The organism is Vibrio sp. R11-SG3-ISO3-SZ, from assembly GCF_059834345.1.
The window spans coordinates 1-46,084 of sequence record NZ_JCBDGX010000167.1 but is presented as its reverse complement, the minus strand read 5'-3'; the positions used below and the strand labels follow the sequence as shown (position 1 = coordinate 46,084).

Annotated in this window: 40 protein-coding genes; 11 read left to right on the top strand and 29 right to left on the bottom strand. The window is 45.3% G+C overall.

Annotation, left to right across the window (positions count from 1 at the left end; translation table 11 throughout):
- The 4 genes from AC6R1O_RS18085 to AC6R1O_RS18070 form a co-directional block, all read right to left on the bottom strand.
- Window positions 1–1,067: hypothetical protein (locus AC6R1O_RS18085; protein WP_500657571.1), on the bottom strand; the 1,067-nt coding region annotated here is incomplete at its 3' end.
- A 3-nt stretch (window positions 1,068–1,070) separates the two neighbouring features.
- Window positions 1,071–1,649 carry a hypothetical protein gene (locus AC6R1O_RS18080; protein ID WP_500657570.1) on the bottom strand — a complete coding sequence of 193 codons (579 nt, stop codon included), beginning with the start codon at window positions 1,647–1,649 and terminating at the stop codon, window positions 1,071–1,073.
- Between the two features lie 12 nt (window positions 1,650–1,661).
- Window positions 1,662–2,228, bottom strand: a complete 567-nt coding sequence (locus tag AC6R1O_RS18075; RefSeq protein ID WP_500657569.1) for a hypothetical protein — start codon at window positions 2,226–2,228, stop codon at window positions 1,662–1,664.
- The gene (locus AC6R1O_RS18070) at window positions 2,225–3,097 is read right to left on the bottom strand and encodes a thioredoxin domain-containing protein (RefSeq protein ID WP_500657568.1); all 873 of its coding nucleotides are present in this window, start codon (window positions 3,095–3,097) and stop codon (window positions 2,225–2,227) included. The genes AC6R1O_RS18075 and AC6R1O_RS18070 overlap by 4 nt, the downstream gene beginning before the upstream one ends.
- Window positions 3,098–3,172: 75 nt before the next feature.
- On the opposite strand from AC6R1O_RS18070, the gene AC6R1O_RS18065 reads away from it, so the two are divergent.
- On the top strand, window positions 3,173–3,868 hold the full coding sequence (locus AC6R1O_RS18065; RefSeq protein ID WP_500657567.1) for a hypothetical protein: 696 nt from the start codon (window positions 3,173–3,175) through the stop codon (window positions 3,866–3,868).
- A 47-nt stretch (window positions 3,869–3,915) separates the two neighbouring features.
- Here the strand turns inward: AC6R1O_RS18065 and topA are convergent, their stop codons facing one another.
- From topA to AC6R1O_RS18045, 4 genes are read right to left on the bottom strand one after another with little or no spacing between them, the layout of a single operon-like run.
- Entirely contained in the window at window positions 3,916–6,501 is a 2,586-nt protein-coding gene (gene topA, locus AC6R1O_RS18060) for a type I DNA topoisomerase (RefSeq protein ID WP_500657566.1), read from the bottom strand.
- 18 nt (window positions 6,502–6,519) lie between these two features.
- Window positions 6,520–6,837 (bottom strand): hypothetical protein, encoded by a 318-nt coding sequence (locus AC6R1O_RS18055; RefSeq protein WP_500657565.1) that lies wholly within the window; start codon window positions 6,835–6,837, stop codon window positions 6,520–6,522.
- A 12-nt stretch (window positions 6,838–6,849) separates the two neighbouring features.
- A complete protein-coding gene (locus AC6R1O_RS18050; protein ID WP_500657564.1) occupies window positions 6,850–12,495 on the bottom strand; it encodes a strawberry notch-like NTP hydrolase domain-containing protein in 5,646 nt (1,881 codons plus the stop codon).
- Window positions 12,496–12,528: 33 nt separating this feature from the next.
- Window positions 12,529–14,304, bottom strand: coding sequence for a hypothetical protein (locus AC6R1O_RS18045; RefSeq protein WP_500657563.1), 1,776 nt, complete (start codon window positions 14,302–14,304; stop codon window positions 12,529–12,531).
- A gap of 123 nt (window positions 14,305–14,427) precedes the next feature.
- Here AC6R1O_RS18045 and AC6R1O_RS18040 point away from each other — a divergent pair, with 123 nt between their 5' ends.
- Window positions 14,428–15,993, top strand: coding sequence for a hypothetical protein (locus AC6R1O_RS18040; protein WP_500657562.1), 1,566 nt, complete (start codon window positions 14,428–14,430; stop codon window positions 15,991–15,993).
- A gap of 67 nt (window positions 15,994–16,060) precedes the next feature.
- Here AC6R1O_RS18040 and AC6R1O_RS18035 read toward each other — a convergent pair whose 3' ends face one another.
- Window positions 16,061–16,792, bottom strand: a complete 732-nt coding sequence (locus AC6R1O_RS18035) for a hypothetical protein (RefSeq protein ID WP_500657561.1) — start codon at window positions 16,790–16,792, stop codon at window positions 16,061–16,063.
- Between the two features lie 453 nt (window positions 16,793–17,245).
- Between AC6R1O_RS18035 and AC6R1O_RS18030 the strand changes: the two genes are divergently transcribed.
- Entirely contained in the window at window positions 17,246–18,229 is a 984-nt protein-coding gene (locus tag AC6R1O_RS18030) for a hypothetical protein (protein ID WP_500657560.1), read from the top strand.
- Window positions 18,230–18,308: 79 nt separating this feature from the next.
- Here AC6R1O_RS18030 and AC6R1O_RS18025 read toward each other — a convergent pair whose 3' ends face one another.
- The gene (locus tag AC6R1O_RS18025; RefSeq protein ID WP_500657559.1) at window positions 18,309–18,917 is read right to left on the bottom strand and encodes a hypothetical protein; all 609 of its coding nucleotides are present in this window, start codon (window positions 18,915–18,917) and stop codon (window positions 18,309–18,311) included.
- 63 nt (window positions 18,918–18,980) lie between these two features.
- On the opposite strand from AC6R1O_RS18025, the gene AC6R1O_RS18020 reads away from it, so the two are divergent.
- Complete coding sequence (locus AC6R1O_RS18020) at window positions 18,981–21,437, top strand: ATP-dependent helicase (RefSeq protein ID WP_500657558.1); 2,457 nt, start codon at window positions 18,981–18,983, stop codon at window positions 21,435–21,437.
- Window positions 21,438–21,535: 98 nt separating this feature from the next.
- Here the strand turns inward: AC6R1O_RS18020 and AC6R1O_RS18015 are convergent, their stop codons facing one another.
- From AC6R1O_RS18015 to rdgC, 7 genes are all read right to left on the bottom strand, one after another.
- Entirely contained in the window at window positions 21,536–23,074 is a 1,539-nt protein-coding gene (locus AC6R1O_RS18015; protein WP_500657557.1) for a hypothetical protein, read from the bottom strand.
- A 105-nt stretch (window positions 23,075–23,179) separates the two neighbouring features.
- Window positions 23,180–24,688: a hypothetical protein gene (locus AC6R1O_RS18010; protein WP_500657556.1), complete on the bottom strand. Its 1,509-nt coding sequence runs from the start codon at window positions 24,686–24,688 to the stop codon at window positions 23,180–23,182.
- A gap of 134 nt (window positions 24,689–24,822) precedes the next feature.
- Complete coding sequence (locus AC6R1O_RS18005) at window positions 24,823–25,029, bottom strand: hypothetical protein (protein WP_500657555.1); 207 nt, start codon at window positions 25,027–25,029, stop codon at window positions 24,823–24,825.
- Complete coding sequence (locus AC6R1O_RS18000; RefSeq protein WP_500657554.1) at window positions 25,023–25,529, bottom strand: hypothetical protein; 507 nt, start codon at window positions 25,527–25,529, stop codon at window positions 25,023–25,025. The genes AC6R1O_RS18005 and AC6R1O_RS18000 overlap by 7 nt, the downstream gene beginning before the upstream one ends.
- The gene (locus AC6R1O_RS17995) at window positions 25,511–26,884 is read right to left on the bottom strand and encodes a hypothetical protein (protein ID WP_500657553.1); all 1,374 of its coding nucleotides are present in this window, start codon (window positions 26,882–26,884) and stop codon (window positions 25,511–25,513) included. Before AC6R1O_RS17995 ends, AC6R1O_RS18000 begins: the two co-directional genes overlap by 19 nt.
- Window positions 26,885–26,899: 15 nt before the next feature.
- Window positions 26,900–27,688: a hypothetical protein gene (locus tag AC6R1O_RS17990; protein ID WP_500657552.1), complete on the bottom strand. Its 789-nt coding sequence runs from the start codon at window positions 27,686–27,688 to the stop codon at window positions 26,900–26,902.
- Window positions 27,689–27,710: 22 nt separating this feature from the next.
- Window positions 27,711–28,637, bottom strand: a complete 927-nt coding sequence (gene rdgC / locus AC6R1O_RS17985) for a recombination-associated protein RdgC (protein ID WP_500657551.1) — start codon at window positions 28,635–28,637, stop codon at window positions 27,711–27,713.
- A gap of 134 nt (window positions 28,638–28,771) precedes the next feature.
- On the opposite strand from rdgC, the gene AC6R1O_RS17980 reads away from it, so the two are divergent.
- From AC6R1O_RS17980 to AC6R1O_RS17955, 6 genes are all read left to right on the top strand, one after another.
- Window positions 28,772–30,292 carry a RecQ family ATP-dependent DNA helicase gene (locus AC6R1O_RS17980; RefSeq protein ID WP_500657550.1) on the top strand — a complete coding sequence of 507 codons (1,521 nt, stop codon included), beginning with the start codon at window positions 28,772–28,774 and terminating at the stop codon, window positions 30,290–30,292.
- Window positions 30,293–30,372: 80 nt separating this feature from the next.
- A complete protein-coding gene (locus AC6R1O_RS17975) occupies window positions 30,373–30,729 on the top strand; it encodes a hypothetical protein (RefSeq protein WP_500657549.1) in 357 nt (118 codons plus the stop codon).
- Between the two features lie 108 nt (window positions 30,730–30,837).
- Window positions 30,838–31,695, top strand: a complete 858-nt coding sequence (locus AC6R1O_RS17970) for a hypothetical protein (RefSeq protein ID WP_500657548.1) — start codon at window positions 30,838–30,840, stop codon at window positions 31,693–31,695.
- Window positions 31,692–31,925: a hypothetical protein gene (locus AC6R1O_RS17965; protein ID WP_500657547.1), complete on the top strand. Its 234-nt coding sequence runs from the start codon at window positions 31,692–31,694 to the stop codon at window positions 31,923–31,925. Before AC6R1O_RS17970 ends, AC6R1O_RS17965 begins: the two co-directional genes overlap by 4 nt.
- Before the next feature lie 101 nt (window positions 31,926–32,026).
- Window positions 32,027–32,278, top strand: a complete 252-nt coding sequence (locus tag AC6R1O_RS17960; protein ID WP_500657546.1) for a hypothetical protein — start codon at window positions 32,027–32,029, stop codon at window positions 32,276–32,278.
- A 217-nt stretch (window positions 32,279–32,495) separates the two neighbouring features.
- The gene (locus tag AC6R1O_RS17955) at window positions 32,496–33,272 is read left to right on the top strand and encodes a hypothetical protein (RefSeq protein WP_500657545.1); all 777 of its coding nucleotides are present in this window, start codon (window positions 32,496–32,498) and stop codon (window positions 33,270–33,272) included.
- A gap of 117 nt (window positions 33,273–33,389) precedes the next feature.
- On the opposite strand, the gene AC6R1O_RS17950 is transcribed toward AC6R1O_RS17955, so the two are convergent.
- The 11 genes from AC6R1O_RS17950 to AC6R1O_RS17900 all read right to left on the bottom strand — a co-directional run bounded on the left by AC6R1O_RS17950 (window position 33,390) and on the right by AC6R1O_RS17900 (window position 43,175).
- Entirely contained in the window at window positions 33,390–34,691 is a 1,302-nt protein-coding gene (locus AC6R1O_RS17950) for a site-specific integrase (RefSeq protein WP_500657544.1), read from the bottom strand.
- A 10-nt stretch (window positions 34,692–34,701) separates the two neighbouring features.
- Window positions 34,702–35,775 (bottom strand): hypothetical protein, encoded by a 1,074-nt coding sequence (locus AC6R1O_RS17945; RefSeq protein WP_500657543.1) that lies wholly within the window; start codon window positions 35,773–35,775, stop codon window positions 34,702–34,704.
- On the bottom strand, window positions 35,772–36,887 hold the full coding sequence (locus tag AC6R1O_RS17940) for a tyrosine-type recombinase/integrase (protein ID WP_500657542.1): 1,116 nt from the start codon (window positions 36,885–36,887) through the stop codon (window positions 35,772–35,774). Before AC6R1O_RS17940 ends, AC6R1O_RS17945 begins: the two co-directional genes overlap by 4 nt.
- A 12-nt stretch (window positions 36,888–36,899) precedes the next feature.
- Window positions 36,900–37,196, bottom strand: a complete 297-nt coding sequence (locus AC6R1O_RS17935; RefSeq protein ID WP_500657541.1) for a hypothetical protein — start codon at window positions 37,194–37,196, stop codon at window positions 36,900–36,902.
- 139 nt (window positions 37,197–37,335) lie between these two features.
- The gene (locus AC6R1O_RS17930) at window positions 37,336–38,187 is read right to left on the bottom strand and encodes a hypothetical protein (protein ID WP_500657540.1); all 852 of its coding nucleotides are present in this window, start codon (window positions 38,185–38,187) and stop codon (window positions 37,336–37,338) included.
- A gap of 277 nt (window positions 38,188–38,464) precedes the next feature.
- Window positions 38,465–39,892, bottom strand: a complete 1,428-nt coding sequence (locus tag AC6R1O_RS17925) for a flagellar export protein FliJ (protein ID WP_500657539.1) — start codon at window positions 39,890–39,892, stop codon at window positions 38,465–38,467.
- A 60-nt stretch (window positions 39,893–39,952) separates the two neighbouring features.
- Window positions 39,953–40,513 carry a LemA family protein gene (locus tag AC6R1O_RS17920; RefSeq protein WP_500657538.1) on the bottom strand — a complete coding sequence of 187 codons (561 nt, stop codon included), beginning with the start codon at window positions 40,511–40,513 and terminating at the stop codon, window positions 39,953–39,955.
- Window positions 40,514–40,535: 22 nt separating this feature from the next.
- Entirely contained in the window at window positions 40,536–41,540 is a 1,005-nt protein-coding gene (locus AC6R1O_RS17915; RefSeq protein WP_500657537.1) for a hypothetical protein, read from the bottom strand.
- Between the two features lie 102 nt (window positions 41,541–41,642).
- On the bottom strand, window positions 41,643–42,308 hold the full coding sequence (locus AC6R1O_RS17910) for a hypothetical protein (protein ID WP_500657536.1): 666 nt from the start codon (window positions 42,306–42,308) through the stop codon (window positions 41,643–41,645).
- A complete protein-coding gene (locus AC6R1O_RS17905) occupies window positions 42,305–42,850 on the bottom strand; it encodes a hypothetical protein (RefSeq protein WP_500657535.1) in 546 nt (181 codons plus the stop codon). The genes AC6R1O_RS17910 and AC6R1O_RS17905 overlap by 4 nt, the downstream gene beginning before the upstream one ends.
- A 1-nt stretch (window position 42,851) precedes the next feature.
- Window positions 42,852–43,175, bottom strand: a complete 324-nt coding sequence (locus AC6R1O_RS17900; RefSeq protein WP_500657534.1) for a hypothetical protein — start codon at window positions 43,173–43,175, stop codon at window positions 42,852–42,854.
- A 272-nt stretch (window positions 43,176–43,447) separates the two neighbouring features.
- Here AC6R1O_RS17900 and AC6R1O_RS17895 point away from each other — a divergent pair, with 272 nt between their 5' ends.
- On the top strand, window positions 43,448–44,593 hold the full coding sequence (locus AC6R1O_RS17895) for an ADP-ribosyltransferase-containing protein (protein WP_500657533.1): 1,146 nt from the start codon (window positions 43,448–43,450) through the stop codon (window positions 44,591–44,593).
- A gap of 46 nt (window positions 44,594–44,639) precedes the next feature.
- Here the strand turns inward: AC6R1O_RS17895 and AC6R1O_RS17890 are convergent.
- A partial coding sequence (locus AC6R1O_RS17890; protein ID WP_500657532.1) for an autotransporter outer membrane beta-barrel domain-containing protein occupies window positions 44,640–46,084 on the bottom strand: 1,445 nt, incomplete at its 5' end.

Genomic DNA, 46,084 nt, shown 5'->3' with positions numbered 1-46,084 from the left:
GCTTCGGCCAGTAATCGTCTGGTGAATGTAATAGCATAGGCATGCTGCTTGAATAGAGCCTGAATTGGAGGGTGGGCGAGCACAAGAGGTAAAATATGGTTGACCAATTCTTCAACGTATCTCAAGTCGAGTTCACCATTTAAGTGGTATGAGTAGTCCCCGCATAGCTGAAATCTGACATCCTCATTGAAGTCCAATGAGTGCTTAATTTTCGTTGTCGATTTATAATGGCCATAGGCAAAATGCATGATTTTTTGGTCTAGTGGTACTAATAATCGGTCAGCTCGCGGAATCATAGCAAGCGCCCATCTTGCAAAGCGTAGCCATTTTAGCCTGCCATACGCCTTTAGCACTTCAGTTTGTGAAAATACTGAAGGCAAAGTTTCATCTCTCAGTCCGAACACACAGATACAAAATTTGTAGACGAATGGCAGTTTATACACGTCTTCAATTCTACTCATAGGGTACTTAAGTTGGCTTGAGAAAATTTCAGTCGCTCGTTTTGTATTGAGAGTGACCCTGTTATTGTTTCGGTCAACCGAGAAACACTCGGTTCGTTTTAGCCCATTAAGAACAGTTTCCCTTCCAGCAAACCGGCCCTTAAAAACGTCGACCCCTTCTTTGGTTGGGTTGTGTTTGATCAGGTAGCGATTGTATCGCCACAGTACCGTTTCCTGTTCAATAAGCTCATCGTAATCCAATCTCTTTTTGTACTTTTCCAGATCTCGTTTCTTCTGAACCACTCGCTTAATAAATGGCAAGGGTAATAACAGGTACAACCATGTCGTTTTGAACATGACCATATATTCAATGCGATAGACGTGCTTATACTCGAGCTGTGCCCAGCTCTCTAATGCGAGCAAACTGTGCACAATCGATTTATGGGCGCCGGTGACTGAATCAGGTAAGAACGGAACATGTGACCAGAAAAGGCTATCAATTAGTCGGTATGCGGCCCACGGAATTGTGATCGCTTCATCGAAGTAGGTAAATAAGACGAAGAGCAATGCTAGATTAATCAGAATGACGAGGCCTAGTCCCTCGTTACCCATTCTATCCTGACTCATGCGCTATATCCTCTCTAATCCTTCAAGTTCACGAAGCTTATCTAGCGTCTCATCGATAAGAGGCATGCTTCGATATACCAACGTGTTTCGGTAGTATACGCCCTCATACCAGTTACTTAGGTTTTTTGGTGAAGTAATCATTAAGTAATTTGGAAAGGCGCAGCCAGACACTATTTGTTTGGCTTTGTGCAAATGATCAACTAGCAGACGAAGTGTTTGAACAATACAAGTGAGTAATATCAGTAGGGCGTAGGGCGGCTTGATGCCAAAGATCGTGAAGTCGGCGTTAAACACCATGTTGAAACAAATCACGAGCATCGACAACAAAAATGCGACAACAATAACGCCGTCCAATTTGGCCATCTTTGAGTATTGTTGGACCAATCGTTTTTGTGAGTCACTAGTGATGTTGTTTTGAAGAATATGCTGGCAGTACTGTTCAGGGGAGATCTTTGCAGGTAAAACAGCTCCATTGGAGTCCAGTGCGGCAAAAGCTTTCTTAAATGGATGTTCGTACTTAGCGTCTGTAAGCGTTGATCTCCAGCTAGGTACCATTAATTTGTAGAGAGCGGTTTTTATCATACGTGGCCACCCTTATTCGTAACACAAGATAGGTTGAACGTATTCGTACCCTTCTCGTTTGGCTTTACAGCGAAAATCTAGGCTAGTGTAGTGTTGTTTTGGCGAAACCACCGTGATGTATGATTGAGTGACGTTATCATTGACGTAGGACACAGTGAACAGAGGGTAATCACTACCTAGACGCTTAGATACACACCCAAACACCGTATTAATACTATTGGCGCCGCGGTGAGCCTGAGACATAGGTTGCAATTGCGCATCTCGCTTTAAGCTCCAACAAGTACGCGATAGGTTATCATTGAGCCCCTTTTTCTCTTCGGAGGTGAAATGGCTAGGTAAACGTACAAACAGCTGTTGCCATTCTGCCCCGTTGCTAAGGACCACATCTTCATTGCCAATCATGTCTTTCAGGTATCGGCGAATATCGCTCATACCTGTGAAATGACGGGTGTTCTCCAAATAGTCTACAGTGGTTTGAATTGGTTGTTGGATGTTATAAGTTGCAGCTGGCTGCAGTGGAAATGAACACCCACTGGCAGTAAAGGCTGCAATGCATACTGCTATTGCTCTATTGATCATAGATTCATCTCCAAATAACGTTTTGTAGTCGCATAATCAGTTGCTGTGAACCACATGGCTTTAGGGGTAAAAACTAACGGCGTTACTCCATCAAGCGAAAAGTCGGCTAAAGCACTTTTGGTTTCTTCGATCAGAGTCCTTGTTTCATCAAGCTTAATGGTGCATTCATATGGCGCTCTATCCACCGGCTTATTAGTTGCTATTTTCTCTAGGACGGAGACGCGATCTTCTGCGCACAGCATACTTTGCACCAAGGTGGTACCGCGGCTTGAGATTTTATCGTGATAAAGCGTGGGGATAATTCGTACGGAATGCCCTTCACTAATCAGGCGACTTATGGTTGTTCGATACAGTGCCTTGCATGATGGGCAAGTAGGATCAAATACAACAACTAAGCTGGTCCCGTTCGAATTCTTATCGCCAATAACGAATGAGGGCCTAGTGTTGAGTTTGGCGGCCAGCGGTAAACTTAGTGGGTAAACTTCTTCATCCCCTTCCTTGCAATAGAAAAAGTCGCAATAGTTTGGTATTGCTGATTCCAATGCGCCTTGCACCTGTTCACTGCTACTTGATGCTAAATCTTTGCTTGGCTCACTCACTGTGGCCAGCTCTTCGTGATGGGATTTATCGGGGGCGGGGGCATTGACTTTGGCTCTCTCCGATGCCCCAACGCCTTCCGTGGCCCTTAACGCCTCAATTAGCAGATGGTTTATATCGTTTGACGGCTGCTGCACGGTTTGAGCTTCAAAGCGTTCGGAATTTTGAGTGAGAAACGGATGATCTTGTTCGTTCAAAAAACTCAGGTTCACAAGGGATATTGCTCCAGCGACCAGAGCAGTGGTGTTGATGACCTTTAACCATTTGTCCATGTCATGATCTCAGCTATGGATGTAATGGAATATATGGTATATTATTTTTTGTGTATATTCTAGGAGAGGGTTGATATGGAACTTAAAAAATTGTCACTCGTACTATGTGTCGCTGCGCTTTCTGGTTGTGGCGATGAGCAGAAGATGGACATGGTAATCTCATCCACCGCGAGTCTAAGTAAAGCTATCTCAGGACAGACTACGGCATTGAACAAATTGGCTGTAGACGATGATTTACGTGTCGCAAAAGCGATTGCATCTAGTAGCAAATTGAGCTCAATTGCTGCTTACATGATGCAACAACAGGACACAATCGGTATGACGCCTGATATTGTGTCAAAGGTACTGTACGCATCTGAGCAGATTAATCGAGACCAAATGGAGCATCGCATGTATCAATCGCTGATGGCCAACGGATTGCCCTTCTCCACCAAAGTGGTCACAGATGACGGCATGAACAAGACGTATAGTGTGCGTGGCTCTTGGATGGTTACCGCACCGTCAGGCAGTGATTTTTATACTCAGTATCCGTCTTACGCGCTTGAGTTGATGCCATTTGAACGAATTAGTTACGGTGATAGTGTTTGTGAAGAGGGGTATTCACCCATAGCCGTTCATGCACTAATGAAACGTGGTGCTGATGTTCCAGATGTTCAAGTTCACGTTCAAGAGCAGACTAAAGGTTGGCAAGTATTACTGCCAGACACTGATTTCTATCAAGCAGTGAAGAACTACCGAGTACTACTAGACGTGCGTTGCAAGCAGGTATAGGTTGGCATGCAGTGTACAAGAAAGGGCTCCCTCATGAGCCCTTTTTTTTATACGTAAGTTTGATTTTGCAGGCTTGCGATTTCATCTAAATCTGGCGTGTTGTCTGATTTGATATGGTACTCATGACCATTCGAACACCGGAATAGGTGATTTTGAATATGTAGCGGTGTCGAGCAAATAGGGCATCGGTCTACAGGCTTTTTACTCGGCCCAGTATTTTCACTTTGCTGCGCCTTCCACGCTTCAAAGTCTGGCTCCATATTACTATCCGCCGGTATGAATGTTTTGCAGCGCTTGCGCCCTTTATCAAAGCTATTTGAACAGAAGAACTTGTCTTTTGCTTTGGTCAATTTTAACTTGCCATTTTTACACACAGGGCAATCATGCAAGCGGTTGTACTCTTCTTGTTGCTGCTTGAACTTATCGTAATCTGGAGCACCATCGGTCGCTACGCTAAGGAAGGTACTGCAAGGTTTTTTACTAAAATTGTTGCTACAGTAAAATTTGTCTTCTTTACGTGTAAGCCGCAAAAAGCCACCGCTGCAGGACGGGCATTTGTACTTATGTTCTTGATCCCATTGGTTGTAATCAGGCAGTACTTCTCCATGACCCCCAGTTAGCGCTGGTACGATAAATTTGTGCCGCTTGTCTGGGCAATAAAAGTACCGAGTTTTGTCTTCCTTCTCAGGAGTCAAGTTCAGGTGTTTATCACAAAGGCGGCATTTGAAATCCGTTTTCTCCGGTGGGCTAAATTCGTAATTCGGGGCGTCTCCCTTGTCAGGGTAGAAACCATCGCATGTATCATGGTAGCACTGCCAGTATGGAACACCTTGCTTTGACTCCTTGCGCAACAAACTTTGACGATTACATTTCTTACACATTTCAGATCTCATGCTACCGAGTAACGTGGTAGAAAATGAATCAATCTCCAAAAGAAGCTCTTGGTTGGCCTTGGGGACCACATACTCGTATTTCGTCGTTCCATTCGCTATTCTATCTAGCGAAGCTTCCATATCTGCAGTGTACTCATAGTCTGCAAACTGAAATTTACCTCTCAGGTTTTCTATAGTCGTTCTGCCTGCCGGCGTTGGCATGATAAATCTACCATCTTTTTTACAATACGAACGTTTATAGAGTGTGCTAATTGTACTGGCGAACGTCGATGGTCGACCGATCCCTCTTTTCTCAAGTTCTTTGATTAGGGTTGCTTCAGTGTACCGCGCTGGTGGCTTTGTTGTTTTCTTCTCAATCTCAGCATTAGTAACTTTGATAGACTCACCCTCAGTAAGTGGAGGGATTGTTTGGACCCGAGTTTCATGCGCTTGCTCTTCGTCGTCACTTACTTCGTTGTAGATCTTCTTCCAGCCTTCAAATTTGGTGATCCGTCCCGAGGCGATAAAATTTATCTCAGTGTTAGCGATCGCAAAATTGGCGTTCAGCACGACATCCGTCTTGTCATAGACTGCATCACTCATTTGCGAAGCAATTGTTCTACAAAAGATAAGCTGGTACATCGCTTTCTGGTTGCTATCATCGATTTCGTTTACGTTGAGATGTAAGTTCGTGGGCCTGATCGCTTCATGACCTGCTTGAGCCCCCTCCGCTACTTTATGCTGATTCACTTGAGGTGATAGATACTGTGCATCTTGATTTGCTTGCCATTGCTCTATAAAGCTGCGAATAATCTTGATTGAGCTCGGGTCGTACGCAGTTGAGTCTGTTCGGTGATAAGTGATTAACCCCGCTTCAAACAGCCCTTGTGCCGCTTTCATGGTGGTGTCCGCACTAAACCCTAGCGCGCTTGAGCAGGCTTGCAGTAGGCTTGATGTCGTAAATGGAGCAGGGGCTTTTGTTCGTGTTTCTCGTTTTGTGAACGATTTTACGGTTACCAGTCCACGACTAAATACTTCTTTCTGAATCGCTTGGATGAATTGACCGTTTGTAACATGCCTTGGTACCGGCTTGCCGTTGGTTGATAGCTCTGGAGTGAGTACTTGGTCTAAGTTGCCACTCTTAACAATACCCTCAACATCTAAACGAGACGTCCATTGCTTGTTACCTACACCGTGCACCAATTGAAGATCCAAATAGGCGACACGACTAAACTTATCGATAAGCTCTTGCCTTTCTACTACTAAGCGGCACGCTGGGGTTTGGACTCGACCTGCACTTGGTGTGCTTAAGAGAGCTTGGGTGACAGGAGATACCTTGTAACCAATTAGTCGGTCAAGTACACGGCGAGCTTCCTGACTGTATACTTGACTCATCTCGATTTTTCTTGGATTACTTAATGCGTTTAAAATCCCTTCTTTATTGAGGTTGTTGGTGGTGCAGCGCACATAGTTATCCTTTAGTCCAAGACTCTCAATTAGATGGAATGCTATCGCTTCACCTTCACGATCTAAGTCGGTCATCAATATGACCTGAGTGGCGCGCTTGGCCATAGCTCGCAATTTTTTTATGACGTCCGGCTTAGTTTCAACGTAGGTGGGACGCAACTCATCGGTCAACCCTAACGTATTTGAGGGTAAGTCTCGTACATGACCAATACTGGCGGCTACCTCAAATCCGGCGCCAACGTATTTTTTAACGGTGCCTATTTTCTTTGGCGATTCCACTATGATGAGTTTCATGCTTATCCCACCTTTTTGCTATGCGTACATTTCTAGATAATCATCAATCATGACTTCTATGCCTTCTATCGCGATCGATGATACGGTGCCATCGCGATAGCACGACGCGGTATGTACAAAACTACCTTCTTGGTCTGACTTTGTGACACTGTAGCTATTGATCGTGTCGCTGTTTGCCGATTCGTCGTCAATCGCGACTTCAATGGTGCTAGCGTGAATCATAAATAGCGTTAGATCTTCTGCGTCGTAGTAATTGACGTCTTCAAGGTCTTCAGTGACTGCGTCCTGATTCGGGATATGGGCCGCTACTTGCGGCCATAGTTGAGTGATGTGCATCTCTATCTCCATTTACATCTTTGCGCTCGCGGCGAAAATATCGTAAATCTCTTCATCTTCTTGACTGTCGAGTTCACTCATAAGACTGACTGAGTTGTGCTCTTCAGGCGCTGATTCGCCACGCTCAGTTTTGACTTCATCAGGAGCGTACGCATTGGAGTCACTACGACTATCGGTCATGTCTATCTCATCTGGGCCAGCGTGTTGTTCATTTGGTAGCTCTGCCGTGATATCCAATGTCTCTACCGTTGAGGTGTCCTGACTTTGCTCTTTACTGATTACGCCAGTTTTTATCTCATCAATAAGGTCACCTTTAACACTTTGAGCAACTGTAGTGTCTACTTGTGCAGCGGACGAACTAAGGACATCTTCGATATCCATCTGGTCTTCAATGTCGCCAGTTTTCGTCGCGGAGCTTTCGATTTTCGACACCACGCTTTCCAGTTGTGAATGAGTTCTCCCTGACATCTGAATGTCGAAGCCGTTTTCGCTCAATCTGTCCAGCACGAAAACGAGGTCTTCTTGGGTGTTGAAATTGAAACTCAAGGATAGTCCTGTTCTGGCGTTTGGAGTGCTCCGCGATGCTTCACGACCATCAAACGGATCTGCCACCCCTAATCCCATACAGCCGGCCTTAGTCTTAGGCATCCGAACGACAAACTTCCCTGAATGCCCAAACATGATCGTTCCCTCTTTTTTGCCAGCATCGGTGTCGGTCGCCGACTTATGATCGAAGATAAAGAGCTGACCATTTATGGCACCCATTTCATGGCCTTTGATGAGTAGATTTTTGTCATCATCAGTGGCCGAAAAGCTTTTCGACATGATTTCTCGTAACCCTAGACCATGTCGTGCTTTTATGGCGGGATAGGAGGCTTTCGTATCACTGTCAACGAGCATTACTTGGCTACCGAGTTGCGCTTCTGCATTGATGCGAGCTGCTTCGACAATGTTACCGGTTAATACCACAGCATGGCTCGTTGCACCTTCAAGCTTCAAACCTTCAAATTGCTCGCAAATTGGGTGCTGTCGTGAATACACGCCTTGAAATGAGGACTTAAGCTCATCTTCCATATTATTTGAGAAGTACAGCAAAGATTCGAAAGTTGTGTCTCGGTTCAACTCACCGTTCGTGCTTGCAGTCTGGACTGAGTAGGAGTATGGGTCCAAAATCGACTCCATTTTGCGTGGAAGGGTAATGCCGGTGATAACCATGCCATGGTTTCTATCGTAGAAGTCCCTATACACACCGCCAAGTTCTAGATTACGTAGTATGGTGATAATGCGTGTGACATCTTCATTTGCTATCTTGACCTCGTTACGACTGTTGTTATCACTGAGTGCGTCACTAACGCTATGGTAGAACGTAGCGTGCTTCATAAATTGGACTTTAGTATTATGTTTGTTTAGCTTGTGCATCAAAACTTCATTTTTGTGTTGCATCACATACAGCGCTAAATCCCCTAATGAAGCACCTTTCTTCTCTACAAATAAATCTAGCTTGTCTTGACTTAGCTTTATATCTGATTCAATTGCGCTAGGGTCGACACTGACCGGAGGACTTTTTATTTGAATGGATTGCACCAATACCGGTTTATCAAACTCACTCTCGTAGTGCTCTTTGATATCGCCGACTAGTTTTTCTTCGTTCAGTATCGTGATTGACCCTCGTAAGTTTTTGGTATTAATAGGATCAAGGCCGCGAGCTTGCAGTGAAGTGAGCTTCGCTCGGTAGAAGTTCGTAATATCGTCGAGTAACGCATTTTGTTGGGCGTAGTCGAGCAACATCATATGTCCTAGTACCGAACCGGAAAGGTTTGCGACTTGTGTACGCTTAAACGCCGCCGAACCATAGTCCAAAATTGCGTTGCGTTTCGTTTCCGTAAAACCCAGTTGATCAATGACATCTGGATGATCAACCAAATACTCGGTCACAACTTCATCACCAAACGCATTAAGTAGGTTTGGTAATGTTTCGGTAGCGCGTACCGACTTAGAGTTGCCAGTAGTGGATGCTGACAAGCGTAGTCGATTTCTTTCGCTCAAAGCCAAAGTTCGCGCTTCAATAGGCATGCCCGTTACTACTTTGCTCGACCGTGCCAGTACAACTTGACCTTTACGCTCTCCGCGCCCGAAAAACTGCTCTTCATCGACGACGTTTAGGAAAGTACCCATTAACATTACATGGCGGGGGTTAATTGCCTCCTTGCCATATTTTTGAAGTTCGGCTGCGGCATGAAGACTGATCCCCTCTGTTCCCGATCGTGTGAGAATGATGGCTTCATCCTTATGTGAGTTAAATCGAAATTGCGCTTCGGCTTTTGACTCACGATTTCTCGGCTCTATAACAAAGCGTTGACCGTCCTCATGTTTTCGAATATGCAAAGTTCGCCCAGATACTTCTCCGCAGCTTATCCCTTCGTCAGCTAGCTTTAGCTTAACAACATCAATTGGCGACAGTGGTAGGGAAGGGAGGCCGTCAAGAGAACGAATTAGTTCTTTCTCAAGTACTTCCAATTCTTGGTACTCTGGCGATCCTTGGCTAAGCTCTTCACGCCAACTTACGACATGCGTCTTGAAAGTGGGCTCTGCCTTCTGGCCTAGTTTCGCAGCAGCTTGTATTTCAGCGGGAGTGGGTTCAATTTTTTCCTTGTAGCGTCGCGTGCCAGCGTTTTCAATCCAACGCAGCAACATGACGCGAAAGTCTGGAAATTCATCGAGAACAACGCTGCTTTCACCCTCTTCTTTTACATTATCGAACAAAAATTTAAGAGCGGACTCGGCCGTTTTATCAATACCAATAATCGGCTTTTCGTTGTTGGTTACCGCTTCAACAGCCGCTTTAGCGACCGCATCAGCGCGCATGGCGTTAGTGAAGCCATCGCTAATTAATGCAAAGGTTGAGTGAAACGAAAACTCTTCAATGTTCAAGTCCGATGTGTTGGACATATCACTTCTTGAACGCTTATACAGCTCGAATTGATGCTTGGTGTATACGCGCATTCTTTGAAGAATACGTGACATTTCATCCGTAGCAATTCTATTGCGTTGCTGATCTTCTGATTCAATGATGTCTACTTTCCGCTTACCGAAGTTGTGCTCTCGACGAACCATGGCGCCTTCAGCAATCAGCGTGGTTGAAAGTACCTCTTGTAGCCCCGTGCCACCACGTGAAACCATACGTCTTAGAACATCAGCGCTATATTGCGGGGGCAACAAATCTGCGCACTGGGCTATGTTGTTTGCACTTTTAGCCCATGTCGCCGATGAGCGAAGAATAGGCTGGCGAGTGGCGTTAGTGAATAATTCGATGACATTCGCTTGGTTTGATGTAGTCGAGGCGACGTTATGGCTCTCGTCCATGACAAATAGTGGATTTCTGCGTGCAGAATACTCGAGCATCCATTTCGCGTTGTTACCGAGTCGATCAACTAGTTTTACTTTCTTCCGGCCATTTTTTGCTGGTCCCAGTCGGTTGTACTGAGAGTAGACGGTAAGCACCATATTCGTGTCTTGTAATCGATAGCTCTTGCTATCAAATTGAGCTTGGCGAGTGCCTTTGATGGTTTCGGCATCGATAATTACCGAATTATCATCTTTGTCGATGATAGCGGTGTCTTCGCCAGCGATAATTAAGGGCTTGAGGTAGGTGTCTGCACCAATATCTCTGATGTCGCGCCAAATATCACTTAAAAGGTCTGATGTGGAAGTCATGAAAACGGGCTCTAGACCATTTCTCGAAGCCCAGTACATCATGGCAGCAAGTGTTCGGCCTTTTCCTTTACCCGTTGCGTCGCCTTGCAGAAACGGTTTTCCATTCTTAAGCCGCCAAATACCCATAGTGATCGCGTCAATTTGCTCAGCATCGAATTTCTCGGCAATCATCTCGGCATCCATGCCTAGTTCTTCCACCAAGAAACTGTCTGGGTTACCGACGTCACGTACGAGTTTCACCGCTGCCTCTCGAGACGCGTTCACGAAGTTTGTTGGCATGGCTGACATGTCGTTGGCCGGAGCGATGGATGTTAGCGGTGTGTATCTGGCTTGTGCAAAGTTGAGGTCATACTTCGCTGCTAGTCGTTGGTTTGACGTGTAAGAAGCCAGAATGTCACTTACTGATGTAGAGGTTAATAGCTCACTCGCTGACTTAATCTCTTGCTGTAAGTCGACTTTGAATTTGGTGTCTAATGTATTGGCAAATGCGTGAACATCATTGACACTGAAGAGGGCGTTGATCTCCGTAGGGGCTGCTGTGCTTGATGGTACGGGTTTTCGACCATTGATGATGTAAATGCGTTTGGCACTTTCTTCTCTGTTGTCGCCAGACACAATGGGTGCAACGTCAACCGTCTCTAACACATTGTAGTTTTTGAAAACGTAGTCATGAATTGGAAACGAATCCATCCCGACGGTACCAATATCAAACCCGTTGTCCGCACCAATAATGAAGACACCGCTTGCGTCTTGCTTCATGGCCTTAAGAGCCGAGAGCATTTCATAGTGGTCTTTCCGCTTTACGGTTATAGCGCCTACATTCACTGGTTCATCAAGTTCCATTTTCTGCGAAGAAAACAATACTTGCGAGGTTGGAATTGCGTTTATGGCTGTGATTTCAGTCGCCGTGTAGGGGATTGCACCCAACTGTTCTGATAACGTTGTAAGGTACACATTGTCGTACTTGGATTCTGGGCTAATGATGCGTACTGGAATTTCCGGCGGTGACAGAACATTCGCACCAAGACTTTCTGTGTTTAGTATGCTCAGAGAATCGCAGTTGTCCACCGCTTCTAAGTATTTTCGTGTAATGTATGCGAATGCCGGCGGCAAAACACTTTTTTCTTGGCCTCGTGTTGCTTTAGGAAACTCGCTGACAATATTGTTAAGCGTATTGAGGCGCTCTGCGCTAATCTCTGATTCTTGGCTGGACTGCTGAAGATCGGTTAGATACAAGACCTTTAGCATATAGCACAGATCTGAATGGACACCACTCGCTCTTTCGCTCGTGAGTCGGAGCTTTTCTTCACCGAACTCAATTGCACGATCTATGCGGTTCGCGTCTACCATACGACCCGTAATTTGCGATTCTCTTAAGAGGTCTTTAGCTGCTTGCTTAATCCCTTTACCATTCCAGTAGTATTCGAGAAAGTCGTTACTAGGGCCTTTTGAAAAATACAGTGTGTCGTCGATACGGTAAAATCGTTCGTCGTCGGAAGTAATATGAATTTCTCGACCAGCTTCATTAAAGCCAATCGTTTCATACGACTGCAAAGCACGCTGTGTTCGCTTTGAAGCCATAGTAGAGACGACGGCTTTGGCGGTGGCTTTCTCTAAACCCTCCCAAAGCTGTAGCGCCTCTTTTGGCTCCATTTCGCGAATAACAGAATGATCGAACACTTCCGCAATCTGTTGAAATGGAATTGCTCGAATGTTTAATTTTTTTGTGTCTTTTGCGGTGTATCGCATTGTTGCCAATGTGAGAGCTTCGGGAGACTCTATCATTTTGACATCGCGAAACCCAAACTCACTTTTCAATTTGCTTCGTTGTGCAGCAGTAATCGAACCTTTGTCCGATGTGATCAGCACACATTGCACTGCGCCTAGCGTGTATAGTGACAGCGCGGCGTTACTCGCACTCAAATCTGCCCATTTAAAACTCATAGCATCGTCCTATTCTACCTATTCGTCTTACGCTTAACGCATGCTCAGTGTGCTGCTTTGTTCTAGCAGTTGGTTGAACATTTCCTCTTCTTCCTCACTAATGTCATTGAATTGCTGCTCGTTGTTCATAGCGTCATCAATAGACTGTTCGGAATAGATTTCGCTGCTGTCAAGTTCAGCTGAATCGTCAAGCTGATCTGCTGCACCGGCAAACATTTCGCTCATCAAGGCGTGGTCTTCCTGATCTGTAGACGTGGTTTCCATTGGGACGGTCTTCTCTTGCGATGAAGTGGGCTTATCCATGCTCTGCGAAGCCGCAATCATGCCATCTTGCAACGTTGAGTCGTCTTCAAACTGGGACTGCTCAACGGGCTTGGTTGACTTGCCAGCAATTGCACTCAAATCATCGGCAAGATCCGCCTTTTTCGCTTCCGACTTTTTGGGAGCTGCTGGTTGTTTTGCCTGTTTGGGTGCAGTGTTCGCAGTCGCTGGCTTTTCTGATTGCAGCTTCGCCGCTTGCTCAGCTTCATTAACTCGCTGAGCAGCTTTCGTTGCTTGTTCTACGGCAATCTCGTCACTACCAAAGACCGCTTTAATTGCGTTTAAGTAGGTAAAATTATTAGTAGGGAGCTCTCCCATTTCGTACCCCTTCGGGAACACCTCATTCGTTACGATGTCTCCGATAAACTGATAGTCAACCGGTTCAGGGTGGTCACCGTCGTTATTCTCAAGCTGGATGGTGTTGAATGTACATGGTACCCACAAGCGAGTGCTGTCACCTTCTTTGGGACGCTTAATGAACTTTGCAAGAAGGGCTTCGGCATAACCTGTTAGACGGTTTTGCATGTTCGTTTGACCATCTTTACCTACGTCACGGATCTCGAATAGCGAGTTCTCAGCAGTTTTCTGTGTACGTAAGTTTCTGCGCACCACTGGAATCACCTCGATGAAAGCTTCTTCCATTGGTATTTGTTGGTTATCAGGGCTATCAATTGCCTCCAAAAGCACTTGAAACAGTTGATTCGAAACTTTTGTCGTTTCTGCACCGTCTTCATTATGTGTTTGCGTCACGAATGATTCCAAGGCCTCTTCTGGGGTCGCGAGGCGTGGTAGCTGGTCTTCGCCGTTGCTGATATAAGGTGCCGTAAGGATAGTCGCATTCACTTCCGGTGCTTCACCCGTTTGATCGACAATTCGTACAATCGCTTCTGGACGGTAGGCACCTTCGCCTTCTGGAACAACCATTGTTTCAAGCAGATAGTTTAGTAGTTCTTTTTTCTGAGCCAGCGAGAACGCTTCGGCACGTTCCGGAATAGCTTGACGAAGAAACGCAGCGTTTGGCTTTTTATCGCCGGTCCTTTCGTCATATTTCCCAGCTCTCATGATCACAGTGCTATATCCACTGGCCACGCGTTGCTGAGTTTTTGATGAGTCATTAATCATGGTATGTGGCCAAGAAGCCGTGAACGAGCCATCTGGATTTCGAACAGAATCCTCGAACATCATGACGCCTGTTTTTTTGCCATTGCCCATTTCAGTACTTACCACATGATAGGAATTATCGGCGTTCGCATAATCTGCCAACTGTAATTGCGGCTTATCTGCGTTTTGCTTCTCTCTTTGCTTCAGGTAGACCTTTATCGCAGGCGTGTCAGCGGCACTTCCGACAGGTACGCCCATAACGTAGTGGTTGGCCGGCTCATCACCATCCAAGTGATAGCTGTCTATACGCAGCAAAATGTTTTCTGGAGTTTTCGAGCGACGGGTTGACTGTGCAATTTTGTTAAAACGATCATTCACGATTGCCATAATAGCTTCCTCTGTGTTGTCGATATATGAAAAAATAACATATATTAAATTCCATTTTATGACGCATTTCTCTATAGTCAAACTAATTGTGTATTTGTGATGCCAGCGTGGGAGGTAGTGCATATGGATTTGGAAGCGCTTAGACGACAACTCAATTTCGAAATGACCCAGTTGCCCCAGTACAAGCACCTTGCTCAATCAGATATTGAAAACTGGATAGACACCGTTTTGCGTGAGCAGCCCGAGAGGGCTATGTTCCACATGCAACGTCTATTTTCGATCGGTGGTAGTGAAATTGGAGCACTCGTTCAGTCTCGTCGAAACTTGGAAGCTGAGTTTGTCGGCGATGTAAAGTTTGCGCACCTGACCGACCAAGATATTTTTGATTTCAAGTATCTCAAAGTGATCCCTAAACCATCGGAACACAATGGCCATCTCTTGCGTGGTACTCTCTTTGAACCTCAACTGAGAAAGATTAAAGAAATGCAGCTGGTGGCCAAATATGGCTCCGCACATACTCGCCCCGACCTAGTGCATAAGGTTTTGCAATATAAGAGTCAACCCCAGACTCAGGCCTTCAATTGGGCGAGGGTGCAAATTGACGATATTTGGCAAGTAGGGGATAACGAACTCATACTGACGGACTACAAGTTTCCTACGCCTGATTCGTTAACTTCTTTGGTCTATCAAGAGCCGTGTATGTATTCCTCCCAAGTTACACTTGGCAAAATGATCGCGCACGAACTTGGCATTCCAATTACCAAAACAGAAGTTGCACCACTCAATATTGTGACCTGTGAGTTCGAAGACATTGACGTGCCTTTTGATGCGGAATTTGAAGAAGAGATCATGACCGTAGGGTCCGAGGCTTTTCAGATGCTTTGTTCCGGTCGAAGACCTGTGTATGCAATGCCCAAGTATCAAATAGTCAGCTCTGATGACTTGCCAACCTCAATCAAGAAAGACATCGTCAAGGCTGCTACGTATCGCAATACCATCTCAGCATTAACAACTGAGATCTGTGAACTTGACTCGCGCGTTGCAGCCTTTACTGACGGTTTACAAGCTCAATATCAACACGACTTTAAGATTGAAGTCGCCCAAAGCAATCTAGTAGGGAAATGGAAAAATACTTTTCTCAAAGATAAAGCAATTGAACTTTTACGGTCGGTCGGCGTCGACGAGAATACGATTTTGACTATCAAATCGAGCAACGAAAGACTCAAGAAGGCCATGAAATCGGCTAAAATACCGAACGATGTCGTCAAAGAGGCATGCTATCAACAGGAATTTGTGGTATCTGCCACCCAAACACGAGCATCCCAAGGAGAGCAAGCTGAACTCGCTGCAGCGGTTAAAGGTGATGTGTCCGTGAGAATGACCGTATTGGACGACTTGATTGAAGATCTGATTGAGCTAACGGATCTTACGAATAGCGCCGAAAACATCACACAACGCCAACAAAATCAGCTGAAAACCCTACGCACGATCCTTAAAAACGCTCCCAACGAAACCGTGCGAAGCAAAGTATCCAGCGTACTAGACGTTAGAGAAAAAGCTTATACTGAACCTAGTTCAGCACCACAAAAAGTTGCTGAAAAGGCGCCTGTACCACCACAAACCAAGCCAGATCTACCTAGCGTTGAAGAACAACTATCCTCGTTGATGAGTGCTTACACGCATCGCTAAACTAAGTGGTCATCCAATAAAAAAGAGGAAGCTGAGGCTTCCTCTTTTTTTGTACTTTGGTTGCAGTTTATGCCGTTTTTCTTGGACGATTGTCTGGCTGCTGAGGGACGATCAGTCTTTGCTTTCTATCCACTTTCACAATGGATGACGGTAGCAAGACTTCACCTTTAAATCCACCTGATACACTTGCCACAATCGCATCAGATTCACTGCTTGCGTACGCAATGTGTTGATCACTGAACACTGTAATCAACTCAACGAGTTCTCCTTCAATGTAGGCACCGTATCTAATCGCGTCTACGTGAGAAAACTCTTCAGATGCCTTAATTACGTCAATAACTTCAGGGTAACTAGCAATAATGGCAAAAAGCTCTTTTCGCACCGGCTCAATGGTTTGTTTGAACGATACTCTGGCCAACCCACGCTCAACCAGTGACTGAGCTCTTTGTTTTGCTTCTTCAGTGTCTTCCTTGATCCACTTAGTCACTATGTTCAACAGCGCGTCTCGGCTGTCTAATACCAACAATGATAGGTCGACTAAGCTCGACGCTTTAACGTGACTCATTGTCAGTTTTGAGTTGTCAGCAGATTGCCCAAAATACTGACTGTTAATTAAATGTTTGACATCCACGTACTTCGAAATCGTTTTAAACGATTGAATTGTCGGGATGTATGTCGCCCCTTGTTGACTTAAGGGGATGCCTCCAAAGCAAGTAGACCTGAAAATCACTTGAGCACCTTCACTTTGCGTATTGCTCAACGCGGTGCTCTGTACCGAGATCAAAGTTGTTGTATTCATATGCACCTTACCCTTTTTGACACTTAACTCATTACCGTTGCGTCGTTAGTGGTTTTTTGTTGTTTTAATGTGTGAACGATTATGCATGATTTACATCTCACCACTCATAAAAAAATGAAAAAAAAATGTCATTTTTTTTAGTTTAGAAAACTTACACTGGTTGTAATCGGTACTGTAACGTACAATGTGGCACAACTACTAATGCAAGTGTATCTTGTGAGACTGCTGTTCAAGAACAAAGTATACCATAAATTTCAGTCTCTAAAATGAGACTGGGTTGTATTCATTCATGATATGGATGCAAGTCTTTGGTCAGACCACTAGGGAAATTTCCTTTTGAAGCAGTGCTTTTACTTTGTGTTTAGTTTTTTTTTAGAAATAATCATATACTTATTTATGCCTGATTGTTTTTTTGCATTCAGCCTAACCATGATTCCTGAGTGAGAATTTTGTATGACTAATTCACATGACTTGTTAGAAGCTGATGATTTGATGGCTTTGGCCGCTAGCGGTGGCAATGAGTCTGGTTTGTTTCAAGAACGATACAGCCATCCTTTAACAGCTAAAGATGCTCTCGACATTCTCGAGTTTCTCAATGTGAAGTCCAACGAGATCTGTGCAGCACTCGAAGTAAACTCCAATCAATGGGGCAACATGACTCGGATCTGCAAAGATGGGCGCGACATGAGCGATGAGTTTGTCGATCCCTATTTTGAAATGTTTATCCGATTGGCACACAGCTTTCCGCAGTTGGCACCATGGAACCGCATTTCTATCGCTGAATTGTGCAAGAAGGGTGGGTGGACCCTCCAAGAGCTTGCCTTCGTTTGTGGTACACCCCAGACATCATTTGAGCGTTATAGCAAGGTGACCAAAGCCTCTCCACCCGCACAAACGGCTCAGCTGATGAATTTTATCTCTCGACTGTTGGATGCAGGTATTTCTCCAGATGCTATTAAGCGTATCGCTGAACGTATGTATGAGTATCGCAACAGTATGCCTCTTACTCGGATGACCAATGAGACGTCTTGGTTATCGTTTGAAGAGCAGCATTATCGTAAGGTACGTAAAGCTATCCGTCAGAGCCTGAATACTTTGAAAGTTGATGGAAAGGATACGATTCGTGAAAACGAGTTAGCGAAAATCATTTCCGGACTCTATTCGGGAAAGATGGATATGGATTCTGTCATCAAGCGTTCGACCATTAATGATGGTATCGAAAAAAATGCCATGCGCTATGTCTTAGAAAAGTCCATTCAGTGGATGCATTGCCGTCGTTCGCGTCAGCACTATCACACCGAGCTTATGCGAATGAGCGAAGACGACGAACGTTATGATGAAGTGTCTAAGAGTTTGAATGATGCAGAGATTCAGTATGGTCTAGTGAGTAAAGATTTAGAGCGACTGGCCGAGATTGATATTTTTAGCAGCAAGTAATCACTGCTTAGAGACGTTATCACCATATAAAAAAGGCGCCATTTGAAATGGCGTCTTTTTTGTGTTGGGTTTATACCGTTTAGGCAATGTGTTCGGCTTGATTGTAACTGACACTCCATTGGCCCCAGTAGGGAGAGTAGTCATCGTTGTGACTTAATGGCTCGAGTCTAATCTCATACTCTGTGAAAGCTCCTTTTTTGCTTTGACTTAGGGCGACGAAGTCTCCACAAATCATTTCTCTCAGATCGGCGTGTGCTTTGGCTGCTGCCTTGGATTCTCCTTGCAACCTCTCACCAGTATTGGTCAACGTCACCGGCTCGCTGCAAACTGGCTCAATACCATCGCTCTGATATGACTCGACCGTACGACTCACTGCACACATGAACTGACCGCCCATTGGATGGTGTGTTATTGCAACTTCGCCACCAGCGAGTTCATGAACTCTAGAGTCATCAATTATCTTCGCGACAGTTCGATGCGATAGGTTAGGCATTTCCGATTTGTCAGCTGCCTTTAACAAGTAGGCGTGGATCTGCTGGAACTCTGTAAATGTCAGCGCGTCAATTTGCACTAGTCTATTGGTACCTCGCAACATAACGCTTACGCCACTGTGTCGACCAAAGTACACGACGCTGTGGAAGACGTTGTCCTTCAAGCACTTTAGATGTTCATCTACTTTTCTCAGCATAGTCGATCCATTGTTAAAATATGTGGTATATTATTTTTTATATTGTATAGCATTGGGCATGATATGAACACACAGATTCAAGATTCGCTTCCCGCTCAACCGATTGAGCAAGTGCTGAACGGTTTGAATGACCAGCAATTGCCGGCTGCAACCTCGAATGCTAAGAATATCATGGTGGTCGCTGGCGCAGGTACCGGAAAAACAAAGACAATGGAGGCTCGCGTCGCGTACCTTGTTGACAACGATGTCGATCCCAAAAGGATACTTGCTCTCTCGTTCACTAACGAGTCGAGTAAGGAATTTGAAGGGCGCATTAAGGATACTTGTGGTTATGCAGGGCATCTAGTTCTAACAGGGACGTTTCATGCCTATTTCAATCGTGTACTACGCATCAATTCCAGTCATGACTTTTTCAAGCAAAAACTTGGCTACAAGGATGGCTTTTTTATCATTGATGATGATGATATGAAGAAGCTGATGGCTGAGTCTATGACCGCTCTTCCGAATGGTATAGGCAAACTTGCCAAAGCAATGTACAAACCCAAAGAAGCGTTGTCAGCGTTGTCGATTCTACGTTCTAAGTGTTTCACTGCCCGAACTTTCGCTAATACTCTTGTTAAGGACAAAAACCTAGTAGGGGAGTGGTCCAAACTCAAAGCAGAAGTTCTCGCTGATGACTCTGATCTTAGTATTGAGGCAGCAATCCAAGAGTTACGCAAACAGCCAAAACTCAAAGATTTTTTACTCGTAACAGTCTGGGACTCGTACTCTCAGCGCTGTAGAACGTCTAACGCGATGGATTTTGATGATGTCTTGCTCAACACTTACTTTCTCTTCAAATTTAACTCAGATATTTGCCGAAAAGTTGCCTTCTCTTTGGATCATCTATTGGTTGATGAATACCAAGATACCAACGTTGTGCAAGCCATGATCATCAAACTACTTAAAGACCAAAATCCTGCATTGTCGCTGTTTATTGTGGGGGATGGGCGCCAAGCCATTTATGATTTTCGCGGAAGTGATGTTTCATTGATGACCAATGCCGATCGCTATTTTGGCGATTTTCAGCAGTATGAGTTGCGGACTAACTACCGTTCTTCGGAAACTGTCATTGCGGCATCCAACATCTTTGCCAAGAACATGGTGAATCAGCGTACTGAAGGGCAATTAGAGTGTGGCATCCCATCTATACCTGTACACCCGATGGAAGGTCATGTATTCACGAATGACCTCGACGAAGCGGAGTGGGTGATGAGTTCCATTCAGCAACAGTTGAGCAGTGGTGTGCCAGCGGAAGAAATCTACGTGATCTACAGAAACCGCACGGCTGCTAGAGCTATCGAATCCTTAATGCAAAAGAATCACATGCAATTTGAAATGGTAGGTGAACGTGATTTTTACGAATGTGCAGATGTTCGAGACGCACTGGCCTTCCTTCGGACAATAGCGCGTCCCAAGGATATTCTGGCGTGGTCTAGGTTATGCCGTGCCATGCCCGTGCCCATTCGTCCAGTTTGGTTGCGTGACAAACACATGCAAAGTAGAAAAACTGAGGAAGGCCGCTTACAGATGCCCAAAGACCTTATTTTGTCCCGAGCCACTGGTAAGAACGCAAATGGACCCATTGAAGAGTGGATTCGCTTCTATGACGATGCCAAGCAGTTTTTCGATGTGGATGAAGAAATACTACTTGAGACTTTCATGGCGGATGAAGTACCGAGTGATGTTACCCTCAAAGACGTTAAGTACCTGATAGCGAATGACCCTAACGCGGCGAACGAATATACCCGCTGGAAACATTCGTTTATTGATGAAATGGTGACCGAAGTCTGCGAGTTATTTATTGAACGCGTGCTACCCGCTTACGCCAAAGATGACGCAACCGAGAAAGCGTTTAATTTTGACAGCGACGATTTGCCCGAAAAGACGCTCGCTCGTGTCGACCGAATTCGCATTGTTTTTGATGAATTGACGACCCGTCTTAAGCTTGATCAACCGTTTGTCGATATCGTAGACGATCTTCTTACCCGTGACGCTAAGCGTCGTGAGGGTTCCGCTCCTTCGATTAAGCTGTTGACAGGCCATGCTTCGAAAGGTCTCGAGGCAAAAATATGCTATGTCGTAGGTTGTGACACCGCCATTTGGCAGCAAGCCAAAGAATTGACAGAAAAAGATATGGATGAAGCTGCACGCCTTTACTATGTAATGAGCTCACGTGCGAAAGAGAAGAACTATTTCACTTTCGCTAACTCACGCTTCATGTATGACAAAACTGTACCCAGTAAACCATTCAAAATGATTCATGATCATTTGCTCGCGTGTGAGAAATCTCAGGTTCTCTCGATGACTAATCATGCTACACCAGTCAGTCATCAGTCACATAGAGCTGACGCGCACCAAGCCCAGAGCAGCACTCACTCAAGCAATGAAGTGCTCGCGACTGATATGACAGCAAGTGATGCACAACGATTCAGAAGTAATCTACAGGCGCGTTTTGCGAGCATCGCATCCACCAAGTAGTGATACAGATAGTGTAAAATAGCACCGCGATTCAAATGGCGGTGCTATTTGGCTCTTGAGCAATCTGAAGTGTCATATCCAATTAGCGTTTGCACTTGTCATATGCATTTGTAGAAATGGTAGTACTCGCCTCGATTGTCTGCATTGTCATAAATATTTTCAATGTACCCGAGCATGCCTTTGACACATTGTCCAGAATACGTGGTGGGTGGTTTGAAATTCCAGTAGCTAACACGGCCCATTAATAGTCGGTTGTAGACATCTTCTTTGTCACGGTCGCCGCGATTTTCAGATACCCAAGTGCCCATAGCATTGCTGCCAGCTCCCGAGTTAAATTTATTCTCGAGCGTGCCTATTCGTGAATAGGCGCTATTTGCTTTATCAATCGTACTGGAAATCCAAGTGCTACGAGACTTCACATACATGTTGTTTGTATAGACATTACCTGTTGCGTCTAGGTTATTGGTGGCAATTCCAGTGCCACCTACTGTTATTCCGCTACTGAACGTTTGCGGTGCCACAAACGTGTTGCTAATGTCGGTGCGAGCGAACCTTGATGCATCTATACCGCCTAGCATGTCGGCGTTAGCCGCGGTATCCGTGATGCCCAGAAAACGGGTATCCAAATCCTGACCTTGGTAATACAGCTTGCCTGCGTTATCGATGACCAAGGCACCATTACTGTACAAGTTACCACCTAAATTCGTATTTCCCGCAATGGTCACCGAATCTCCAAACAGCGCCGCGCCGTTCACCGTCAGCGTGTTCGCTATCGTCGCATCATCGAGTGCTGCCAGCGCCGCATTGACCGTGTTAGCGTTCAGCACATTGACATCCGCTTGGTCTAGAGTGGCGGTAGTGCTGGTCAGCGTCGCAAAGCTGGCCACATCCCCGTTTAACGTAGAAATCGCCGCGGTATCGACCGTCGCCATGTCGATGGTGGCCGTATCAATTAGGGCAGTGTCAATGTTGGCATTGGTGAGATTGGCCTGCGTTATGATGGCGGTACCGATGTTGGCCGTATCACTGGTGAGTTGCGTATTGACCAACTGACCGATTGTGGCGCTGTTGGCAATCACATTCGACGCATTGAGTTCGTTCAGTCCAGTGATATCGTTATTGTTCATCAGCAGGTCGGTGTACATGGTGTTGAGCTCACCAGTGCCCGATGGGTCGGCAAAGCGGGATAGCGACGATCGTACTATGGCTGCAGCTTGTGGCGTATCAACCTTAACAATTGCTCTATTACCGTTCCACCCCCCATTATTCTTCGCCAATTCTGTTTCTATTTGAGCTTTTAACCCGTCGTCCAAGGTGCCTGCGTCGATAAAGATTTCATACTGGTTTGTCGTTCGAACGCCTTTAATTTCACCAATAGGTGTCATAAAGGTGCCACTGTAGAACGCTGATACATCAGACACGTCAACCGGCCACGCCCCCATGTTATCAACATAGAAATTCTTTAGTCCTGATTTAACCGACAACAATTCGTTGATTGTGACTTTCGCTAATTCCTTATGCCGAGCTTGAGTTGTGCTTGCTGGATCGGAGTTAGCTTGCGTTGCAAACGTGCTGAAAAACAACAGCCCAGCAATGAACCATGCTGGGTTTAATCTCTTGGTATGGTGAAAGTCCATATTTGCAATTCCGTTTAAAACAATATGGAAATTCTAATATCTTATTTTACAGTATACAGTGAAGTTTATATGTCAGCCGCATTGCAGAAATATGTCAACATTCGTCTACTTACATTCAAATTGCGTTGTAGTGCAACTACCACCGTTTTGTCCTCCTGATGATTTCAACCAATATGTAAGACTGCCCACAACACAACTACCGTAAGGGTTAGTATTGGCATTGGCATGCGCGATCCCTCGACCTGAGCATGCATTGGTGGTGCCAACTTTCACCCACGTACCCATCTTGTTGCCTCCAGCGCCAGAATTGAACTTATTCTCGAGAGTTCCAATTCTCGTGTACGCACTGTTCGCTTTGTCAATCGTGCTGGAAATCCACGTATTTCGTGCTCTCACGTACATGTCATTGGTGTAGATGTTGCTGGTGGCATCTAGCGTAGTGGTTTTTATACCACCAGCCACTGTTATCCCCGCATCAAACTGTTGATGTGCCAAAAACCTATTCGTAGTGTCTGTTCTAGCAAACGAACTCGCTGCCACGCCACCAAGCATGTCGGCGTTGGCCGCGGTATCCGTGATGCCGAGAAAACGGGTATCCAAATCCTGCCCTTGGTAATACAGCTTTCCTGCATTATCGATAACCAAAGCGCCATTACTGTACAGGTTGCCACCTAAATTGGCGTTCCCCGCGATGGTCACTGAATCACTAAACAGCGCCGCGCCGTTCACCGTGAGCGTGTTCGCTATCGCCGCATCCTCGAATGACGCCAGCGCCGCATTCACCGTGTTGGCGTTGACGACGTTGACGTCGGCTTGGTCGATGGTCGCTTGGGTGAAGTTACCGGCTGTACTGGTCAGCGTCGCAAAATTGGCCACATCCCCGTTTAACGTAGAAATCGCCGCGGTATCGACCGTCGCCATGTCGATGGTGGCCGTATCAATTAGGGCAGTGTCAATGTTGGCATTGGTGAGATTGGACTGCGTTATGATGGCGGTACCGATGTTTGCTGTATCACTGGTGAGTTGCGTATTGACCAACTGACCGATTGTGGCGCTGTTGGCGATGACGTTGGACGCATTGAGGTCGTTGAGTCCGGCGATGTTGTTGCCGTTCATCAGAAGGTCGGTGTACATGGTGTTGAGCTCACCGGTGCCCGATGGGTCGGCGAAGCGTGACAGAGATGAGCGCACAATAGCAGCAGCTTGTGGGACCTCCACGTTGAACATCACCTGATTCCCTATAATTGATCCGCGATGTTTTGCCAGTTCAGCCTTCAGCGATGATCGCTGCTGCTCATCTAAGTGATTCGTGTCGATGAAAAGTTGATAGCCCGTGACTGTCTGGTTTCCACGAATAACCCCAACCGGCGTCTTATACTGACCAGAATAAAATGAGCTTATATCGGCCAGTGCATCAGGCCAAGCTGCGCTGTTGGCTACATAAAAGCTTTTTAGACTATTTTGCACAGCGACTAGTTCTGCTACGGTCACTCTCGCTAGTTCCTGCTGACGCGATTTGGTAACATACGCAGTATTAGCCTCAGCATTGGCTAGAGTTACAGGGTTGACACAAAAGCAAGCGGCAACCCCAACCATCAACAAACGCATACTCATACTTAACCCGCCCATAGTTTTGTATATGATAGAAAATCATATACCTTAAATTTTCTGGTGTTATGTGGATAAGTAGGAGTGATGGCTATTTTGTGACCAAGTCATGACACTGTCGTATCACTATGACTAAAGTTTCATCGTACTGGCGGGTATTCGGCGACTCGGACACCATAGATGTCGTTCTTAAGATATCCATGATCCAAGTGTAAGGTTACGGCTTCTTGCGCAGAGGTTGCTTTATATTGGGTACGAGATAACTTCAACGAACCTGTGTAATGGATGATGATCCAGTCTTTAGCCTGACTAACCATCGCGTAGTTGTCCTTGAACTCAGTTAGCATCGCTTCGTCTCTTCGTATAGGGCAGGGAGGTAGGTTGCTATCACTGCAATAATCTGGGCCCGAGTTGCTTTTTGCACATCGTCAACACAGGAACTACCAGATTGAAGAGCTTGTTCGGCTTGAGATCCGATGCCTTCCAGCAGACTTAAAAACTGATAGACCGCGGCCAGTATCTCGACGTCACCCTTCTTAAATGGAAACTTCGAATGCCTACCATAATAAGCCCGACTCTGCTGGTAACTGTAGACAAACAGCGAACGTAATTCCGCGTCCGCTGAATCTACAGTGTGGCTATACATGGCAATCTTCTTTAAGCAATGCTGGTGGCGCCTTATGTGGCTAACAGTTTCTCGATAATCGTTACGGCCCCCGACTTGTACGGCGACCGGTAGGTCCTTAAATATCTGATTGTAGAGTCGTGTTAACATCGAGCTTACAACCTTGTCTATTTTTTTAGCTCGAGCTTCAACAGTCCGCTGTGTTAATCCGTATTTCGCCATCCTAAAAAGGCCTCCCCTACCATGAAGACAAGCGTGTGAACTATTCCAAATTGACTGACATGCTCAATATTTCCATGGTTTAAGTAAACCGGATAGGTATCCAAGTCAGTAATGCTTTTTTGATCTATGATGCTCGGTTTAACAAAGATGGGAAACTTTGCTCTGTTTTCTGCATTGACTTGCGCAATGATCATCATCGACTCTTTGGAATAGGGCGCTTTGTGTTGTTCGTCAAGAGAGTATGAGGTGATAGTGTTCATTGTCCGTAGAGCAACACGGTAGAGCGGTGAACTTGGATTAGTTAAATCTATGCCATCGCTCAAGATTTCTCTTAATCTACTAATATTGCCTTCCAGCAACGTATTGATATGTCTGTTCTTATTTGCAATCATCGTCTCATAGGCATAAAGGTCCCGTTTGACTGTGACCATAAGTTTGGCTCTGCGATCTTGAATTAAAGGTGTATTGGATTGATTGGCCGCTATCTTCTGGCGTTCTCCGTAAACCTCTTTGGTCACGTCCATCTTGAGCTTTTCAAGTGTGCCCTCGATCATTGGTTTATTCGTTGACAAGAACAATTTTGCATCAATGTACTCCTTGAAAGCGGTTTTATATGCCTCGTACAATGGATGATCGTCGGTAAAGCGCTGAGGTAGATTACGAACAAAACAACGTCCATGTTGGTGATAAACAATGTCGTAGTTTTTGAATGATGCATAGCACACATTTTCGCTCGCTTTGATAAATCGAAACTGGTCAAAAACTAAATTGGCCGATGGAATTCGATAGTCCGGCCAAATATCATTGTAGCTCGATAATCGCGCAAAAAAGTCGAGTTGAATATTGCTCAGTCTCTGTTTAGCCTCATCCTCTTTCACTTTAATAACTTGTAACCTTTCATTGAGCTTGCGGTTTAGTTCGTTAACATGCAGTTCCTCTTCTTCAAGTGATGCTAAGGCATTCTCATTGTCTTGCACTTTTTGATGAAGTTCGCTCAATTCAGATTCGTACTGCTTCTCTGCTAAGGTGTAATCGAGCTCTTCTACCACTATAGGTAAGAGTTTTGATAGGTAACCTTTCAGCTCTGGAGTAATGACACTGTTGAGAAACGCTAAGTATTGTCGATAGTCTCCCTCGATCAAGAATTCGCGTGTGCGAATGTAGTCCGTATACACATTGGTGATCTCATTCACTTGTGTTCTGGACATGCTATACACGAGAAAGTCGTTGTGAGCGATGCCACGCACCATCTGCGTGGCGGCATCGCCTTGTACGACAACTTGTACCTCTTTTGGACCCGCGCTAAAGCAACCGGCCAACACTACTACCCAACAAATTCGGTGAAGTTTCAACATGTAAGTCCGCCAATACTAAATGTTGGTCAATTCTTTGATGGCAACCGACTTGCTTGTTCGGTAAGTCTTCGTATTCACTTTGAACAACTTTGCTTGAGCTTCTCGACCTAGTTGATAATGCACGACATAAAGGTCATGCCCTTGATTGTCGTACAAGTAGAGTACGTTCGATGCATCTTTGAGTGAAACCCCATATGCATTTTTCAGTGATGCGTTTATTTTGCTGATCTGACTTTTTGTAAATCGCTCAGAGGTGAATATTCCACAGTTTCTTGATGAGTGGCGTCTGTCGTCGTCACAAGACTTCACGTATCGGTCTCCGTCCAGTTTGGCCACCAGCAGATCATCAAGATTTCGGTAGCCTAACATCACCATACCCTGAATGGATTGGTTCATTTTATGGCTGAACATAAACACCTGTGAGGCGCTACTATCTAGCATGTACTTATCGTAGTGGAAATAGTTTTCTAGTCGTTGACGATTGGCTTGCTTGGAAAACCGTTGCAGCTCAGTAATTGATTGTTTTTGTGCGATACCTTCGAGCTTATTTAGAAGCGTTGTCATTGAGCGGTAGTTTACGCCGGCCATGGTAGCAAGTTCTGCGATTTCGTTTCTCATGTCGTCTCTGTTGCGCAGAGACCCATTAAGCATGTCGAACATAATGGTACGGTCCCAAAAACCCTCTCCAGTGACACTCAAATCATCATTGAGCATCCAGTGCCCATATTTTACCCATGAGGCGTGAGCGCTTATACTGAGCGTGCCCAGCAATGATAGTAAGACTACTCCAAGCTTGAGTTTCATCGCGGTATTCCTTATTCGTTGTTTATTCAATACTGAACTCTTCCGCACCGTGTAATGTGGCGAATATTCCATAAATTTGGGGGATCATGTAACTGACGATTTCTATCGTTAAGCGGATACGACGCTGCGCTGAAAACAGCTCATCATTCGTGTCATCCTCAACGTCGAGATCTAACCATCCCGATACAGCATCGAGATCATATTTGATACCTGTGATCTCTTGATTTGTGCCTAGTGTGAAGTGCACGCTCTCTCGATAGTAGAATTCGAGCTGTGTTGCTTCTTTATTCTTCTTGATGTTAATTGCGACCTCATCGCCGGCAAGATCTTGAGCGCGGTAACGTACGGTTGATTTTATGGAAGGCTCTTTCATACTAGTGCTTCGGCCCAAGTCCATATGCTCTGGTAGCTTATTGGGCTCATTAATGATGGCTGTTAAGTCCGATTCCATGGTAATCGAAATGGTTCTATCCATTAGGTCAATCGCAGCGCCTTGAATCAACTCTTTCGCGATGTCGCGCTTTTTACCTGAAGCACAAGACAACCATATTTCCGATTTATTGAAATCAAACACAACGTGTACCAGCGTTTCTTCCGGCTCTGTGTGCTGCAGTCTTTCTTTTTCAATCGTTTTGCGTAGCTCCCGACGCTCTTTTTGCGTGTAGGTTTTGCCTGCTTCACGATCTTGCTTCAGCTTAGCGTTAAGCCAACGAGTTACCTCGCTTCTCTTTGGCTTTTTTTCTTTTATGAGAATCAGGCCGTAACCAAAACTACCGAGACCGACAATGAAATCAGTGGTTGCATCTAGCAATTCAAACGGTCGGATGAAACCTGTAGTTACCGGTTTTGTAACGGTGGGTTCTGGGCACTCAAATTGCTTCACCGTTTCATTAACTTCTGACAAACTCATGTCACTGATTTTTGCGCTGTAGACTTTGAAGCGTTTCATTACACACACCGATCCCCAATAATTACAGAAAAAATAGTATATTATTTTTTGTTAAATGGCTAGTTTTAGGAAGGTATGATTAGGGCGTAGTGTTACTCTATAGGTGCGTCAATACATAAACCACGGAGTACGGCATGAGTCAGTTGACCGAAACATTGGCAAAGCTCGGAATTAAATCCATACGACCGTTGCAGGCGGAGGTGCTTAGTGAATTGCTGGCTGGTAGAAACGTCATGGCTTGCTTACCAACAGCATACGGGAAGTCTCTTTGTTTTCAGTTGCCTGCACTTGTAGATCATGAGTTGACTATAGTTGTAAGTCCATTGATTGCGACCATCAATGACCAAGTACAATCCCTTAATTCAAAGTTTGGCAAAATGGTGGCTATGCGTTGGCATAGTGAAATCACTGCTGACGAAAGGCGAGCATTCGATAGCGATATCCAAATCGCTCGACTCTTCTACTGCTCTCCAGAAAGTTTAGTTCATACCGATATCCTATCTCGTATTTTGCGCTATCGCTCAATCAAGCGCATTGTCATAGATGAAGCGCACTATATCGCTCAATGGGGGGATTGTTTTCGCCCTGCGTTCAAGGAGTTTCCTCAGCGGATACGCGCGCAATTACCGGAAGTGCAGTGGCTAGTGCTTACGGCGACCGCAACAATCTCGACGATCGATACCATCAAAGCCTCTGTCTGCAATGATTTTTCTCTGGTGCTGCACGAACCAATAAAACCAAATTTAGCCTATGAGCATTACACTCGCGGCAAGTCTACGTTGGCTGACCTGAAGCTGATTAAACTGTGCAACGCAAAAGGCGATTACGACATCACTACAGCTAGAATGGCCATTGACTGCAAAAAGATTTCGGCTGGCGAAAAAACGCTGGTTTTTGCGCTTACTCGCCGTCGAGTTGAGCTATTGACGGACCAACTAGAAAGGCTAGGGGTAGACGCTATGGCTTACCATGGCGGGATGGCAGCAAACGACAAAGAACGTGTCGCTAAATGGTTCGCTCAAACTCAAGGAGGGGTGCTCGTAGCCACGAATGCTTTTGGGGTGGGCATTGACATTCCGGATATTCGTACGGTTATCCATGTAGAGACTCCGTTGTCTGTTGACGCGTATGTGCAAGAGACGGGCAGGGCGGGGAGAGATGGACAACCAGCGCGAGCCATTTATCTAAACGCTGATGTGTCCCATGCAGCTGGAAACTCTCTACTGGCGTACAGCTTCCCAAATGACGCCTCAGTGTCTGCCGTAATAGGGCAATTATATGATCAGTGTGCAAGGTCATTAGGGCAGTCGGCTTTTGGAATCAACTGCTATGAAAGAGATTTCCCTTTAGTTCTCTCACAAACCGCTGAAGGAACTAAACTGTCTAGCTCGATGGTTGATGTCATACTGGATCATCTAGTGAAATCGGGGCTTCTATCCATCTCACACGATTACTGTGGGCTTGTCGGGCGCTTTCACAATGGTCATTCTTTTTCAGTGTCCCGCTACAATGCCTTACGAGAGAAAGCGGTGAACGAGTTTTCATCAATGAAACACTATGCTTTCGTCAATCAAAGCGAAACAGCTCAGTACCTGAGTTCTTTCTATCCAGTCGGTCGCATTGACAAACAGAGATTAAAATGGACAGTAGTTTAATATTTGTGATTACCATCACTTTATTATAGAATTTAACATACTATATTTTTCGAAAATAAAATTATTATGTTGGCTGGATTATGATTAAAGAACAGAGCGCTATGTCGCTTGACGAACTCAAACGTTCATTACCTCGGCTATTAGAGGATACTCAATTGGAACTGGCAAACAATGTTGCCGAGTTGACAAAGCTTTTTGTGGCTGGCGATCGTCGTTCTGATGTTCGCATTAAGCAGAAAGAGATTGAAAGCCAGAGTTACAAACTTGATCAGCGATTGCTTGACATACAGCATGCCATATTTATGGCTGATAGCGATAAATATGGTCAATGCGTTGCGTGTGGTAGTTCGTTACCGCTGACGGAACTAGCCCGAGCCCCAGCGACGACTCACTGCTATGTGTGCAATAGAAAATCCACAGCAAAAAATTTCCATTAGCTCCTAGTGTATGACCAATGTTCGGCTACTTCGGTAGCCATTTTTTTCGACTTGGATTGGTTGAGTACCGTGTCTACCTCGGGAGCAACTGAGAACAAGGAACCTTGAATGCTCAAGCATGCTGACCAACCCCATACTCCAGAACTGGTCACTCAAATTAACTTTGGTCTTCTTTCCTACGACGCCCTTTACCTTGATTTTAAGCTCTTGGAAAATTCCACATTCCTTTGTCCAACCATTGAAATTAAGTGGGCCAATAGTGCTGGTGGATTCTCGCCTCAACTAAAGTTGGCCGGAGAGCAGTTACGAATATTAGCGCGTTTCCCCCATTTTTTTTCCATCTTTAGCGACTGCTCTGATAGTAGCCTATCTATGAGCCATGTCCTTAAACATTGGGCCCGATATGGGGAAAGATTGGACTTGGCGAATCCAGTTCATCTGATTACCGATCACTCTAGCAAAGCATTGGCAACGGAAACTGATCAATTGTGGTCAAATGAGGGCGCCACACGGAAAACGGCGGTGACAGCACGGTTATACGCCCATACGGACCCTACTGCACCTTTTGGTGAATCGTATTTCATTTCAAATGGTAAGTCTGTGCGTCAACTTAATATTAGCGACTTGTCGTGCTATGAACTCCGTGCGCTTGCGGACAGAATCGATATGACACATCTGCTCTGTGCTTTTAGTGATGTAGAGCTTGGTTTATCTGCCGCACTAGCAAAGCAGACGTTTGAATGTCCGACAATTCATTCCATAGTGTTCGCATTGGGACGTAGCTATGGTTCCTTATGTACTCGCCGTGAACTGTCTGTACCGCTTCAGAAACATCCTCTTCTTACCGAAATCGCAGAGAGAATAGAGCTTTTGGCCACGTCTCTTAGAGACGTGGGGCCATGGTGTCAGGGCATCAGCGATGCCACCAGATTGTATGAAACCTTACCTGTAGAGAGAAAAATATGACGATTAAACTACCATTCTTAGCTTTGCACGAACTTGTCCATGGCGAACTCTACCGTGTTCGAGTGACCAATTCTGACGGAAGTGCTCAACTCATAGATGCTTTCTGTGAGACAGATGTGGCGGGAGACGAAATTCGTTTCGTTACAGGTGATGGAGAAGAGATTAATGGAATTGCTATTGAGGTGAGTCCCAACGCTCTATCTTTGCCTGAACCTGTTGAACATAGGTGACTATCGCGCTGTTCAGTAAGCGGATGTGGCTACTTAGGTTTAACTATCTGTGCTTAAGTGAGTCAATTGTAGGCTAGGGGAATAGCAGTAAGGAAATGACAATGACTACCCACTACTCTTTAAAGATCGAACGTGTTGACGTCAATGGACCACCGATATTCATCTCGCGTGGTCATCACGACATAGACGAGTTTTTAACGGCTCTACGTCGTAATGGAGTAAGTGATGCGGTCAACGCTGAACACGTTTTTTTTAAACCCGTCCCACGCAAAACGGGTGGCTTTCAATTTTATGAGTATCCACAGCCGATCTCCGGTTCGTTTCCAGTAACTCGTGCGTCATCAGTTAGATAATGGTATGTAGACTTGCATTCTAGGTTATCATTATGCGACGCTCACTGCTGCACATAGTGGTTGTGCGACTATTCCAAGAGGAACAACTGAATTGAATTTTCGAAACATCACGCAATTGCCGAGTGGCTCTTGGCAGCTGAAATTGAAAACGTAAAGTAAGGGAAGATATGCTAGCTTATATTTTACCGATTTCTTCGACTTTTCTATGGAGAATGCCATGAACAACTCCCTCCGTGCAGGCTTGCAGCCAAGGCGTATGAGTGAATATCTATTGACAGAAATCCAGAGCGGCTATCGTCGGCTCTCAGGAAATGATTTACCATTAAATGCCTTAAACGATCTGAAAGTAGAGAACAGCCGCCAGATAGTGACTGACCTACATCAAATTCTCAACACTGCATTTCCAAATCAGCCAATAACGCATGCGCAATGTAAGGATCTTCTTAGTGATGCAATTGGAGCTACTGGTAACCGTGTTGAAGAACGTTCTATGTTAAGAGGCGCTATGCAGTCGAGGATCGCGAAACCTGTAATACTTCATGATGCCCCGACAAGGGAATACAATGCACCTAGTTTGTATGAATTTTTAAAAAGTAGACAGAAGTCTGCCCATTCTGCTGGGCACCAAGATGAAGCTGAGCAAGCACGAATCGAGGCGATGTTCGAAGAAATAGAAGGAATGTCGATTATCAATGGGGATTATATCACCGTTTATCATGCGACAAGTGCTGAAGCAGCAAAGCAGATTCACGAAACCAAAGTGATGAGCGCGGATGAGAATGGCCTGTTTTTCTCAACCAAGCCAGATGGCGAAATCTTGGGCTACGGCGACACCATTTTGGAATTCCTCATTCCAGCCAGAAAGCTTCATCTCGATGACATTTTTGGTGATGAAGCGCACCTCAAAATGAACGTCTTAGCCGGTGTTCCTGTATCTGTCGGAGAATACCTTGTATCTTCTAACTCCGATTATTCCGCTTCAATGGGGATGTGACACTCGTTGAACGAATCTAATGGGGCTATATACCGTCTTCTCTAATTAGGGGTTGCTAAGACCCCTAATTAGAGCGGTAATTAGGCCTGTTATGTACTTCACAAGCTATGTAACCTATTAGTCCCCATCAAGCCCCAAGTGCGACCGCATGAAATCATCTTTCTTCTTGACGGAACCCGAGCGGAACTCAACGCGGTTTGATGTGTAAATTCTTAACGTTGCTTCATTGCTATGGCCGGCATCAAGCATTACGTGCGTCTTGTCCCTTCCGCTACTCAAATCGATCTGAATTCCGGTATGGCGGCATGTGTGCGTTGTGAATCCCTTTAGCTCCATGCCATCGACAGCATAGCCATCACTCTCTAGCATGTCTCCCGCGACGGTGAACACCTCTTTGACTAAATGGGCAATCTGATCGCTGCCAAGGTTTGCGTTCACTTGGTGAGCTTCTCTTCCGTTATTGGCGGCACGATGCCGAACAAAGAGTGGCGTATTTTCACCTTTCGTTGGCAAATCACTTAACCCCAGAAAACGGCGATATCGTGTCAAAGCATCAATGACCAGTGGCGAGCAAATCACCTTTCGGCTTTTGTTGCCCTTGCTATGTGGTATGTAAAACGTAAAGTATGTTTCGTTGCTTTTGAACTCGCGATGCTGATGAAAATCACCCATCATTGGACTAAAACCGGCACGCGCAGAACATTCACTAATTCGTGGGTAGCAGAGAATCAAGAAATGCATCAGAAAGCGACTTCGCTCGTATTTTGCAGGGTTCTCTTTGGCCATGCGTTCTACAGCCTTAAACACATAGTCCAGCTGTAATGAGCTCATGCCTTTGTCGGTCGCGTCGGACCGGTCTTGCCTCAACTGTGGGCGATAATGGGATGTCAGTCTACGCAGTGCGATCGCAGCTGGATTTCGAAAACTGTACTCAATGTCTTCGAAGTACGTGTACATGTTCGACAGATTACTCAGTTGAATTTTCAGTGACGACTCCAGACGTTTGTATTCTGACTCTGGATTACGCTTTACGAACGGTCTCCACAGTGGGTTGACCACCACATAGTGCTCATCACTTTTTCTCTCATCAATTACTGATGAGCTGAATGTCCCTATGAGATGCGCTGGTGGGCTATTTCCAAACTCAATGAACTCGCGGAAGTCGTTTGCCGTCAAGTCAATGACATCCTTTTTGGCCACCAGCCATGACCAATTAAGTAACAGATTGATGTCCCCTCGCATCGAGTTAAACGTGTTCTTGCTACCGGCGACACTCGTCAATAAGTCGATAATATGTTCGTAGCTTTCGTATACCGTTTCCATTCCGCGTTCTGCCAGCTCGCGTAACAGTGCGTTTGCGTCGGGCATGGGGACATTAATATGGGTCACAGGTGGTAATAGTGGGTAAAACTCAGTCATAAGTTAGATCTCAACTAGCTTTGGCATGCTGTTGGCGATCGACATATGCAGCTTCCCACATAGATAAGGTTTTTCGAGCTACCTTCATAACTCGGTCAATGAACGCCTTGTCACTGGTGTCGCATTGCGCCAGAAGTTGTTCTGGTTTCATCGTAACCAAGGCAAACATGTTAGTAAGGCCGCTATCAAGCAGGCGAACCTTGTCGTCTTCACTGAATGGCAATGTATCCAGTTTCCGCGTCTTAGCCCACTGTACTCGTTCTACCAGCTTACCATGGCCATCTTTGAGCCTTTCAAGGAAACGCTCATGGAGTTGGCTTTCAATCTCTGGTAGCCAATGTCTTTGGAGTTCCACACACTCAGGTATAACAGGGGTGGCCCATTCACTACAGGGTGCTTTCAGGTAGATACCGCGGTCACTGCGTACGACATAATGCCAGTCCAAACCCTTTACAATTTCTACATGAGCCGGCTCAACATCAAAATCCAAACCATACTCGTACGAATAAACCCTAAATTGGGTACCCGTTGGTCCAACAATGGTATCACCCTCACCCTGCCCTTCGACCTTGACCAGCTTCTTTTTGAGTCGAGCAATCATCTCTGTCTGGACGACCATTATTTCTTTGTCGAGTTCGCGCTCTTTCGCCATCTTAAGCGCTTCTTTTCCCTTGCTTCGAAGTTGAGCAACCTCTTTCTTTAACTCGGCATTCTTTGACTTCAATTGATCCGGCTTAAGTGATTTAAGACGTTGCAATTCGGCTTTATCAGAATTGGCTGCAGATAGCTTCTTCTTAATGCTCTGATTTGTCTTCTCTAACTGCCGGATGGTGCTGTTTGCCTCATCGAGAGACAGCTTTAGCAGACTATTACGCTCATATTGAATCTTCAATTCAGACGCAACTTCGTTGAATTCAGACACAAACTCTTGGTTTTCAGCATTCAACTGAGATCTCAATTTTTCGACAATCGATTCCATCTTACGAACCGCGATATGAGCCAAATCTGGGTTATCTGTGCCTACTTTTATCTGGATATCTAACGCATCGAATAGTGCGGGTATTGTCATTGTTTCATCCATCATTGTTCACTACTGGTTTCGTCACCTAGAACTAAGCCGCGCAAGTATAGTGACACCATTCTCATGGTCGTCCATTCACCTGCTCTTTGTAGTTCAAGGTCTGTGGCTTTGTCCAACTCTTTCAAATCCTGAATACGCCCAATTCGACAGCTGTGCGCACTCCATTCAAGGTATGTCCTATCCAGACATCCCGCTTGCTTAAGTCTCCGGCATTGGCGCTTGAATATTTCAATCGTCACTGATGATGAAAGCGGAATGTCTGGTGTTACTGTTTTGTATGATGAGGTGATATGGCTAAAGAGATAGTGTTCGTCACCGAATTTATCTTTGACGCGATTGAAATAAGAAAGAAAGCGCCGAGCCTCTTCGTCCTGAATAACCTTCTCTTTGACATTTATCGATGTTTTAGAGCGTGTACGGAGTACTCTAACTTTCGAGTTACCTTCCACAATGACATGCCGCTTTTTGAGGTGTCTAATCTCGCTCATGCGTAAGCATGTCGCATAGGCCGCTGCAATGAAAGCGACATCTCGCACGTTCTTGAAGAAATGCCGGTCAATAGGTTGGTGGTCATTGAGTTCATAGAGCATGCTCAGGTGGTGACGGCGTAACGCAGTGGCTTGCTTCTGAACATAAGCATTGCCAGTTAAGTCAATGTGGTCTTCTTTAAGAGTCTTAATGAATGCGGCTATGTCACGACCCGTTGCAGGGTTTTCAATGTCTAGATACTCGTAAAAAATCGACAACAGGCTACGAATCTGTTGTGTGGTTGATATCGAATAGTCACTCAGGACCATAGCCTGAAGAAATAGCTCAAAATGGGCATCGTCAGCCAGTGGGAAAGCATAGATCTGATTGGCAATGCAGTAGTCCCGCCATTTCCGAAGAGCCCAGCACATCGATTTCACGGTGTTGGCCGCGAAGCCTCCACGGTTCATGTCGAATCGCCCCATTCTTTTTAAGATGTGACGAGTCTGCTCATGATTTGGATTGATCACGGGTGTTAGGTCAGGCAGTGCAATGCTATTTCGTTTTAATTTCTTCTGCCGATCGGCCCACGCTCTCTGAATGTGGGCCGTATCACCAGTGGTGACTAGTGCTCGCTTTGAGTTCATTATGCAAAGCTCTTAATGAACGGTTCGAATGTGCTGAATGCATGCATTCAGTAATTCGTCAGGCACGCACTTCGCGGTGATAGCCCTCCACACTTCTTCAGTCGGCACCTTGTCTGCGAGCCACGCATCCAAAAGGTATGACCATCGTCCTTTGTACTGTCCGGCGCAGGCCTTTTTTGCTTCCGCCGTGGTAGCCAATGCCACTGCTGCCTCGTACATGGCTTGGCTCTCAATGCTTACACACAGTTCCAACGTGTTGTAGATATCATTGGCAGTCTTTGAAGTATTGGTACGATTTTCTTCAGTCATAGTTTCGCCCTAGTGCACTGTATATTTGTACACTATATCTCTGAATATGATAACTTTCAAGTGGGGATTTGCTATACTTTTTTGCTGAGTGGTCAAATAGAGTTAGGGGAGGTCTTGATTGACCTCTCCTACTCACTGTCTAGCATGATGAAACACTGGCTTGTGATTGAAAGTACTCTGTCATTTGCTCATCATGAATCTTTAGCTTTTCAGCATACAACTGCGGTATCGTTGTCTGATAGAGCGAGCTAATCCGTCTATTTAGACACTCTAAATAATGTTCAGAATGATATTGGATCATCTTGTTCAGCTCTGCTTTTTGCGAATAAGGGGATATGCTCATACTTGTAGCTAGGTCATGTGCCGCTAACTCCGTGATGACCGTTATCAACTTGCTCACTTCGCTTTCAAGCAAAGCACGGTTGAAAGCATTTATGGAGAACTCATGCTTCAAATCAAATAAAGTGATCGCGTCTTCGTCTGGTTCAAGCTCAGATACTTTCCGCACCACGTCTTTCGACAATATATCAATGAGCGTTTCCGAGAAGACCTGCTCAGCAATGTATGATTCTTTCTGCGCGCTGTAATAACTCGATATGAATGGTTGCATCTCTTTTAGGCTGTCTTCCATTCTATCTACGTCCTTGTCGTAAATAGTCCGGTACGAACGTTCAGCGTAAAAACGGACTGCATTCAAGCTAAGTTCATCGCTTCCCGATAATTCGGTATGCGCGTTTTGTAGAGCATCTTTAACTAAGGCTTGCACGTTTGGCGTTGAATGGACCGCGGCGCGTTCGTCACATTTCTTGCCATGCTCAAACATCGCATATGCACTTTTAAAGCCCAGATACGCCGCAACTTTCTCATCAAGTTTGCGTGAGTTTAGCTCAATACAAAGCTCACTGGCTAAAAACTCATGCAAGTGCTTTCGAATCGCTCTAATACGGGTGGTAGTGAGTTCGTTTTGGTTTACTAGCGGGTTTAGATTCATATTGTCACCTTTACGGACGAGCGACCTCGTGGCTGCATTTAGTGCGCTCGACCATTGCGATAATTTATGAATCGTAAACAGGGTCGGCAGTGGTATGTGCTCTGTATTGGCTATGCAGCAAGCACCCTCAGCAGGGTATTTTGTCCTTCACAGGCTAAGCTGTAAGTCCATCGTATTAACAATAACCTTTAATTGTTGCATATCAATAGAAAAGTCGTAATAACGGGTGATTTTTCACATCTTGACTAGCCGATTTTCAGGCTGTCAATATTAATGCCTAGAGTGAACTGGTCGCGCTACATAGTTGCCAATCCTTTGGGTCAACCCACGCAACAATACCCGCTTGTTCCACGTTGATGCCGGCCAGCGTATTGATAGAGCCGTCTGGAGTCCATATGCCTTTTGATGATGACCAACGACCAGTAGAGATCACGCGAAGCTTACGACTATTAGCGTTAATATCATCGATGTAAGCGCCAATCGTTCCAAACACCTGCTTTCTCGTGTCCGAATTGGTGATATAACCAGAGCGGCAGACGGTCTGACCAATGCTGTTCACATTCATCAATTGTTCGATACGGGCTTGCTCTTCCATGGCTCTTATTCGTTGTCTCTCGACTCTGGAAGCTTCTCGTTCAGCTTCTCTCTTACGCCATGCCAATTTCGCTTTTTCACGTTCGCTATCGGTGAACATTGCTTGTTTGTGCATTAGCCCAATATCTTTGTCGATTGCTGGCCAGCTTTCGCTCTGAGGGGGGGCTCCTAGAATTAACGTCTCAATGCCAGCATCCCATTCAACAGCAATGTCTTCTGAGTTTGCAGTAGAAGCTCTCATCGTTTCTAACGTAACATATGTGTCACCATTATATCGGTAACCGATATTCTGCGTGAAACCCATCAGACCATCCTTGGTTACAACAAGATAGCCTGATCTGTGGGTATTACCAGTAGAACCGTAATACATAGGCGATAGTTGATAGATATCTCTAAGTGGTACCGGTAGATCATACACAAGCGGACTATAGTGCTTACTCAATATCACCATTGAATTTGACATGAGATGTAGCTTGTCTGAGTATTGGCTTCTCTCCCACTCGGTCTCAACCCGCGGAGCAAGGTCAGTAAAGGCTTGTGTTGTGCCGTTTTGCATCACCATAATGCCACTATATCTTTCAGTGACGTCTTCAAGTTCGTAGCGTCTGCCCTCTGAGTGTTTTTGATTGAGCTCTTTTGTCCAATAGTCCACCGACACGGCTGATTCACTTATCCCAACTTGCATGGTATGAAGATACTCATCACCTTGGTTGCAATCCGCCAAGTAATGAAACTTGCTACTTCGTACAATCGAAATTTGTCCTTTTTCATTTTCGCAATAGCGACTATATCCATCGACGAGTGCATAGACATCAGTATCAACCGTATCCTGATTGACAGTGAATCTGAATCGTAATTCGTCAGGGAAGTTATAGCGTGTCCGGTGAGATTGTTTGAGCTTCTCTCGGTTTTCCATGGCTGAAGGCCAGTTGTAATACAACGCGCCCATATCGCCTTGATATTTTTTAATCAAATCGTCTGATAAGTAGTACTGACTTTCATTGCTGCTAGGTGGCGATACGGTATCGTCATATGGCAGCTCTTGCACTTTGGTTGATGAACATCCCGAAAGGATGAGGATAACGCAGCTCAATTGGGTGATCGCCTTCATATCATTACTCCATTCGTTATCGTAGTGATAATGGTCAGGACGTTAGCCTGACCATATCGATCATTTGAAGTCTGGGGTGTACTCAAAACTCGATTCTGCTTGGCTATCGTTGAACTCCGGTATTGCCTTCTTATTTGCAAACGCGTTATTTATTAGGTTTGAAGGAAATGACTCAATCAACGAATTGAGCTCTTGAACATTGAAGTTGTAGATTTTGATCGCCGCTCCAACACTGGCTTCCTGTGATGAAATCTCTGCCATTAGATCGCGATAGACCTCTGCTGACTTTAATTCAGGGTATGCTTCAAACGTGGCCTTGAGACCTGCTGTCGCATTATGTAGCTTTTCTAGCGCGGCCGTATCGAACTCAGATTTACTACCAATGGCAGCGACTTCGGCACGCAGTTCAGTCAGCTTCACCATTAGGTCTGCTTCATGGCCTTTAAAAGTGGCTGCGATTTCTTCTGCCATAGGTATAATTTTCATCTTTTGGCGCTCGTGCACAATGACATCGGCCCATGCCTGCTTGCATCGATTGAAATTGCTAATAATCTTATTGTTGACAAGGATTACAATTAGTCCAAGCACAACAACGACAGCCGTCCATCCTAAAATTCCCATTACTTACATTCCTTCTATGTGATTAAGATCTTTCTTCTTTAAGGGCCCACTGCCCCAACAGTTCTTCGCACAAACTCAGCACTTCATTTAGCTCTATGAGTTCTGTGTGGTTTGACAGTTCATCGAGATACTCTTTTGGCGTGCTCACCGATGTCTTTCGCTTAACGTTGAGCAAGACTGGCTTAACGCTAATCAATAATTGTCCACGAGCGTTAACTTCCACATCCAACCTGCTGAATCTCTTAAGGTGATTGACTAATGCAAGTTGTACTACCGGAGAAATGTATCGTGCCGCATCTGTTTCGTTGCGCGCTCCGATTCTGAATTTGTTAGTAAACTCTATGAACGATGGTCTGTATTTTACTGCTCGATCACGTGGCATTGAGATCCCACTGTTGAACGCACTCAAGTAAGGAGTACACTGGACATCCACCAGCACCCCAGAGCGGTCATAGTGGTGGTAAGTAACTTCCTCTCTAGTATTTTTTCCATCCTGAACTCTTCGCACCACCTTATCGACATAGTGGTAGTGAAAGTATGTGAATGGAAACTTGTCCTTGTCCGTCGACTCAACCGCATCGGTTATTTTGTTGGAATGGTTTCCGCGGTTGAAGCCATGAAACACTCCGATAATTTGTGGCTCAACGTGCTTACAATCTACCGTGCGCAGTTTGTTGTCGAGAAAGCTCACTTTCCAAAATATCCTGTCACTCAACTTAATCAGTTCAGAGCTACGATGCATCACCAATGATAAGGGTAGGACCACCAGCCCAACCATAACCGCTAGAGAATACCAACCATAATGTAGAATCACCGGCCCAATGGCGCTGCTTGTGAAAAAACACGTTGCGATAAGTCCCACACCAAGAACCATCAACATGTAAGGCACCGTGTTGTTGTACTTCAGGCTAGGTCCAAACGAGCTCGCAGCCTCAAGTGAACTCAGTATTTCCTTCTTTGAGCTCGACTCTTCCACATTGTCCCTCAGCTGTTTTAGGATTACAGCAACCTCAGAATTATGTCCCATACAGACCTCATGATGAACAGTATTTAACGCACATCTAACCAGTTATCTTAATTACTATATTATCAACACATAAACCATAGAAGTAGATTAATGATTAGGATTCTAGTTTAAACATTCCAAAACATAGAGAATGCCAAATTTTCTCTGAGAAATAACGTCTTTACATTCTATAGTAATGCGTTTTGGAGTGACTTTGTCCCCATACATTTTTTTCAATTTCATGATGTACAGAACCATTTGAATAAAAGCAGCATGGACGGCTATTGGGTTGACGTCTTCTAGTGTTATTTCCACCAGTGCGAGTGGATTCTCTGACTGGGTGTGTGCTTGGCAAATTCGTTCCATCTGCTGATAGACAATACCAATAGTGCCACTACATGGCTCATAGATGGAGCATTCAGGGCCTGCTGACTCATCCACATCCATATGTTTCTCGTTAACCACCAACGAATTCAACAAAGCAACCAAACTGGCCGGTGTTGGGTAGAAATCATACTGCTTCGAGGCGCCTGAAAATTCACTCAAGAGGATGCCAAGTACGTCAGTTTCATCTCCATCTAAAATGAGGGAGGCTATGACTTGACTAAGAGCACTTGCCCCCTCAATGAAGGGCTTCTCACTCACGATCGGATCGTTACACGGATAGAGACCTTCAGATAAGTGATACGCCCAGTGGCGGATGAACGTATGTAGTGCCGCTTCGGTTGAATACTTGTAACGCCATGATTCAACAATCTTACGCGCGTCATTTATGGAAACGTTGTTCATCGGCCATCCCCTTCCCACTGCGACGACGCTTTTTCTCGAAAGCGAGAGATGGCACTCTCACAGAACTTGATCATTACAGGATTTTCTTGACTCTTGAAGAACGGTAACGCCTGCTCGGGATTCAATAGGTCCACATCAATCTTGTGAGCACCTTCGGGTAACCAGATATCAAGCGTGAGACCCAATTCAATGGAACTACGATAGTGTTTATGTTCTTCCGTCACCGAACACAATGACGCCGTGACATGCTTTAGTGCGGTTGCGCTGTCTATTTCTCTGATTGTTTGGTGAAAAGTATCAACCATCAAAATACTAACGCATTCTCTATCAAATAGAGATTTATTGGCTTTCGCTCCGACACCACACGGTATTAGGTAAAGTTCATTGTCAGAGAAAATAAGCACCCATTGCTCAACGTAAGTCCAATATTTATTTAGGTAGCTTAACTGGGCGTTTAAAGTTGGATTTGATGGCGACATTTTACTAACTGTACACACATAGCGCTTGACCGTCTTAATAAATTCTATCCATTCAGAAATCATATTAAACATCCCACTCAATTAAGAAGCACAAATCACCGAAAGACAGGTCTAAAGTGATGTATGCACAAACTTCACAAGCATCTTCGACAAAGAGTTTCTCCTTGTACTCTTCACTCACACCCAGTCCGGTGACAATCTCTGCAATCAGCGCTTTTTCCAGATCCTCACGTATATACACCATGTCATCGCCATCACAGTCTTTTATCACTAGTGCGGATCGCAATGTGTCAGAAATCTTCACTGACTTTTTCAAGCAAGACTCCCACATGTCCTTATCGGAGTTGGTGTACCCAAGTGTGTCGACTTTAGTAATTGTTACGATCATATTTAGCTCTCCATACTGTTCATACATACAGTGTATCTTATTATGATAACAAAGCAAAGTATAATTTCACTTATGTTCGATAAAGTTATCATAATGAGAACAGAAATCTCCCTGCGCTGTGTGACCGTACTTCAAACGTTTTTCCTTGCTACCACTGCAGAACTGAACGTGTTACAGTGTCACCAATGCGCAGCATCTAGCGACTGCTGGTTCGGAGTTTGCAGAATTTATACTATACTATATTTTGTGTTGTATCTTTTATGGTGATCACTATGGAACAACTGAATTTTGATAAACACCTGTTTACTCCCGTGGCAGTACAGAACAAACATGATGAACGGGATTCCATCTCTTTGAGTTTCTCGCTGGTGGATGCGCCAGTGGATGACATCAATAATCCACTACGACCTTCATTGGATCGGGTGGTTCAATTGCATGTATTCAAACCACTCGTCCTATCGAGTGATACGTCGCTCGGTCTGCGTTTTTACCAGTCCCTTGATCACACATCGGTACTATCAGAGCAACAGCTCTCGAAATTGACTAATTCGAATCACCTTGCCTTAAAGCGCTATGCGTTTACGCAGCTCACACCTGCAGAGCAAGCCCAATATGCTAAGACCCAAGGATATGACGCGATCGTTGATATGAGCACCGGAACGGTGACTGTTGCTAGCGCCGATCAAGTCTCAGCATTGCCCAGCAAACCATTGTGCCTTGAGACCGACTTCGACCTTTATGCCTATATCACCGATTTGAAGTACGCTATGCAGCGTGTTGAACGTAGAGCTGCCATTCCTCATGGGCGACACACGTTGACGGAGATGGATGAGTACATTTATGCATACCACGAAATCAAACAGCGCATTAACTCTTCATCACTACCCGCGATAAAACGATGTCAAACTCAGATTGAATCAATCACTCATGTGGCTAAGGTGCTTCAACGCATCGACAAAGGTGAGACAGATTCGTCAATCGTGTTACCGAAAACAACGCTTTTTCATGGCTCAAATGCAGATTTTGATGCCTTCGATCCGAGTCGATTGGGATCTAATACCGGCTACAGTGGTTCATCTAAGGCAGTTTTCCTAACCAAGTCAAAGCAGATGGCAGACAATTACGCCAAGGGCGCAGTTGCACGTAACGGCGGCAATCCACATACGTTAGTGTTTGAAGTGCAGCTGAACAATGCGCGACACTTTGATACATCTACTGCATTTTACGCCGAGCTAGACAAGCATGGTGTCGCCTTGTTCGATACTCTTAAAGCGCAGGGTTTTGACGGAATCATAGTGCGGGATGATTTAGAAGAAGTCGTGGTTTTTGAGCCAAGTCAGGTTTGCCGTGTCAACAATGCTTCCAACGAAGCAAATCCAATCAACACAACAAACCGCACCAATGTGATGTCCATTTAATGCGAGCAAGCACAGGCTATTATTGCTTGCACTTACCTCTTCGGAATTACTGACACGTGTACTGACGAAACTCAGTGAGACCAAGGTATGGGTTACCATGGCTCTTTGAATTTATCAGCTTGAGCCCCTTAACACATGAGCCTTTGGGTAGTCTGAAACTCGTATAGTGCATGCCTTCAAAGGGATGTGTCGTTGCCTTTGAAACTTGATAGTTGGTCTGCACCCAACGACCCATTGAATTCCCAGAACCACCTGAATTGAACTTCTCTTCTAGCACTCCGATTCGCGAATACGCGCTGTTGGCTTTGTCGACTACTGAACTCATCCAAACTTGTCGTGACTTTAAATACATGTCGTTTGTGTATGTGTTGCCCGACACATCCAGATTATTGGTCTGTATGCCTGAACCCCCAACCGTAATTCCACCCGCAAACACCTGATGTGCAGCGAACGTATTTGTCATGTCCTTTCTCGCAAAGTTTGCTGCATTAACGCCACCCAGCATTTCCGCGTTCAACGCCGTATCCGAAATGCCGAGGAAACGGGTATCCAAATCTTGGCCTTGGTAGTACAACTTCCCCAAGCTATCAACAACCAGTGCGCCATTGCTGTATAGGTGCCCTCCAATGTGGAGGTTACTGGCCATATTGACTGTGTCACCAAATATGGCTGCGCCATTGACGGTTAAGGTATTCGCGATGGAAGCTTCTTGCAGGTCGGCACGGACTGCGCTGATCGTGTTTGTTGTCAGCCCATCTACAGTAGCGCTAGTTATACTTGCCGTATCGATCGTGGCCGTATTGAATGTGGCGACATTCCCATTGATGGTCGAGAGAATAGCTAAATCAACAGTTGCCGTATCGATCGTGGCGGTATCGATTAGAGCATTGTCAATATTCGCATTGGTCAGATTGGCCTGCGTAACCACCGCCGTCGTTATCGTGGCCGCATCTGCTGTAATTTGTGTACTTGATAGATCACCAATCGTTGCACTGTTGGCGATAACGTTTGTTGCACTCAGCTCGCCTAAACCCTGTATGTTATTGCCATTCATCAGTAGATCGGCATACATGGTATTGAGCTCACCAGTTCCAGAGGGATCAGAAAACCTCGATAGAGCGGTCCGTGCAATCGCCGCGGCTTGAGGAACATCTACGTCCATGACAACCCGCCCTCCACTTAGTACGCCATGATTCTTGGCGAGCTCTGTTTGCAAGGCGCTTTTCGTAGTTTGATCAAGATTGTTGGTATCAATGAATAATTGAAAACCCATTGTGGTCTGAGTACCGGTAATGGTACCAACTGGCGTGGTAAATGCCCCCGAGTAGTGGCTTGTGATAGAACTAAGTTGCGCTGGCCATGATCCACTATTTTCTATGTAGAAGTGCTTGAGGGCAGTTGCTACCCTGTTTAGCTCTTGTACCGTGACGTCGACGAGCTCTTTCTTTCTCTTCATCGATTCCGCTGCCATTGCTTGTCCATCTATGCCAG

Bases quoted from the DNA above. Each gene is read 5' to 3' on its own strand.
- AC6R1O_RS18080 (WP_500657570.1), bottom strand. From the start codon at position 1,649: ATGATAAAAACCGCTCTCTACAAATTAATGGTACCTAGCTGGAGATCA.
- AC6R1O_RS18075 (WP_500657569.1), bottom strand. From the start codon at position 2,228: ATGATCAATAGAGCAATAGCAGTATGCATTGCAGCCTTTACTGCCAGT.
- AC6R1O_RS18070 (WP_500657568.1), bottom strand. From the start codon at position 3,097: ATGGACAAATGGTTAAAGGTCATCAACACCACTGCTCTGGTCGCTGGA.
- AC6R1O_RS18065 (WP_500657567.1), top strand. From the start codon at position 3,173: ATGGAACTTAAAAAATTGTCACTCGTACTATGTGTCGCTGCGCTTTCT.
- topA (WP_500657566.1), bottom strand. From the start codon at position 6,501: ATGAAACTCATCATAGTGGAATCGCCAAAGAAAATAGGCACCGTTAAA.
- AC6R1O_RS18055 (WP_500657565.1), bottom strand. From the start codon at position 6,837: ATGCACATCACTCAACTATGGCCGCAAGTAGCGGCCCATATCCCGAAT.
- AC6R1O_RS18050 (WP_500657564.1), bottom strand. From the start codon at position 12,495: ATGAGTTTTAAATGGGCAGATTTGAGTGCGAGTAACGCCGCGCTGTCA.
- AC6R1O_RS18045 (WP_500657563.1), bottom strand. From the start codon at position 14,304: ATGGCAATCGTGAATGATCGTTTTAACAAAATTGCACAGTCAACCCGT.
- AC6R1O_RS18040 (WP_500657562.1), top strand. From the start codon at position 14,428: ATGGATTTGGAAGCGCTTAGACGACAACTCAATTTCGAAATGACCCAG.
- AC6R1O_RS18035 (WP_500657561.1), bottom strand. From the start codon at position 16,792: ATGAATACAACAACTTTGATCTCGGTACAGAGCACCGCGTTGAGCAAT.
- AC6R1O_RS18030 (WP_500657560.1), top strand. From the start codon at position 17,246: ATGACTAATTCACATGACTTGTTAGAAGCTGATGATTTGATGGCTTTG.
- AC6R1O_RS18025 (WP_500657559.1), bottom strand. From the start codon at position 18,917: ATGCTGAGAAAAGTAGATGAACATCTAAAGTGCTTGAAGGACAACGTC.
- AC6R1O_RS18020 (WP_500657558.1), top strand. From the start codon at position 18,981: ATGAACACACAGATTCAAGATTCGCTTCCCGCTCAACCGATTGAGCAA.
- AC6R1O_RS18015 (WP_500657557.1), bottom strand. From the start codon at position 23,074: ATGGACTTTCACCATACCAAGAGATTAAACCCAGCATGGTTCATTGCT.
- AC6R1O_RS18010 (WP_500657556.1), bottom strand. From the start codon at position 24,688: ATGAGTATGCGTTTGTTGATGGTTGGGGTTGCCGCTTGCTTTTGTGTC.
- AC6R1O_RS18005 (WP_500657555.1), bottom strand. From the start codon at position 25,029: ATGCTAACTGAGTTCAAGGACAACTACGCGATGGTTAGTCAGGCTAAA.
- AC6R1O_RS18000 (WP_500657554.1), bottom strand. From the start codon at position 25,529: ATGGCGAAATACGGATTAACACAGCGGACTGTTGAAGCTCGAGCTAAA.
- AC6R1O_RS17995 (WP_500657553.1), bottom strand. From the start codon at position 26,884: ATGTTGAAACTTCACCGAATTTGTTGGGTAGTAGTGTTGGCCGGTTGC.
- AC6R1O_RS17990 (WP_500657552.1), bottom strand. From the start codon at position 27,688: ATGAAACTCAAGCTTGGAGTAGTCTTACTATCATTGCTGGGCACGCTC.
- rdgC (WP_500657551.1), bottom strand. From the start codon at position 28,637: ATGAAACGCTTCAAAGTCTACAGCGCAAAAATCAGTGACATGAGTTTG.
- AC6R1O_RS17980 (WP_500657550.1), top strand. From the start codon at position 28,772: ATGAGTCAGTTGACCGAAACATTGGCAAAGCTCGGAATTAAATCCATA.
- AC6R1O_RS17975 (WP_500657549.1), top strand. From the start codon at position 30,373: ATGATTAAAGAACAGAGCGCTATGTCGCTTGACGAACTCAAACGTTCA.
- AC6R1O_RS17970 (WP_500657548.1), top strand. From the start codon at position 30,838: ATGCTCAAGCATGCTGACCAACCCCATACTCCAGAACTGGTCACTCAA.
- AC6R1O_RS17965 (WP_500657547.1), top strand. From the start codon at position 31,692: ATGACGATTAAACTACCATTCTTAGCTTTGCACGAACTTGTCCATGGC.
- AC6R1O_RS17960 (WP_500657546.1), top strand. From the start codon at position 32,027: ATGACTACCCACTACTCTTTAAAGATCGAACGTGTTGACGTCAATGGA.
- AC6R1O_RS17955 (WP_500657545.1), top strand. From the start codon at position 32,496: ATGAACAACTCCCTCCGTGCAGGCTTGCAGCCAAGGCGTATGAGTGAA.
- AC6R1O_RS17950 (WP_500657544.1), bottom strand. From the start codon at position 34,691: ATGACTGAGTTTTACCCACTATTACCACCTGTGACCCATATTAATGTC.
- AC6R1O_RS17945 (WP_500657543.1), bottom strand. From the start codon at position 35,775: ATGATGGATGAAACAATGACAATACCCGCACTATTCGATGCGTTAGAT.
- AC6R1O_RS17940 (WP_500657542.1), bottom strand. From the start codon at position 36,887: ATGAACTCAAAGCGAGCACTAGTCACCACTGGTGATACGGCCCACATT.
- AC6R1O_RS17935 (WP_500657541.1), bottom strand. From the start codon at position 37,196: ATGACTGAAGAAAATCGTACCAATACTTCAAAGACTGCCAATGATATC.
- AC6R1O_RS17930 (WP_500657540.1), bottom strand. From the start codon at position 38,187: ATGAATCTAAACCCGCTAGTAAACCAAAACGAACTCACTACCACCCGT.
- AC6R1O_RS17925 (WP_500657539.1), bottom strand. From the start codon at position 39,892: ATGAAGGCGATCACCCAATTGAGCTGCGTTATCCTCATCCTTTCGGGA.
- AC6R1O_RS17920 (WP_500657538.1), bottom strand. From the start codon at position 40,513: ATGGGAATTTTAGGATGGACGGCTGTCGTTGTTGTGCTTGGACTAATT.
- AC6R1O_RS17915 (WP_500657537.1), bottom strand. From the start codon at position 41,540: ATGGGACATAATTCTGAGGTTGCTGTAATCCTAAAACAGCTGAGGGAC.
- AC6R1O_RS17910 (WP_500657536.1), bottom strand. From the start codon at position 42,308: ATGAACAACGTTTCCATAAATGACGCGCGTAAGATTGTTGAATCATGG.
- AC6R1O_RS17905 (WP_500657535.1), bottom strand. From the start codon at position 42,850: ATGATTTCTGAATGGATAGAATTTATTAAGACGGTCAAGCGCTATGTG.
- AC6R1O_RS17900 (WP_500657534.1), bottom strand. From the start codon at position 43,175: ATGATCGTAACAATTACTAAAGTCGACACACTTGGGTACACCAACTCC.
- AC6R1O_RS17895 (WP_500657533.1), top strand. From the start codon at position 43,448: ATGGAACAACTGAATTTTGATAAACACCTGTTTACTCCCGTGGCAGTA.